At 62.3% G+C, this 55,412-nt stretch carries 56 protein-coding genes, 1 tRNA gene and 1 pseudogene (2 of these 58 running past the window's edge); 29 read left to right on the forward strand and 29 right to left on the reverse strand.

The features are described 5' to 3' along the window. Positions 1 to 193, reverse strand: partial view of an NAD(P)H-dependent oxidoreductase gene (locus tag B5525_RS16130; protein WP_079566884.1) — the 5' end (the start) only. 1,118 nt of this gene lie to the left of the window's left edge; the window shows 193 of its 1,311 coding nt (coding positions 1-193); it begins with the start codon at positions 191 to 193; the stop codon falls past the left edge of the window. Positions 194 to 312: 119 nt separating this feature from the next. After that, positions 313 to 1,113: a phytanoyl-CoA dioxygenase family protein gene (locus tag B5525_RS16135; protein WP_079566885.1), complete on the reverse strand. Its 801-nt coding sequence runs from the start codon at positions 1,111 to 1,113 to the stop codon at positions 313 to 315. 145 nt (positions 1,114 to 1,258) lie between these two features. Between B5525_RS16135 and B5525_RS16140 the strand changes: the two genes are divergently transcribed. Then, on the forward strand, positions 1,259 to 1,684 hold the full coding sequence (locus B5525_RS16140) for a cupin domain-containing protein (RefSeq protein ID WP_079566886.1): 426 nt from the start codon (positions 1,259 to 1,261) through the stop codon (positions 1,682 to 1,684). A gap of 38 nt (positions 1,685 to 1,722) precedes the next feature. Here the strand turns inward: B5525_RS16140 and B5525_RS16145 are convergent, their stop codons facing one another. Continuing rightward, positions 1,723 to 2,532, reverse strand: a complete 810-nt coding sequence (locus B5525_RS16145) for an alpha/beta fold hydrolase (protein WP_079566887.1) — start codon at positions 2,530 to 2,532, stop codon at positions 1,723 to 1,725. A gap of 142 nt (positions 2,533 to 2,674) precedes the next feature. Between B5525_RS16145 and B5525_RS16150 the strand changes: the two genes are divergently transcribed. Genes B5525_RS16150 through B5525_RS16165 form a run of 4 tightly spaced genes read left to right on the forward strand, consistent with a single transcriptional unit; the run spans position 2,675 to position 4,349 of the window. Further along, positions 2,675 to 2,869, forward strand: coding sequence for a tautomerase family protein (locus B5525_RS16150; RefSeq protein WP_079566888.1), 195 nt, complete (start codon positions 2,675 to 2,677; stop codon positions 2,867 to 2,869). 38 nt (positions 2,870 to 2,907) lie between these two features. Continuing rightward, positions 2,908 to 3,267, forward strand: a complete 360-nt coding sequence (locus tag B5525_RS16155) for a tautomerase family protein (protein ID WP_079566889.1) — start codon at positions 2,908 to 2,910, stop codon at positions 3,265 to 3,267. A gap of 57 nt (positions 3,268 to 3,324) precedes the next feature. Next, positions 3,325 to 3,660 (forward strand): PadR family transcriptional regulator, encoded by a 336-nt coding sequence (locus B5525_RS16160; RefSeq protein ID WP_197687927.1) that lies wholly within the window; start codon positions 3,325 to 3,327, stop codon positions 3,658 to 3,660. Beyond that, positions 3,657 to 4,349, forward strand: a complete 693-nt coding sequence (locus tag B5525_RS16165) for a hypothetical protein (RefSeq protein ID WP_079566891.1) — start codon at positions 3,657 to 3,659, stop codon at positions 4,347 to 4,349. Before B5525_RS16160 ends, B5525_RS16165 begins: the two co-directional genes overlap by 4 nt. Before the next feature lie 27 nt (positions 4,350 to 4,376). On the opposite strand, the gene B5525_RS16170 is transcribed toward B5525_RS16165, so the two are convergent. Continuing rightward, positions 4,377 to 5,189 carry an alpha/beta fold hydrolase gene (locus B5525_RS16170; protein ID WP_079566892.1) on the reverse strand — a complete coding sequence of 271 codons (813 nt, stop codon included), beginning with the start codon at positions 5,187 to 5,189 and terminating at the stop codon, positions 4,377 to 4,379. Between the two features lie 283 nt (positions 5,190 to 5,472). Here B5525_RS16170 and B5525_RS16175 point away from each other — a divergent pair, with 283 nt between their 5' ends. After that, entirely contained in the window at positions 5,473 to 6,015 is a 543-nt protein-coding gene (locus B5525_RS16175) for a methylated-DNA--[protein]-cysteine S-methyltransferase (protein WP_079566893.1), read from the forward strand. 172 nt (positions 6,016 to 6,187) lie between these two features. On the opposite strand, the gene B5525_RS16180 is transcribed toward B5525_RS16175, so the two are convergent. The 4 genes from B5525_RS16180 to B5525_RS16195 all read right to left on the reverse strand — a co-directional run bounded on the left by B5525_RS16180 (position 6,188) and on the right by B5525_RS16195 (position 9,678). After that, the gene (locus tag B5525_RS16180; RefSeq protein ID WP_079566894.1) at positions 6,188 to 7,057 is read right to left on the reverse strand and encodes an MBL fold metallo-hydrolase; all 870 of its coding nucleotides are present in this window, start codon (positions 7,055 to 7,057) and stop codon (positions 6,188 to 6,190) included. A 16-nt stretch (positions 7,058 to 7,073) separates the two neighbouring features. After that, entirely contained in the window at positions 7,074 to 7,688 is a 615-nt protein-coding gene (locus B5525_RS16185) for a glutathione S-transferase family protein (protein ID WP_079566895.1), read from the reverse strand. A gap of 166 nt (positions 7,689 to 7,854) precedes the next feature. Then, on the reverse strand, positions 7,855 to 8,697 hold the full coding sequence (locus B5525_RS16190) for a fumarylacetoacetate hydrolase family protein (protein ID WP_079566896.1): 843 nt from the start codon (positions 8,695 to 8,697) through the stop codon (positions 7,855 to 7,857). 138 nt (positions 8,698 to 8,835) lie between these two features. Beyond that, positions 8,836 to 9,678, reverse strand: coding sequence for an MBL fold metallo-hydrolase (locus tag B5525_RS16195; protein WP_079566897.1), 843 nt, complete (start codon positions 9,676 to 9,678; stop codon positions 8,836 to 8,838). 131 nt (positions 9,679 to 9,809) lie between these two features. Here B5525_RS16195 and B5525_RS16200 point away from each other — a divergent pair, with 131 nt between their 5' ends. Beyond that, positions 9,810 to 10,220 carry a DUF3775 domain-containing protein gene (locus B5525_RS16200; protein ID WP_079566898.1) on the forward strand — a complete coding sequence of 137 codons (411 nt, stop codon included), beginning with the start codon at positions 9,810 to 9,812 and terminating at the stop codon, positions 10,218 to 10,220. Between the two features lie 264 nt (positions 10,221 to 10,484). Here B5525_RS16200 and B5525_RS16205 read toward each other — a convergent pair whose 3' ends face one another. The 3 genes from B5525_RS16205 to B5525_RS16215 all read right to left on the reverse strand — a co-directional run bounded on the left by B5525_RS16205 (position 10,485) and on the right by B5525_RS16215 (position 12,499). After that, complete coding sequence (locus tag B5525_RS16205; protein ID WP_079566899.1) at positions 10,485 to 10,934, reverse strand: CBS domain-containing protein; 450 nt, start codon at positions 10,932 to 10,934, stop codon at positions 10,485 to 10,487. A gap of 116 nt (positions 10,935 to 11,050) precedes the next feature. Then, the gene (locus B5525_RS16210) at positions 11,051 to 11,554 is read right to left on the reverse strand and encodes an aminoacyl-tRNA deacylase (protein ID WP_079566900.1); all 504 of its coding nucleotides are present in this window, start codon (positions 11,552 to 11,554) and stop codon (positions 11,051 to 11,053) included. A 33-nt stretch (positions 11,555 to 11,587) separates the two neighbouring features. Then, positions 11,588 to 12,499: a DUF2189 domain-containing protein gene (locus B5525_RS16215; RefSeq protein WP_079566901.1), complete on the reverse strand. Its 912-nt coding sequence runs from the start codon at positions 12,497 to 12,499 to the stop codon at positions 11,588 to 11,590. Between the two features lie 570 nt (positions 12,500 to 13,069). Between B5525_RS16215 and coxB the strand changes: the two genes are divergently transcribed. The 8 genes from coxB (at position 13,070) to B5525_RS16255 (ending at position 19,319) form a co-directional block, all read left to right on the forward strand. Beyond that, the gene (coxB, locus tag B5525_RS16220; protein WP_079566902.1) at positions 13,070 to 13,903 is read left to right on the forward strand and encodes a cytochrome c oxidase subunit II; all 834 of its coding nucleotides are present in this window, start codon (positions 13,070 to 13,072) and stop codon (positions 13,901 to 13,903) included. A 75-nt stretch (positions 13,904 to 13,978) separates the two neighbouring features. Next, complete coding sequence (ctaD, locus tag B5525_RS16225) at positions 13,979 to 15,754, forward strand: cytochrome c oxidase subunit I (protein WP_079566903.1); 1,776 nt, start codon at positions 13,979 to 13,981, stop codon at positions 15,752 to 15,754. Then, positions 15,751 to 16,455, forward strand: a complete 705-nt coding sequence (locus B5525_RS16230; RefSeq protein WP_079566904.1) for a cytochrome c oxidase subunit 3 — start codon at positions 15,751 to 15,753, stop codon at positions 16,453 to 16,455. Before ctaD ends, B5525_RS16230 begins: the two co-directional genes overlap by 4 nt. Positions 16,456 to 16,470: 15 nt before the next feature. Next, positions 16,471 to 17,193 (forward strand): heme-copper oxidase subunit III family protein, encoded by a 723-nt coding sequence (locus B5525_RS16235; protein ID WP_079566905.1) that lies wholly within the window; start codon positions 16,471 to 16,473, stop codon positions 17,191 to 17,193. A 9-nt stretch (positions 17,194 to 17,202) separates the two neighbouring features. Continuing rightward, positions 17,203 to 17,604 carry a cytochrome C oxidase subunit IV family protein gene (locus tag B5525_RS16240; protein ID WP_079566906.1) on the forward strand — a complete coding sequence of 134 codons (402 nt, stop codon included), beginning with the start codon at positions 17,203 to 17,205 and terminating at the stop codon, positions 17,602 to 17,604. 48 nt (positions 17,605 to 17,652) lie between these two features. Then, positions 17,653 to 17,946: a GYD domain-containing protein gene (locus B5525_RS16245; protein WP_079566907.1), complete on the forward strand. Its 294-nt coding sequence runs from the start codon at positions 17,653 to 17,655 to the stop codon at positions 17,944 to 17,946. A 151-nt stretch (positions 17,947 to 18,097) separates the two neighbouring features. Next, the gene (locus B5525_RS45830; RefSeq protein ID WP_197687928.1) at positions 18,098 to 18,352 is read left to right on the forward strand and encodes a hypothetical protein; all 255 of its coding nucleotides are present in this window, start codon (positions 18,098 to 18,100) and stop codon (positions 18,350 to 18,352) included. A 55-nt stretch (positions 18,353 to 18,407) separates the two neighbouring features. Further along, on the forward strand, positions 18,408 to 19,319 hold the full coding sequence (locus B5525_RS16255; RefSeq protein WP_079573438.1) for a heme o synthase: 912 nt from the start codon (positions 18,408 to 18,410) through the stop codon (positions 19,317 to 19,319). Positions 19,320 to 19,389: 70 nt separating this feature from the next. Here B5525_RS16255 and B5525_RS16260 read toward each other — a convergent pair whose 3' ends face one another. The 3 genes from B5525_RS16260 to B5525_RS16270 all read right to left on the reverse strand — a co-directional run bounded on the left by B5525_RS16260 (position 19,390) and on the right by B5525_RS16270 (position 21,833). Further along, a complete protein-coding gene (locus B5525_RS16260) occupies positions 19,390 to 20,379 on the reverse strand; it encodes an NADPH:quinone reductase (RefSeq protein WP_079566908.1) in 990 nt (329 codons plus the stop codon). Next, complete coding sequence (locus B5525_RS16265; RefSeq protein ID WP_079566909.1) at positions 20,376 to 21,161, reverse strand: SDR family oxidoreductase; 786 nt, start codon at positions 21,159 to 21,161, stop codon at positions 20,376 to 20,378. The genes B5525_RS16260 and B5525_RS16265 overlap by 4 nt, the downstream gene beginning before the upstream one ends. A gap of 159 nt (positions 21,162 to 21,320) precedes the next feature. Next, a complete protein-coding gene (locus tag B5525_RS16270; protein WP_079566910.1) occupies positions 21,321 to 21,833 on the reverse strand; it encodes a CvpA family protein in 513 nt (170 codons plus the stop codon). 114 nt (positions 21,834 to 21,947) lie between these two features. Here B5525_RS16270 and B5525_RS16275 point away from each other — a divergent pair, with 114 nt between their 5' ends. Next, positions 21,948 to 22,709, forward strand: coding sequence for an SDR family oxidoreductase (locus B5525_RS16275; RefSeq protein WP_079566911.1), 762 nt, complete (start codon positions 21,948 to 21,950; stop codon positions 22,707 to 22,709). Between the two features lie 79 nt (positions 22,710 to 22,788). Here the strand turns inward: B5525_RS16275 and B5525_RS16280 are convergent, their stop codons facing one another. Next, positions 22,789 to 24,222, reverse strand: a complete 1,434-nt coding sequence (locus B5525_RS16280) for a coniferyl aldehyde dehydrogenase (protein WP_079566912.1) — start codon at positions 24,220 to 24,222, stop codon at positions 22,789 to 22,791. A 367-nt stretch (positions 24,223 to 24,589) separates the two neighbouring features. Here B5525_RS16280 and B5525_RS16285 point away from each other — a divergent pair. Next, positions 24,590 to 24,666 (forward strand) — tRNA-Met (locus B5525_RS16285). Positions 24,667 to 24,872: 206 nt separating this feature from the next. Here B5525_RS16285 and B5525_RS16290 read toward each other — a convergent pair. The 6 genes and pseudogenes from B5525_RS16290 to B5525_RS16315 all read right to left on the reverse strand — a co-directional run bounded on the left by B5525_RS16290 (position 24,873) and on the right by B5525_RS16315 (position 32,068). Beyond that, positions 24,873 to 25,946: an NAD(P)-dependent alcohol dehydrogenase gene (locus B5525_RS16290; protein WP_079566913.1), complete on the reverse strand. Its 1,074-nt coding sequence runs from the start codon at positions 25,944 to 25,946 to the stop codon at positions 24,873 to 24,875. Between the two features lie 270 nt (positions 25,947 to 26,216). Then, positions 26,217 to 27,329 carry an ABC transporter permease gene (locus B5525_RS16295; RefSeq protein ID WP_079566914.1) on the reverse strand — a complete coding sequence of 371 codons (1,113 nt, stop codon included), beginning with the start codon at positions 27,327 to 27,329 and terminating at the stop codon, positions 26,217 to 26,219. A gap of 2 nt (positions 27,330 to 27,331) precedes the next feature. Further along, positions 27,332 to 30,118, reverse strand: a complete 2,787-nt coding sequence (rbbA, locus tag B5525_RS16300; RefSeq protein WP_079566915.1) for a ribosome-associated ATPase/putative transporter RbbA — start codon at positions 30,116 to 30,118, stop codon at positions 27,332 to 27,334. Continuing rightward, on the reverse strand, positions 30,115 to 31,185 hold the full coding sequence (locus B5525_RS16305; RefSeq protein ID WP_079566916.1) for an HlyD family secretion protein: 1,071 nt from the start codon (positions 31,183 to 31,185) through the stop codon (positions 30,115 to 30,117). Before B5525_RS16305 ends, rbbA begins: the two co-directional genes overlap by 4 nt. A 3-nt stretch (positions 31,186 to 31,188) precedes the next feature. Next, positions 31,189 to 31,527 (reverse strand): annotated as a pseudogene (locus tag B5525_RS16310) (efflux RND transporter permease subunit); the annotation flags it as partial. After that, positions 31,511 to 32,068 carry an HdeD family acid-resistance protein gene (locus tag B5525_RS16315; protein ID WP_079566918.1) on the reverse strand — a complete coding sequence of 186 codons (558 nt, stop codon included), beginning with the start codon at positions 32,066 to 32,068 and terminating at the stop codon, positions 31,511 to 31,513. The pseudogene B5525_RS16310 and the gene B5525_RS16315, both read right to left, overlap by 17 nt. Positions 32,069 to 32,441: 373 nt before the next feature. Between B5525_RS16315 and B5525_RS16320 the strand changes: the two genes are divergently transcribed. After that, positions 32,442 to 33,563: a hypothetical protein gene (locus B5525_RS16320; RefSeq protein ID WP_079566919.1), complete on the forward strand. Its 1,122-nt coding sequence runs from the start codon at positions 32,442 to 32,444 to the stop codon at positions 33,561 to 33,563. A 366-nt stretch (positions 33,564 to 33,929) separates the two neighbouring features. Here the strand turns inward: B5525_RS16320 and B5525_RS16325 are convergent, their stop codons facing one another. The 4 genes from B5525_RS16325 to B5525_RS16340 all read right to left on the reverse strand — a co-directional run bounded on the left by B5525_RS16325 (position 33,930) and on the right by B5525_RS16340 (position 37,991). Beyond that, entirely contained in the window at positions 33,930 to 35,267 is a 1,338-nt protein-coding gene (locus tag B5525_RS16325) for an amidase (RefSeq protein WP_079566920.1), read from the reverse strand. Positions 35,268 to 35,357: 90 nt separating this feature from the next. Next, positions 35,358 to 36,326, reverse strand: coding sequence for an ABC transporter substrate-binding protein (locus B5525_RS16330; protein ID WP_079566921.1), 969 nt, complete (start codon positions 36,324 to 36,326; stop codon positions 35,358 to 35,360). Positions 36,327 to 36,357: 31 nt separating this feature from the next. Further along, positions 36,358 to 37,212, reverse strand: a complete 855-nt coding sequence (locus B5525_RS16335; protein WP_244567921.1) for an ABC transporter permease — start codon at positions 37,210 to 37,212, stop codon at positions 36,358 to 36,360. Next, a complete protein-coding gene (locus B5525_RS16340) occupies positions 37,209 to 37,991 on the reverse strand; it encodes an ABC transporter ATP-binding protein (protein ID WP_079566923.1) in 783 nt (260 codons plus the stop codon). Before B5525_RS16340 ends, B5525_RS16335 begins: the two co-directional genes overlap by 4 nt. A 191-nt stretch (positions 37,992 to 38,182) precedes the next feature. Here B5525_RS16340 and B5525_RS16345 point away from each other — a divergent pair, with 191 nt between their 5' ends. The 9 genes from B5525_RS16345 (at position 38,183) to B5525_RS16385 (ending at position 49,688) form a co-directional block, all read left to right on the forward strand. Beyond that, positions 38,183 to 39,451, forward strand: a complete 1,269-nt coding sequence (locus B5525_RS16345) for an amidohydrolase family protein (RefSeq protein ID WP_079566924.1) — start codon at positions 38,183 to 38,185, stop codon at positions 39,449 to 39,451. A 12-nt stretch (positions 39,452 to 39,463) separates the two neighbouring features. After that, positions 39,464 to 40,357: a LysR family transcriptional regulator gene (locus B5525_RS16350; RefSeq protein WP_172899895.1), complete on the forward strand. Its 894-nt coding sequence runs from the start codon at positions 39,464 to 39,466 to the stop codon at positions 40,355 to 40,357. A 133-nt stretch (positions 40,358 to 40,490) separates the two neighbouring features. Continuing rightward, positions 40,491 to 42,584: a hydantoinase/oxoprolinase family protein gene (locus B5525_RS16355; protein WP_079566926.1), complete on the forward strand. Its 2,094-nt coding sequence runs from the start codon at positions 40,491 to 40,493 to the stop codon at positions 42,582 to 42,584. Further along, entirely contained in the window at positions 42,581 to 44,470 is a 1,890-nt protein-coding gene (locus B5525_RS16360) for a hydantoinase B/oxoprolinase family protein (RefSeq protein ID WP_079566927.1), read from the forward strand. The genes B5525_RS16355 and B5525_RS16360 overlap by 4 nt, the downstream gene beginning before the upstream one ends. 30 nt (positions 44,471 to 44,500) lie before the next feature. Beyond that, a complete protein-coding gene (locus tag B5525_RS16365) occupies positions 44,501 to 45,595 on the forward strand; it encodes a ring-opening amidohydrolase (RefSeq protein WP_079566928.1) in 1,095 nt (364 codons plus the stop codon). A 101-nt stretch (positions 45,596 to 45,696) separates the two neighbouring features. After that, positions 45,697 to 46,671 (forward strand): ABC transporter substrate-binding protein, encoded by a 975-nt coding sequence (locus B5525_RS16370; protein WP_172899896.1) that lies wholly within the window; start codon positions 45,697 to 45,699, stop codon positions 46,669 to 46,671. A 7-nt stretch (positions 46,672 to 46,678) separates the two neighbouring features. Beyond that, positions 46,679 to 47,503 (forward strand): ABC transporter ATP-binding protein, encoded by an 825-nt coding sequence (locus tag B5525_RS16375; protein WP_079566930.1) that lies wholly within the window; start codon positions 46,679 to 46,681, stop codon positions 47,501 to 47,503. A 7-nt stretch (positions 47,504 to 47,510) separates the two neighbouring features. After that, positions 47,511 to 48,266 carry an ABC transporter permease gene (locus B5525_RS16380; protein ID WP_079566931.1) on the forward strand — a complete coding sequence of 252 codons (756 nt, stop codon included), beginning with the start codon at positions 47,511 to 47,513 and terminating at the stop codon, positions 48,264 to 48,266. Between the two features lie 12 nt (positions 48,267 to 48,278). After that, a complete protein-coding gene (locus B5525_RS16385) occupies positions 48,279 to 49,688 on the forward strand; it encodes an amidase (protein WP_079566932.1) in 1,410 nt (469 codons plus the stop codon). Here B5525_RS16385 and B5525_RS16390 read toward each other — a convergent pair. The 4 genes from B5525_RS16390 to B5525_RS16405 are packed head-to-tail and all read right to left on the reverse strand — an operon-like array spanning position 49,679 to position 54,256. After that, positions 49,679 to 50,539, reverse strand: a complete 861-nt coding sequence (locus B5525_RS16390) for an SDR family oxidoreductase (RefSeq protein ID WP_079566933.1) — start codon at positions 50,537 to 50,539, stop codon at positions 49,679 to 49,681. The genes B5525_RS16385 and B5525_RS16390 overlap by 10 nt on opposite strands. A gap of 21 nt (positions 50,540 to 50,560) precedes the next feature. Beyond that, positions 50,561 to 52,903, reverse strand: a complete 2,343-nt coding sequence (locus B5525_RS16395; RefSeq protein ID WP_079566934.1) for a xanthine dehydrogenase family protein molybdopterin-binding subunit — start codon at positions 52,901 to 52,903, stop codon at positions 50,561 to 50,563. Between the two features lie 5 nt (positions 52,904 to 52,908). Next, positions 52,909 to 53,391 carry a (2Fe-2S)-binding protein gene (locus B5525_RS16400; protein ID WP_079566935.1) on the reverse strand — a complete coding sequence of 161 codons (483 nt, stop codon included), beginning with the start codon at positions 53,389 to 53,391 and terminating at the stop codon, positions 52,909 to 52,911. Continuing rightward, positions 53,381 to 54,256 carry an FAD binding domain-containing protein gene (locus B5525_RS16405; RefSeq protein ID WP_079566936.1) on the reverse strand — a complete coding sequence of 292 codons (876 nt, stop codon included), beginning with the start codon at positions 54,254 to 54,256 and terminating at the stop codon, positions 53,381 to 53,383. The genes B5525_RS16400 and B5525_RS16405 overlap by 11 nt, the downstream gene beginning before the upstream one ends. A gap of 318 nt (positions 54,257 to 54,574) precedes the next feature. On the opposite strand from B5525_RS16405, the gene B5525_RS16410 reads away from it, so the two are divergent. Then, entirely contained in the window at positions 54,575 to 55,399 is an 825-nt protein-coding gene (locus tag B5525_RS16410) for an ABC transporter ATP-binding protein (protein ID WP_154073842.1), read from the forward strand. Then, positions 55,389 to 55,412, forward strand: the start of a protein-coding gene (locus tag B5525_RS16415) for an ABC transporter permease (RefSeq protein ID WP_079566938.1). 903 nt of this gene lie beyond the right edge of the window; the window shows 24 of its 927 coding nt (coding positions 1-24); the start codon lies at positions 55,389 to 55,391; its stop codon lies off the right edge, out of view. Before B5525_RS16410 ends, B5525_RS16415 begins: the two co-directional genes overlap by 11 nt.

The following is a 55,412-nucleotide window of genomic DNA, read 5'->3' on the forward strand; positions in this document are numbered from 1 at the left end:
CATTCCAGCCGACGGTACGGCAGGCCTCGCGCGCCCGCTCCGGGTCGAGATCGACGATCACGGGCACTTCCAGCCCCGGCGTATGCGGCACTTGCGACAGGAACATCGAGCCGAATTTTCCGGCGCCGATCAGTGCGACACGGACGGGCTTGCCGGCGGCGGCACGGGCGTTGAGCAGGTGATGCAGGTTCATGGAGGGGATCCGATTTCAGTCATTCCAGGACACGCGTCTTCGCGTGGACCCTGGAGACAATGCGCGCGAGATTCCGGGTTCGCGTCTTCGGCGCACCCCGGTATGACGGTGCAAAATTTCTATTCCGCGGCCTGCCGCTGTGCCCGCGCCAGCCGCAGCAGCGCGTCATCGTCCACGGTCTGGATCGGCGTGAAGTCGCGATGGGCGATATATTCCGGCCTCGTCGGCGTGCGGATGTAGTTGGAAACCGCGTTGAGCGTCAGATAGACGATCTTGCGCGGGTAGGGCGTTATGTTGCCCGCCGAGCCGTGCACCAGATTGCCGTGGAACATCAGCATGCCGCCGGCCTTGCCGGTGGGGGCAACGATGCCGCCTTCCTTCACCAGGCGCGTCACGGTTTCCTCGTCCAGCGTCCACAGCGGGTAGGAGGTGGTCTGAAGGTCGTGCGAAGCCTTGAGGTCGCCAGCGTGCTGGCTTCTCGGCACCAGCATCAGGGGGCCGTTGATCGGCATCACCTCGTCGAGAAAGATCGCGATGTTCATCGCGCGCGGCTCTGGCATGCCGTCGTCGCGCCTCCAGGTGCCGTAATCCTGGTGCCACTGCCAGACGTCGCCGGTGAAGGCGGATTTGGCGTTGATCTTGTACTGGTGCATGTAGACCTTCTCGCCGAAGATCTGCTCCACCGGATCGATCATGCGCGGATGCGCGCCGAGCAGGCCGAACGCCTCGTTGTAGAGATGGGCCGCAAAGGCGGTACGCGGCGCGCCGCTCTTCTCGCGCCACACTTCGGGGCGCTGGGTGTCGTAGATGCCCTCCGCCTCGCGCGCCAACAGGTCCACTTCTTCGCGGGCAAACAGTTCCGGCAGGAACAGCCAGCCCTCGCGGTTGAAATCGTCGATCTGCTGCTGGGTCAGCTTCATGGCTAGTTCCTCCTTGCGTTTCAGGGACGGAGCCCGTTTATTTTCTTTGCGGAAAGATTAGCACCGGGGCCGCGGTTTACCAGCCCGGGCAGGGCTTAGCGCCATGACCCACGCGCCGTTCGGGCGCCAAAAAGGGAGAGCTCGAATGGCAGCGAACGACCGGCCGGTGGTGACCCGGAAGGGCTTCGAGCACGGCAACACCGCTCAATCCGGCGGTCTGAAACTGATGACCGGCGTCGGCCCGCAGCATACGCCGGCGACCCGCATCTGGTTCGGCAAGGCCTCCAACCCGCCCGGGTTCCGATCGCTGCCGCATCATCATGGCGAGGCCGAAACCGGCGCCTATCTGCTTTCCGGCCGCGCCCGCATCTATTTCGGCGCGAACTATCAGGATTACGTCGAGATGTCGGAGGGCGATTTCATGTTCGTGCCGCCCTACATCCCGCATCTCGAGGCCAATATGAGCACGACCGAAGAATTGTGGTGGCTGGCCTGCCGCACGCCTGAAAATATCGTGGTCAACCTGCCCGACATCGACGACTCGCTGCTGGCGGGCTACCGGCGCGGGTAAGAATTCTTTCGCCGGAACGACGTGCTCGTTTGGTGGCCTTAGCTGTCCAAAAATTCCAGCACGGCTTTGCAGAATTCCTGTGGTGCTTGTTCGAACATCCAGTGGCCGCCGCCCGGAATCATCGCGGTCTTCGCGCCGGGGACATGCGGCGCCAGCGCGCGGTGCAAGGCGGCCAACGCGCCCGTGGTGTCGGCGCCGCCGATGAACAGGGTGGGCGTGCGGATCGCTTCCGCTTCGGCCCTTCGAAACGGCTGACGATTTTCGCCGACCTGTCCAATCAACGTGAAGGCATTGTCCCGCAGTTGCTGCTTTGCTGCAGCGGGTAGCCGTGCCCAGCCGCCGTCGCCCTCGATTCCATCGAAGAAGCCCTTCAGCCCACCGTCGATGTCGCCGTTCTTCACCTTCTCGGCTGAGACGGCGATTCCCGCCGCGCGTTGCGAAGGACCGGGCGCCACGGTCGGGTCGAGCGATGAATCCAGTTCGCCGCCGGGTTCGGCCAGGATCAGCTTGCGCAGCAATTCCGGACGTTGCCCCGCGACGCGAAATGCGAGGTGTCCGCCACGCGAATGTCCCAACAAATCCACTTGTCCCAAACCGAGCTTCCCGATGAAGCCGATAACGTCGCTGACATGCTGCGCCATCAGATAATCGCCGCCGACGCCGTCCCAGTGTTCCGGGAAAAAGCGCCGCAGGCTGAGCGAGATCACGCGGTGCTTGCTCGACAGCGGTCCGAGCACCACCGACCAGGTGCGGAAATCGCCGAGCGTGCCATGGATGCAGACCAGCGGCGGCCCCTTGCCGACCTCGACATAGGCCATGTCGTATCCATTGACGCTTAAGGTCTGCATGGGGGCTTGCGGAGATCGGTGAAGGGTAGCGGATATCATTGCATGGAACGCGCCGCGTGCCCAGTTCGCAGTGCCCGTACTTGACACCTAGCGTAACTAGGCATATTGTAGCGAGGTATCGTTGACGGAGCAGGAGGCTCACATGCCGGTCGCCAAAGTCTATGTGCCAGAGGGCATTCTCACGCCGGATCAACGGCGCGAAATCATCAGGGGGATTCACGATGTCATCGTCGGGGTAGAAAAAAGGCCGGCGAATTCGCCGACCTATGTGCTGATCACCGAGATTCCGGCAGGCGATTGGGGCGCGAGCGGCAATACCTATGTGCCTCCGACCTGACCGCCGACAACCATCCCGCATCACCGGAAAACTGGACCATGAACATGAAAAACAGGCCGAACAATCACGCAGATTCGCAGGAGGGTGCACGACTGAATCGCAGGGCCGTGCTCATGACGGCGGTGGTCGCCGCAGGTTCGGTGGCTGGCGTTTCGCCGGCTCTGACGGACAGCGCTCCAGCGGCAAACTATGGTGCGCCGCTGGTGGAGCTCCAGGTTCCGACTGGCGTACTCACGCTGGAGCAGAAGGGGGCCATGATCAAGGGCATTACGGACGTTGTTCTCAACGCAATGAAGCAACCGCCGGACCCGGTGCGTAAATCGTTTGTGCAGATCATCGAAACCGCCGAAGGCGGATTCGGCGTCAATGGTCAGGTATTCGTGCCACGCGGCAAGTAGCGAGCCCGACTTGACCGGCCGGCCAAAAGCCTAGTAATACAAGGTATGGAAGGCGAAATGCTCAAGGGGCACCTCGACATGATCGTGCTTGCCGCGTTGTCGGCGGCGGGCTCGGCCCATGGCTACGCGGTGATCGAGGAGATCAGACGGCGCAGCGGTGGCGCGTTCGATCTGCCGGAGGGCACGATCTACCCTGCGCTGCATCGCCTTGAGCAGGCGGGCCTGCTCAAGAGCAACTGGATGACCGCGGACTCCGGGCGGCGCCGGCGGGTCTACACCCTGACCAAGACCGGCAGCCGTGCACTGGCCGAGCGGCGTGTGGTCTGGAAACAATTTTCCGATGCCATTGGCGGTCTGCTTGGTGGAAACCGGCCACGCGAGAACCCGGCATGATCCAGGATTATCTCGACGGGCTTTCGCGCGAACTCGATTTTGATCGATCGCTGGCACGATGCGTGCGGCAGGAAGTCGAAGATCATCTCTGGGAAGCCGTCGCGGCGGATCCGGCGGGAAATCTGCTTGAGGCGCAGCGGCGCGCCGTCGCGAATTTCGGCGATGCGCGGGTCATCGCGGCCCAGTTCGCCGTGCTTTCCCTCGCAAGGCAGAGCAGAAGAGCCGGCGTCGCCGCAGTTCTCGTCGTCGCCGGCATTTTCATTGCCATGAAGGCCCGTGTCGCCTGGTATGCGGCGACGCAGTGGGCCATCAGCGACGACCTGAGGGCGGTCGGCGGGCTGGTGGGCATGGTCGACCGATATGCCTTCTTGCTGGCGGCCATCGTCGGGCTCGCCGGCTGGCTCTACATTCGCAGCCGCGAAATTCCTGCTGCGCTCCATCCGGCGTATCGCCGGCAGCTTCACCGCTTTTTTGTGCTGTGCTGTACAGCCGCGGCCGCGCTGGCGGTTTCGGTCGTCAGCGATGCGGTGCTTACTGCGCTTAATCTGCGTGGAACCGAATTGTCCGCGGCGTCTGTGGTCCCGATCATCTCGATGACGATCGAGATCGCATGCGTCGGGATGCTGGTGTTCCACATCTACGGTATCGCGCAGCGGGCGGCGTCCGCAGCGGCGCTGATGAAGACCTGACCAAGCCTGGGGTCGGCTGGCCGAAGATTATTCTGCCAGGAATTCCAGCACGATTTCGCAATATTTCTGCGGCGCCTGCTCGAACATCGGATGGGTGGCGCCCGGGATCATCGCGATCTGCGATCCCTTCACATGCTTGGCCAGCGTGTGCAGCACCTGCGGCAGCATGCCCTTGGTGTTGGCGCCGCCTATGAACAGCGTCGGGTTCTCGATCGCCTCGGCGTCCGTCCTGGAGAAGGGCGGGCGGTTATCCCTGACCTGACCGATCAGGGTGTGGGCATTGTCGCGCAGCAATTGTTTTGGCGTCGCCGGCAGCCGGGCCCAGGCACCCGGGCCTTCCAGCGCCTCCATGAAGAACTTCAGCCCGCCGTCGATGTCGCCTGCCGCGATCTTTTCGGCCGAGGCGGCGAAGCGGGCCGCGAGCGGGGAGGGCGCGCCGGGCTGTGCGCTGGGATCGAGTGTGGGGTCGAGTTCGCCGCCGGGTTCCGCCAGGATCAGCTTGCGCAACAGATCAGGCCGCCGCTGCGCGACGCGAAACGAAACATGCCCGCCGCGGGAATGACCCATCAGGTCCACCGGCCCGGCATTCAGCTTCTCGATGAAGTCGATCATGTCGGCGGTGTGCTGCGCGATCGAATAGCTGCCGTCGTGGCCGTCCCAATGTTCGGGAAAGAAGTGCCGCAAGGAAACCGCGAGCACCCGGTGCTTCCGCGTCAGCGGGCCGAGCACCGGCGACCAGATCCGGAAATCGCACAACGAGCCGTGCACGCACACCAGCGGCGGGCCGTGGCCGATATCGAGATAGGCCATGTCGTATCCGTTGACGTGAAGCGTTTGCATGGGGGCTCGGAAAGGTTGGGGATCAGGGCAGGTCGGAGCTACATACGCTGGACGTCATACGCGGGCTTGACCCGCGTATCCATCTCACTTCGCGGGAACTGGCTTTTTCAGAGAGGAGGGATCACCGGGTCAAGCCCGGTGATGACGAATTGTGGGTTTCATTCCCCTGCTTTTCCCTGGATAGCCCAAATTTCCCTCGGAAACCGGGTGGATCGCAACTATTTCCAAGCCTAGATTCAGGGCCAGCATCAAGCTCAGACATGGGGCAGATTTGGAGCCAGCCATGACAGATCAACATTTTGCAATCTTCGACACCGCGATCGGGCGCTGCGGCATCGCTTGGGGCCCGCGCGGCATCAATGCGGTGCAACTGCCGATGGGGACCGAGGACAAGACCCGCGCCCGCATCCGCCAGCGCTATGGCGACATCGCGGAAGCGCTGCCGTCGGCGGAAGTGCAGCACGCGATCGACGGGATCGTCGAGCTGCTTTCCGGCAAGCCGAACGATCTGTCGGACGTCGTGCTCGATCTCGACGGGGTGCCGGAGTTCCATCGTGGCGTCTACGATATCGCGCGCAGCATTCCGCCCGGCAAGACCATGACCTATGGCGACATCGCCAAGCGGCTCGGCGGCGTCGAACTGTCGCGCGATGTCGGCCAGGCGCTCGGGCGAAATCCCTGTCCGGTCGTGGTGCCCTGCCACCGCGTGCTTGCCGCCGGCGGCAAGCCCGGCGGCTTCTCCGCCAATGGCGGCGTCACGACGAAATTGAAGATGCTCGCGATCGAGGGCGCGGTGGTCAATCACACGCCGAACCTGTTCGATTGAGATACTTCTCCCTCTCCCCGTTCTTTGCGGGGAGAGGGTTGGGGTGAGGGGCTGCCTCAACGAGTCGACTCGCGGTGAGTCCCCCTCACCCGCCCGACTTCGCTGCGCTTCGCCGGGCGACCTCTCCCCGCAAGCGGGGCGAGGTGAAGCAATGCGCCACCAGGCCGGCTAGCTAAATCGCCTCGCAGGAAAACCCGTTGCCCAAGCGCCGGATTTTTCCCGTCGAGGGTGAGGGGAAATGCGCGGTGCAGCAAAGCGTGTCGGTGTCGCAATAGCGCTCCAGGAAATCCCGCCGGGTTGCCGCGGCCTGGCCCTGATCGACGTCGAATTTCGCCGACAGTTCCGGATAGCGCGTCTGCAGCGGCGAGTGCATGAGGTCGCCGCTCGCGACCGCGACATCCTTGCCCCGGCCGAACGTGAAGGCGACATGTCCGGGCGTATGGCCGGGTGTCGGCAGGATGCGGGCGTGGTCGCCGATCGCAAAATCGTCGCGCACGATCTCGGCCCGCCTGGCCTCGACCACCGGCAGCACGCTGTCGGCGAAGGGCGGCACTTCCGCTTTCGCGTTCTGCTCGGTCCAGTAATCGAATTCGCTTTTCGCGAAAACGTAGCGCGCGTTCGGAAAGGTCGGCACCCAGCGGCCGTCGACCAGCCGCGTGTTCCAGCCGACGTGGTCAACATGCAGATGCGTGCACATCACATAGTCGATGTCGCCGACCGAAAAACCCGCCGCCGCTAGCGCGCGCATATAAGTATCGTCGGTCTTCATGTTCCATTTCGGGCGCACCGGGCGCGGCTTGTCGTTGCCGATGCAGCTGTCGACCAGAATGGTGTGGTGCGGCGTCTTCACGATGTAGGACTGGAAACACAGGATCAGCACATCGCTGTCGTCGATCGCCCTGGCCTGGCGCATCCACGCCCGGTTTTCTGCCAAAAGCTCCGCCGTCAGGCCGGGCAGCATGTCGAGCGCCGGCAGGAAGGTGGTTTCCTGCTCGATGAGGCGATGGATGGTGAGATCGCCGAGCGTGAACTTGAGACTCATGGCTGTCTCCTGACGTTTAAGCCGGCGGCGGCAGCGAGATTTTCACCGACGGCCGCTCCAGCATCTTCTGATGGAAGGCGTCAAGCTTCGGATAGGCCTTGCGCCAGCCGCAATCGGCAAAGCGGAAATCGGCATAGCCGAGCACGCAGGCGAGCGCGATCTGCGAGATGTCGAGCGGGCGCGCCAGCATCTCCGCCTGATTCTCGAAGCGCGCCATGCCGCTCCAGGCGCGCGCCCAATGATCGTCCGTCCAGGCCTGCCAGCGCAACGGCTCCGGCCGCACCATCTGCTCGTAGCGGCACAGCAGCATCGAATCGAGCATGCCCTGCAGCATGGAATGCTCGCTCTTGACCTTCCATCGCGCCGGCCCCGAGGCGGGGATCAGCTTTCCGCCGCCGGCGAGTTCGTCGAGATACTCGACGATGACGTAGGAATCCAGGATCACCTCGCCATTGTCGAGGATCAGCACCGGCAGCTTCTTCAGCGGCGTGATGCGTGAATATTCCTCGTTGGGCTGGCCCGGCACCACGGCCGCCGGGACGAATTCGATCCTGTCGATCAGGCCAAGTTCGATCGCGGCGATGCGCACCTTGCGGGCGAAGGGCGAGGCCGGGGAGAATGACAATTTCATGGAATATCCTTTTAAAGTAAGGCTTGAAGGATAATGAGTCCGTCTTTGCGAGCCAACGGGTCGCGCGTATGCGCGCCCGATGATAAACTCTGCGAAGCAATCCATAACGGCAGCAAATTGGATTGCTTCGTCGCTTACGCTCCTCGCAATGACGGTGTTGGCAACCTCACGCCGCGACGATTTCCTGCCGCTGTTCGCCGAGACCCTCGATGCCGAGCGTGACGACATCGCCGACACCGAGGAATTTCGGCGGCTTCATGCCGGAGCCGACGCCGGGTGGGGTGCCGGTGGTGATGATGTCGCCGGGCTGCAGTGTCATGAATTCGGAGACGTAGGATACGATCTTCGCACACCCGAAGATCATGGTTGCGGTCGAGCCGGTCTGGCAGCGCTTGCCGTTGACGTCGAGCCACATCGACAGCTTCTGCACGTTGCCGATCTCGTCCTTGGTCACGAGCCAGGGGCCGAGCGGGCCGAAGGTGTCGTGCGACTTGCCCTTGGTCCACTGGCCCAGGCGCTCGATCTGAAAATTGCGCTCGGACACGTCGTTGCAGACGGCGTAGCCGGCGACGTAGTTGAGCGCGTCAGCCTCGGAGACGTATTTGGCGCGGGTGCCAATGATGATGGCGATTTCGCATTCCCAATCGAGCTTGGTCGAGCCGCGCGGCTTTTCCACCGCGTCGTTGGGGCCGCACAGGCTGCTATTGGCCTTCGTGAAGATGATCGGTTCGGCCGGGATCTGCATCCCGACTTCGGCGGCATGGTCGGAATAATTGAGGCCGATAGCGATGAATTTGGGCAATCCGCCCACTGGGGAGCCGATCCGGGGCTTGCCGCTGACGGCGGGGAGCGAGGCCGGGTCGAGGGCGGCGATCTTGGCCAGCGAGGCCGGCGAAAAGGCCTCGCCCGCGAAGTCCTTCACCTGCCCCGACAGATCGCGCAATTGGCCGGATTTGTCGATCAGACCGGGCTTTTCCTGACCGATTGCCCCGTAACGAACAAGCTTCATTTGGTATCACTCCCTAGGATGGTGGTTGCTTGGATGCTTCTTGGAACAGGGCGGGAGGAAATTCAACTGCCGCCGGCGCTGCCGGGCCATGCTTGGGGCATGATTCCGGGCCCAGAAGGCCGACTTTGGGATGATGCCCTAAACGATGAATTTGAAGGCATCGTCGTCTCGCCTGATGCGGCCGGCGTTGAAGTGCCCACCGATGACCAAGGTCTCGGTATCGGCAAAACGGCCGAACAATTGGCGCCGCGTCGCCGCCGACTGAACGGGATCGAAATCCGCGGTCGACGACCAGTCGAGATGCGCCATCTGGCAGGGGTGATGGGCGACGTCGCCGGTGAGTAGCGCCTCTTCGCCGTCGGACCGGATGTGGACGCTCATATGGCCGGGACTGTGGCCGGGTGTCGGGATCAGGGTGATCTCATCGGTAAGCCTGGCGTCGCTGGCGACGAGGTCCGCTCTGCCGGCATCGGCCACCGGCTTCACCGAGTCGTTGAAAACAGCAACCTTGTCAGGCTCCTCGCGATCGTCGCGCCAGTGCTCGTATTCGGCTCTGCCGAACACGTAGCGCGCATTGGCAAAAGTCGGCACCCATTTCCCGTTCACCAGGCTGGTGTTCCAGCCGACATGGTCGACATGCAGATGGGTGCACAGCACGGTGTCGATGCTGTCGGGCGCAAAGCCGGCTTCGCGCATGGTTTCGAGGAACGGACCTTGCCGGTTGTTCCAGGTCGGCACGTTGCGGCCCTGCTTGTCGTTGCCGAGCCCGGTATCGACCACAATCCGGCGGGCCGACGTCTCCACCACCAGCGAGTGGATCGACATTTTGAGCCGGCCCTCGTCGGTGGCGAAATGCGGAACGAGCCAGGGCGACTTGCGGATTTCCTCATTGCTGGCGAGCGGCAGGATGAAGCGCGTGCTGCCGACCGTCTCCAGCTCAACGATTTTCGTGATTTTGACCTTGCCCACTTTCCAGTACATTCGGCATTTTCCCTCGGCCTTCCTTGGCCCTCATTTCTTGGGGGCGCAAGATGCTGGTTTCCGCCGTGGGGCGCAATGGATCATCCGACCTGCCCGCGCGTTGACGATTTGCAGAACGAAGGAACGCACCGATGCCAGAATTAGCCATTTCGGCCGAAAAGGTCGGCTTTTTGATCGAGAAAATGCGCGAATTCGACGTCAAGGAGGGGGTGTCCGATCCGGACTCCGGGTCGAACAGCGCTGACGACAATATGATCGATGTGCTCGAGGATGATGGCGACGATCCCGTGGTGCGCGAGATCACCGGCTTCATCAACGCCATGAGCGACGACGAGCAGATCGACCTGGTCGCGCTGATGCGCCTTGGCCGCGGCGACGGCTCGATCGACGAATGGGACGATCTCCGCCGCGAGGCCGCCGAGGGCCACAACAAGCGGACCGCGAGCTATCTGCTCGGCGAACCCCTGGTCAGCGATTACCTCGCCGAGGGCCTGGACGCGTTCGGCGAGACCTGGACCGACGAGCGAACGACACCGGTGTAATGACGAAAATGACGGAATTGTTGGCTCGCTGTCGCGGCAATGGTAGTGCGCTCAGTTAAAACTGCACTGCGGCCCGGCATCGCTTGATCCTCCCGCGTGCGGAGGGTGGCGCGAGCGCCGGGTGGGGGGCTGCTTCAGCAAAGGGAAAGTTCGCGCACTGCCGTGCGCCACATCGTTCGCTGCGCTCACGATGTGCGAACGGCGCCGGCGGCGGTGATGTTCGGCGGTAGTGCTTCCGAGCGCTGCGGTCGTTCGGGAACGTATTCAGCCGTTCACAATGGCCCGTCCACCGTGAATGTATTGTTCGAGCTGAATAATCGTGAACTTCTGATCACCGATGATGCTTTTGACAAGATCGCCGATTGAAACAATGCCAATTGGCTTTTTTCCCTCAAGCACCGGCAGATGGCGCACGCGCTCCTCACTCATGACGGCCATACATTGGTCAACGGATTGTTCTGGCTGTGCAATGACGACGTGTCGTTCCATGATGTCGCGCACGGGCGTTGCGGGAGACGTCTTACCCTTGAGAACAACATTCCGCGCATAGTGCCTTTCGGTAATGATGCCAACGAGCTCCTCGCCTTCCATCACTAGCAACGATCCAATGTCTTTTTCAGCCATTTTCGCGACGGCATCGAAGACGGTAGCATCCGGGTGAATAGACCAAATGTTCCTGCCCTTCTGATCGAGCAACTGTCGCACCGTAGTCATTTGGATTCTCCCTAGGACACAAGCCCCGGCAAGGTTTTTTGATAGCAATCTGTCAAATTTCCATTGTCGCTGCTTCGTAATGAACGACGATTGTGACGCGGCCGCATGAGGGCACCTTACCCCCACACAATGGAACTGCTTATGCTGTGCGGCGGCTTCTCGCTAAAGCGGCCGCGTCGTACGTTTCCCATCAAGCGAGCAAACTGCGCATGACTTATATGGAGCAGCGTCTCGTGATCGCCCGCCTCCATATAGATCTCCGGCTGCGCCTCGATGCTGTCATCCACGATGAGAGGCAGCGTATAACAGTGACCAAGGGGCGGAACAGCCCCGTGCGCGCAATCCGGGAACAGCGGATCGATCTCGGATTCCGTGGCCAATTCAACATTGTCGCCAAGCTGGTCCCTCAAATCCGAAAGGCGAAGGTGATGCGACGCTGGCAGGACGGCGAGCATGTAGCCGTCATTGCGCCGCAGCACGATTGCCTTGGCCAAACGATCCCCCGAAATCCGACACGCCTCGGCGGTACGCACCGACGACATGGTAGGGTCATGCGGGATCACATCGTATTGGACATTTTCCGCAGTCAAGTATCGCTGCAGTGTGGGAGCTATGGACATGATGGACCTCCGCTGCGTCTTACACATCTCCCATCACTTGCTCTCACGGCTCCAGGGGAAGAGAGAAGCCGGGAAATCCGCCGCATAGCGGTGACCTTTCGGCGCGCGGGGTTGTTCTTGTGGAGGATTCGGGTCAGGCTCCACCACCTTCCGATAAAGATGCCAGGTGGCATGACCGAGCACCGGCAGAACGACAGCGAGACCGACGAAGAGCGGTAGTGAACCGATCACCAGCAGCGCCGCAACAATCAGCCCCCACGCGGCCATGACAAATGGATTTTTCATCACAGCCCGCAGCGACGTCCGGATTGCGTCTATCGCAGTCGCATGCCGGTCGAGCAGCAACGGAAACGACACAACACTAACGCAAAGGGCCACGACGGCGAACAGGAAGCCGACGCCGCAGCCGACGATGATGAGCAACCATCCTTCCGGTGTCGTCAATATGCGCGTTGCGAAATCGGGAATGCTTGCAGCCGGAGCATGGCCGAATGTTGCAACGTAGAGAGCGTCCGCGGCGGCGATCCAAGTCCCGAACAGAACGAGCAGGAGCGTGCCGAGTTCGAGCATGGCGCCGAAGGACGGCGCGCGCAACACGTGGAAAGCATCCCACGCAGCGGCTTCCTCGCCGCGCTCGCGGCGGCGGCTGAGTTCGTAGAGACCGAGCGCGGCAAAAGGACCAATCAAGGTAAAGCCGGCGGCCAGCGGAAAGAGCAGCGGCAGCACCGCATAGCCAAGGACCATTCTGAACAGAACAAGACCGAGAACGGGATAAATCACGCACAGGATAATGGCGTGACTTGGTACGGCCTTGAAATCCTCCCAGCCCAGGCGCAGGGCGTCGCTCAAATCGGATAGGCCGATTTTGCGAATGACAAATGGGCTGGCGATGCCCAACGCTTGTGGATTGGGATTTACGACGTTGTCGGAATACTGTGTAGCCATGGCCGCAGTCTCCCTTGCTCGTGGTCACCGTGGTGAAAACGGCGCCACTAAGTCACGCGTGTCCGCCTCTTGTGCGAAATTCGCGGTCGAGCCGAGTACAGCAAACCAACTTCAACGAAAGGACCTTCGCCGGACGAAGCCGGCCGCGACCTTCGCGGTGAGTGTAGCGCGATCCACGACAGAAGGAAACTAGCACCCAATGGTTGGGTGAATTGTGCGTCTGCACAAATCCTTTGCTGCATTGCGTCACCAAACGATGAGTGCTCGCCGGCGGCACTGGGGGGCGACACACGCCAGACGAGGGCGCGGCATAATCCGCTATCGATCTATTATTGATCTATTGACGCCGGGCTCGACGCGTACCATCTTCAAATTCTAAACGCCCCCAGCTCCGACGAGACTAGCGGTCGTAACGTGTACTCTGTGTGTCATGTTTTGACGTCGCGACCGGTTCAATGGGCGAGGCAAGAGGCACGACGATGGCGAACGTGAAGTCGGCCATCGTAACAGTCGTGAGCTCCGCCCTTTAATTCGTATCCGCAGCCTTTAATGGCAAGGGATGAATGAGGGATGGCTGTAGCAATCATATTGCTTTTGGTCGCGGTCGCCTCGGTGCTGTTTCATCTCTTCAGCCCGTGGTGGTGGACGCCCATCGCCTCAAATTGGAGCTACATCGACCACACGATCACCCTGACGTTCTGGATCACCGGGGCCGTTTTCTTCGCGGTCGTCGCGTTCATGGCCTATTGTGTCTTCCGCTTTCGACACCAGGAGGGAAGGCAGGCAGACTACAATCCCGAAAACAAGAAGCTCGAATGGTGGCTCAGCGTAGGTACTGCAATCGGCGTCGCGGCCATGTTGGCACCCGGGCTGGTTGTCTGGCACCAGTTCGTAACAGTTCCGGCCGATGCGACCGAGGTCGAGGTCGTGGGACAGCAGTGGCTCTGGAGCTATCGGCTTCCCGGAAAGGACGGCCGGCTTGGGACCTCCGATGCCCGCAATGTCAGTGCCGACAATCCTCTGGGGTTGAATCCCGACGATCCAAACGGAAAAGACGACATCGTTGTTCAAAACGACGACTTGCACCTGCCGCTTGGAAAACCGGTGAAGGTATTGCTCCGCTCAATTGACGTCTTGCATGATTTCTATGTGCCCGAGTTCCGGGCGAAGATGGATATGATACCGGGCTCGGTCACGTACTACTGGTTCACGCCCACCCGCACCGGGACATTCGAGGTTCTCTGCGCGGAACTCTGCGGTGTCGCGCATGCGCAGATGCGAAGCAAGGTCGTCGTTGAGGAAGAGAAAGAATATCACGCGTGGCTGGAGAAGCAGCACACGTTCGCCGAGCTTTCAGGGCAGCGCAATGTCGCGAAGGCGGCCTATAAGTCAGGAAGCGAATGAAAATACCAACGAGGAGATTCTACCTATCGTAGGGCGAACTCGTCGCTGAGAAGAGAGACCGAGGAGGGTATTCCGATGGTCGATGTCCCGTTTGACACAGTTGCAGGCGTCTCGCCGGCTGAAGTCGGTGAGGTCGAGCTCTATCATCCGAGAAGCTGGTGGACGAGGTACGTCTTTTCGCAGGACGCCAAGGTTATCGCCATCCAGTACTCGATCACGGCAATGTCCATTGGAATGGTTGCGCTGGTGCTGTCATGGCTGATGCGGCTGCAACTGGGATTCCCCGGCACGTTTTCGTTTATCGATGCCAACCAATACCTGCAGCTTATCACCATGCACGGCATGATCATGGTGATCTACCTGCTCACGGCGTTGTTTCTGGGAGGCTTCGGCAACTACCTCATCCCGCTGATGGTCGGCGCCCGGGACATGGTGTTCCCCTATGTGAACATGCTGAGCTACTGGGTCTATTTGCTCGCGGTCGTGGTGCTGGCCGCGACCTTTTTCGTGCCCGGCGGGCCCACCGGCGCCGGCTGGACGCTGTACCCGCCGCAGGCGATTCTCTCCGGCACCCCCGGGCAGGATTGGGGCATCATTCTGATGCTGGCCTCGCTGATCCTGTTCATCATTGGCTTCACCATGGGCGGGCTGAATTACGTGGTGACGGTGCTGCAGGCGCGCACACGCGGCATGACGTTGATGCGTTTGCCCTTGACGGTGTGGGGCATTTTCACGGCCACCGTCATGGCGCTGCTGGCCTTTCCGGCGCTGTTCGTCGCCTCGGTGATGCTGCTGCTCGACCGCCTCCTGGGAACCAGCTTCTTCATGCCCACGCTGGTTGAGATGGGCCAGCTGACGAAGTATGGCGGTGGCAGCCCGATCCTGTTCCAGCACCTGTTCTGGTTCTTCGGCCACCCCGAAGTCTACATCGTCGCCTTGCCGGCCTTCGGCATCATTTCCGATCTGATCAGCGTCCACGCGCGGAAGAACATCTTCGGCTATCGCATGATGGTCTGGGCTATTGTGGCAATCGGCGCTCTCAGCTTCGTCGTGTGGGCGCACCACATGTATGTGAGCGGCATGAACCCGTATTTCGGGTTCTTCTTCGCCACTACTACGCTCATCATCGCCGTCCCGACCGCCATCAAGGTTTATAACTGGGTGCTTACCCTGTGGCGCGGCGACATCCATCTCACGGTCCCGATGCTGTTTGCTCTCGCGTTCATCATCACGTTCGTGAACGGCGGCCTGACCGGCCTGTTTCTCGGGAACGTGGTTGTGGACGTTCCGTTGTCCGACACGATGTTCGTCGTCGCCCACTTCCATATGGTGATGGGTATTGCGCCGATCATGGCCGTGTTCGGCGGAATCTATCACTGGTATCCGAAAGTCACCGGACGAATGCTCAATGAGGCGCTTGGACGATTCCACTTCTGGGTCTCGTTCCTGGGGGCCTATGCGGTCTTCTTCCCCATGCACTATCTCGGTCTTTTGGGCATGCCCCGCCGCTATCACGACATTGGCGAAACGGCCTTCATACCGGCATCCGCCCATGACCTCAACGCGTTCATGAGCGTGGCGGCCTTGATTGTCGGCTTCGCCCAGCTTGTGTTCCTGTTCAATCTGATCTGGAGCCTGTTCAAAGGAAAAGAGGCCGGCGGCAATCCCTGGGGAGCCGCGTCGCTGGAATGGCAAACACCGCAGACCCCGCCGGGGCATGGCAACTGGGGCAAGGATCTCCCTATCGTCTATCGCTGGGCCTACGATTACAGCGTGCCCGGCGCCACTCGGGATTTCGTGCCGCAAAATGAACCTCCGGCCGGATTGTTGGCGCAGGCGGCCCGCCCATGAGTGCCATTATCCTGTTCATGGCTGGAATAGCGGTAATTGCGGGATGGTGGCTCTCGCAGCAAGGGCTGGCAGCCAAGCCCTGGCTGGAGGAAGGAGTAGCCGCCGATTTGCGCGAGCATAGCACTTCATTCCTGCCGCCGGCGAAGATCGGACTGGGAGTGTTTCTCGCTGTCGTCGGCTCGTTGTTCGCACTCTTCATCAGCGCTTACTCCATGCGCATGAACATGGTGGACTGGCGGGCGCTGCCCGTGCCCCGGTTGCTGTGGTTTAACACGGGAGTCCTGGTCTTGAGCAGTGTCGCGCTGCAATCGGCATACGTGGCCGCGCGCCGGGACGACATCGACGGCGTCATCGTCGGCCTGTGCGCAGGAGGAGCATTCGCCGTTACATTCCTGATCGGGCAGCTCCTGGCGTGGCGCGAGCTGAGCGCTGCGGGGTATTTCTTGGCCTCCAATCCAGCCAATTCATTTTTCTACCTGATCACTGCGGTACATGGGCTGCATCTGATGGGCGGCCTGGTGGCCCTGGGCAGAACGACTGCCAAGGTGTGGCATGGCGTCGCGGTGACCCAGGTGCGCCTGAGCGTGGAACTCTGCGCTATCTACTGGCATTTCCTGCTGTTGGTCTGGCTGGTCTTACTCGGTCTGCTGACAGGCTGGACGGACGATTTCGTCGACATCTGTCGCCAATTGCTCAGCTAGCGAGGCAGAGACCAAATGGCAGAGACTGCGCTGACAAACACCGGAGAATCGGCTGCGCGGATTGCTGGCTGGCGAGGCATCGCCGCCGACTGGTCCTCGGATCAGCGCGCCTTCAAGAATGTTTCCTGGGGGAAGGCCATGATGTGGATCTTCCTCCTGAGCGACACCTTCATCTTCAGCTGCTTCCTGCTGTCGTACATGACGGCGCGAATGTCCACTACCGTGCCGTGGCCCAACCCCAGCGAAGTCTTCGCCCTCACGATCGGAGACAAGAAAATCCCGCTCATCCTGATCGCCATCATGACCTTCATCTTGATCAGCAGCAGCGGGACGATGGCGATGGCCGTCAATTTCGGTTACCGCCGTGATCGTGCGAAAACGGCGGCCTTGATGTTGGCAACAGCGGCATTCGGCGCAACGTTCGTCGGAATGCAAGCCTTCGAATGGACCAAGCTGATCATGGAGGGCGTCCGGCCCTGGGGCAATCCCTGGGGTGCGGCGCAGTTTGGGTCGAGCTTTTTCATGATCACCGGCTTCCACGGCACCCACGTGACGATCGGCGTGATCTTCCTGGTCGCCATTGCGCGAAAGGTCTGGCGGGGAGACTTCGATGTCGAAAGGCGCGGTTTCTTCACGAGCCGGAAGGGGCATTACGAGATCGTTGAAATCACCGGCCTGTACTGGCACTTCGTCGATCTTGTGTGGGTGTTCATCTTTGCACTTTTTTATCTCTGGTGAGGTCGCCGCATGACAAACGTAGCGCTACCCTTGGAAGGACACCAACATTCGCTGCAGGCCCACGCGCAAGACGCAGTGGCATCAGGAACCACGCACACAAAGGGCCAGCAGCATCCGATCAAGCTTTACCTCGTGGTCTGGGGATGGTTGTTCGTTCTCAGCACCTGCTCCTATCTCGTCGACTACTTTGGCCTCCATGGCTATCTCAGATGGTCGTTGATCCTGCTGTTCATGGTGTTGAAGGCTGGCCTGATCGTCGCCGTCTTCATGCACATGGCCTGGGAGCGGCTGGCCCTGGCCTACGCCATCCTGCTGCCGCCGGTGCTGGTGTTGGTGTTTGTGGCGATCATGGTGTTCGAATCCGACTACACGCATCTCCTCCGGGTCATATTTTTCGCGCCAACGGCTTAGATACATTGCTTCGTACCAGTAGTGCCTCGTACCAGAAGGAGGGCAGTTATGACCACATACGTCATGCTCGCAAATTGGACCGACCAGGGCGCGCTGAAAGTCAAGGACTCGCCGCGTCGTCTGGACGCGGCCAAGAAAGCCCTCAAAGATATGAGTGGCGAGTTCAAGCACTTTTTCCTCACCATGGGCGACTATGACATCGTCGCGATCTACGAAGCGCCGGACGATGCGGTGGCGGCACGTTTCAACCTGCAGCTGGGCATGCTGGGAAACGTCCGGACGCGCACGCTGAAAGCATTTCCTGAAGCAGCTTATCGGGAAATCATTAGCTCGCTGGGCTAGTCGACCAACGGTGTGCTCAGGAAGAGCCACGGACTTTTCAGATCTGGTTTGCACGTGATCTTTCAGGGCGATTGAATCGTTACGCAGCCGATTGGCGAAATGGTCACTGCCGTTTGCGCCGGTGTATTCCTTCGGCAATGGAGACAGTCGAATGCGCAGTCCCGTTCTCCCGCTCGGAGCCGGAATTTTCTCAACCGTCCCTGGGAAGGCCAAGATACCCGGCATCAAGCTGGCCTTTCCAGGCTTGAAATATCCGAAGCAAATCGACGATATCGTAGCCTATTTCAAGCAGCTCGATTCTACGGGAAAGAAGGCGGGGATTGTTCCTGCCGGAAGAAAGCTCGCGAAGATGCAGCAGCGGTGCAGTCGGGGAAACCGGGCCTGCCGCCTTCTGGAGATTGCCTGACAAGAGAATTCTGCAACCGATGGCTTTTTTGAGTACCGGCCTGAAAGGCGTCACCATGCAAATCAATCGTTCAATTCTCCTTCGCGAAAGCTACGCCAACATCGGGGACTATGTTGCGCTGACGAAACCACGCGTTATGTCGCTGGTCATCTTTACCGCACTAGTCGGTCTCATCGTCGCACCAGGCGGTATCGATCCGTTCGCCGGTGTAATTGCTCTTCTTTGCATAGCTGCCGGAGCTGGAGCCGCAGGTGCGCTCAATATGTGGTACGACGCCGACATCGATGCGGTGATGGCGCGTACCGCCATGCGTCCAATTCCCAGCGGCCGCGTATCGCGCCGGGAAGCATTGGTTTTCGGACTTATGCTTGGCGTGTGTGCCATTCTGGCCCTCGGCACTTTGCTGAACATGGCCGCGGCTGCGCTGCTTGCTTTCACAATTTTCTTCTACGTCGTCGTCTACACGATGTGGCTCAAACGCCGAACGCCGCAAAATATCGTCATTGGCGGTGCGGCTGGTGCACTGCCTCCGGTGATCGGCTGGGTTGCGGCCGCCGGAAATGTCGGGCTCGAACCGCTTGTCCTCTTCCTGATCATCTTCCTTTGGACGCCACCCCACTTCTGGGCACTGTCGCTCAATCTTGCCGGAGAATATGCTCGCGCCGGTGTGCCGATGTTGCCGGTCGTAGCCGGCAGGGCCGAAACTAAGCGCCAAATTCTTCTCTACAGCGTTCTTCTGGTTCCGATCTCACTGATGCCCTGGGCACTGGGGTTCGCGGGAGCCCTCTATGGCGCGGCTGCGGCGATGCTTGGAGCGATCATGATTTTTCTCTCATGGCAACTACGTCGGAGCAATGACGGAGAAAGGCGGCCTGCTCGTCGCCTGTTCGTGTTTTCGATGCTCTATCTGGTCCTTCTTTTTGGTGTGCTGCTGCTGAATACCGCCCCCTACGCTCAGTCCCACTAAAGCGTGGTGACAGGGGAGAGGTGAAGCGGGGCGTGCCGCGTTCGGCTGCTATCGTTTCGAGAACCCGTTTCTACCGCGCGCAGTCGACGATGACGGTGCCGAGCTTGTCGCCTTTTTCAACCGCGAGATGCGCTTGCGCCGTCTCGGCGAGCGGAAACTGCGCGGCGATGTTGTGGATGCGCGGTCCGGCCGCGAGCCATTTGGTGATTTCGCCCTGGGCCTCGGCAAGCAGCGGTGGCGGCAGCGCGAACAGCACCAACGGCCGCAAAGCGATACATTTTTCCATCAGTACGCGCATCGGAATGGTCGGCGCGCGGTTGCCGTTGGTGGCGTAGACCGCGATCGCCGAATTGATCGCCATGACCTTCAGCGTGGTGGCGATGTTGCCGCCAAAATCGACATCGACGACGCGGTCGACGCCGCGCTGTTCGGTGAACGTCATGATTTTGTCGACGACATCCTCGGTCCTGTAATTGAGCACCAGATCGGCGCCGGCGAGACGTGCTTCCATATCCTTCATCGGCGAACTGACGGTGGCGATCACGCGTGCGCCGCCCGCCTTCGCCAGTTGCACGGCGTAGTGGCCGACCGCGCCGGCCCCGCCCGTGACGAGCACGGTTTGGCCCGCGATTGGTCCGTCGCCGAACAGGCAGCACCAGGCGGTCATGCAGGGAATCCCGAGCGTGGCGCCGGCCGCGAACGAGACGTCGTCGGGCAGCGGCGTCACCAGATAGTCGGCCAGCGCGATATATTCGGCCGCGGTGCCGAAGGCACGGCCGTTGCGCTGGCCGTTGAACAGCCAGACCCTTTGGCCGACCTCGAACCGCGTCACGCCGCTGCCGACCTGATCGATGACACCGGCGCCGTCGCTGTCGGGGATCACGCGCGGAAATTCCAGCGGGCGATAGCTGCCGGCGCGGCGGCCGACATCGGCGGGATTGACGCCGGAAGCCTCGAGCCGGACGCGAACTTCGCCCGGTCCGGCCTCCGGCGCCGGCATCTCGCCGAACGTCAGGACGTCGGGTGCCGCGCCCGTGCGCTCGTACCAGACCGCCTTCACATCGTGCCCGGAAATGCGCCGCCATCGAGCAGGATGTTCTGCCCGGTGATGAAACCCGCCTTGGCGCCGCACAGGAACGCGCAGGCGAGCCCAAATTCCTCCGGGTCGCCGAAGCGCCCGGCCGGATTGAGCCTGGCGCGTTCCGCAAGCAATTGATCGACGGTTATGCCGCGCTTTTCCGCGTCCACCTTCGCCACCGGACCGCGCAGGCGGTCGGTGTCGAACGGACCCGGCAGCAGGGCGTTGATGGTGACGTTGTTGATCACGGTCTTGCGCGCGACGCCGGCGACAAAGCCGGTGAGGCCGGAGCGCGCGCCGTTGGAGAGCCCCAGCACCTCGATTGGCGCCTTCACGGCGGCGGAGGTGATATTGACGATGCGGCCAAACTTGCGGGCCATCATGCCGTCCACCGTCGCCCTGATCAGTTCGATCGGGGTGAGCATGTTGGCGTCGAGCGCCTTGATCCAGTCGTCGCGGGTCCAGTTGCGGAAATCGCCGGGCGGCGGGCCGCCGGCATTGTTGACCAGGATATCCGGATCCGGGCAGGCCTTCAGCACGGCTTCACGCCCCGCAGGGGTGGTGATGTCGCCGGCGACCTCGGTCACGGTGACGCCGGGATTGGCTTTGCGGATGTCGGCGGCCGTTTTCGCCAGCGCCTCGGCGCCGCGCGCGGTCACCGTGACATGCACGCCTTCGTTGGCCAGCGCCATCGCGCAGGCGCGTCCCAGGCCCTTCGACGATGCGCAGACGATCGCGCGGCGGCCTTTGATCCCAAGATCCACTGTTTCACTCCCGTTATGTCAGGTGATTGTTGAAGTCTGATTGTTGAAGTCCGATCCCGTCATTCTAGCCAACCCGGGCCGCCCTGATAAGAGACCTCGCTATATCCTAAATGCATATCAGGGAGAGCGGCCCGGCGTCCGCGGCAAGCGTCCGAGGCTTTATATTTGCCGGTCTTTTTTCAGCCGATCGATCGTGGCCGCGACCTCCGGCGGCAGCGAGCGAACGCCGGTTTGGCCGGCCACCGACAACAGCGGCCGCAGCCTGGAGCCTGCGAGGTAGGAGGGCTGGCGATCCGCTGGAACCACCTGATTGAAGATCATGATCAGCGTGACGGCGACGAGGCCGACCCGCACCGCTCCGAGCACGGCGCCGGCGAGACGATCGCCGATGCCGGCGCCGGGTCCGATGGTTTCGTCGAGCACCATGCACATCAGTTTGCCGAGCACGATGCCGGCCGCGAGGAAAATGCCGAACAACAGCGGCCAGTTCTGCGATACCGGCGCGTCGCCTTGCCCGATGGCCGGCGCGACCAATGACATCGCCCAAATAGCGATCGGCATCGCGATGAGATAAGCGAGGATGGTGGCGGCGCTGCGCAGCAGGCCGGAATTAAAGCCGAGGACGGCGGCGATGACCAAGGCGAGATAGACGACGGCGTCGAAACTGTTCATGAAGGACACTTCTGCTGCCGTGTTTCCTGTATCCGGGTTTGGTCAACGAAACCGGTTTGCGATCGCTACAATCGTCTGTATCAAGGAACGCGTGCCAATCTGGCGGAGCTGGTCATGTCGGGTTTATTCGACGTCAGTAAAGAAATTATCCTGATCACCGGCGCCTCGCAGGGGCTGGGGCGGCAGTTCGCGCGGGTGCTTTCCGGCCATGGCGCGGCTGTCGTGCTGGCGGCACGGCAGACCGCCAAGCTGAAGATTCTGGAGGACGAAATCCGGGCGAAGGGCGGCCGCGCGGCCGCGGTGCAGATGGACGTCACGGATATCGGATCGATCGGCAAGGCCATCGACAGCGCCGAAGCAGCGCTCGGTCCGGTCAGCGTGCTCGTCAACAATGCCGGCATCGCCATCGAAAAGCTCGCGGTCGATCAGACCGAGGCGGACTGGGATTCCGTCATCAACGCCAATCTCAAGGGCGGCTATTTCCTGGCCACCGAAATGGCGCGGCGGATGATCGCGCGCAATCAGGAAGGCAATATCGTCAATATCGCCTCCGTGCTCGGCTCCGGCGTGATGAAGTTCCTGTCGCCCTACACGATCTCCAAGGCGGGCATCATCCAGGCCACCAAGGTGATGGCGCTGGAACTTGCCGGCAACCGCATCCGCGTCAATGCGTTGGCGCCGGGCTACATCGATACCGAGATGAACCATGATTTCTGGTCGACACCGGCGGGCGAGAAACTGGCCAAACGGATTCCGCAGCGGCGCGTTGGCGCCGAATCTGATCTCGACGGCGCCATCATGCTGCTGGCTTCGAACGCCTCGCGCTACATGACCGGCAGCGTCGTGACGGTGGATGGCGGGTTCTTGCTGACGTGAGGCGGTAAAGATTCTCTCCACGTCATTGCGAGCGCAGCGGGTTTTAAATCCGCTCTGGTCTTTCTGGAAATTCCGACGGTTACGACAGAAACCGCAGCAGCTTTTCCATCCGCGCGATCTTCGCGCCGTAGGGCGGATAGAGATCGGCGAGCCGGTTGAACGGCGAGCGATAGAACACCGGCTTCAGCTTGCTCAAGCTGTCAAACCCCCATTGGCCGTGATAGGCGCCGGTGCCGGAGGCGCCGACGCCGCCCATCGGCTGGTTGATCTGTGCAAAGTGGAACAGGCAGTCGTTGACGGTGACGCCGCCGGAGACGGTCCGCGCCAGCACCTCGTCGCGTGCCGCATCGTCCTTGCCGAACCAGTACAGCGCCAGCGGCCGGTCATGCCTGTTGATATAGGCGACCGGCTCCGCGGCGTCCTTGTAGCCGATCACGGGCAATAGCGGTCCGAAGATTTCCTCCTGCATGACCGCCATGTCGGGGCTCGCGCCGACGACGATGGTCGGCGGGAACTTGCGCTGCGATTTCCAGGCGGGATCGCTCGCTTTTGCCGGCTGCATGATCCGCGCGCCCTTGGCGGCGGCGTCCGCCACCAGGCCTTCGAGCCGCGCATAATGCCGGTCGGAAACCACCGAGGTGTAATCCCTGTTGTCGGGAGTGGTGCCGAACATCGTCTGCATGCTGGCCTGCACTTTTTCCGCGAAATCCTGCACCTGCGCCTCCGGCACCAGCGCATAATCCGGCGCGATGCAGGTCTGCCCGGCATTGAGCAGTTTTCCGTAGGCGATACGCGCCGCGGCTTCCGCCAGATCCGCGGAGCGGTCGACGATGGCGGGCGACTTGCCGCCGAGCTCGAGCGTGATCGGCGTCAAATTTCGGCCTGCGGCCTCCGCGACGAGACGGCCAACGCGGGTCGAGCCGGTGAAGATCAGATGATCGAACGGCAGCGAGGCAAAGGTCTTCGCGATCTCCTCATCGACGCCGGTCACGACCATTTCGGAAGCGTCGAATTTGGCCGAGATCACCTCTTTCAAGAGCGCGGAGAAACGCGGCACCAGCTCACTCGGCTTGATCATCACGCGGTTGCCCGCGGCGATCGCGCCTACCGCCGGCGCCAGCGTCAGCTGCAGCGGATAGTTCCAGGGCGCGATGATGCCGACGACGCCGAGCGGCTGCGGGATCAGGCGATTCCTGGCGGGCATGAATTGCAGCGCGGTGGCGATGCGCCGCGGCGCCATCCATTTTTTCAGGTGCCTGGCGGTGTGCTTGATTTCGCCGAGCACGAATATCTGTTCCGCGAACAGGGTCTCGGTGGCACAGCGATGGCCGAAGTCCGCCGAGATCGCCGCTTCGAAGCGGGCCTCGTTGTCGGCGACGACGGCGCGCAGCCGCGCCAGCCTGTCGAGCCGCTGCTTCAGCGTCGCCGCCGGTTCGCTGCGCGACAGCTCGAACAGGTGGTGAAAGGTGTCATCCAGGGCGCTCTGGCCCGGGCTTTTCAATGGCTGGTCCATGGCGTGTTCCTCGGCGGTTTCTCGGGCGTGTTCCCGGTGGCTCTGACCCGGTTCTTTCTCGTTTCCTTCCCGTTTCCTTGGCTGGAAAGCTGGGCTTTTGCGCTGGCTCTGGCAAGAGCGCTCTCGCAGGACCGGTTTTCGACGAAAAAGCCGGATTCAGCGGATTTTTGCCGTCATAAAATCCTCAAAAGTCGTCTCGCGGCCCTTTCCAAAGCGGGTCAGCGTTGGTACATACCCCTCGCGCCCCCACGGCATTCGCTAAGGGGGTAGCCTTCTCAGGAAGCCTCCGGACGGAATAGCCGCGCTCCGCGCGTTGGCCAAAGACGTTTCGGCACCCGGTTTTTCGGCAAGGCGTGCAACGGTTTATCGCGGGGTGGAGCAGCCCGGTAGCTCGTCAGGCTCATAACCTGAAGGTCATAGGTTCAAATCCTATCCCCGCAACCAAGATCGGCACTAAAAACCCAGCAATCTCAATTGATTGCTGGGTTTTTGTCTTCAGGGTCGAGCCGTCGCCCCAACAAAATCAATGACTTGGTTTGGTAGGTTCAAATCAGGCACTGGCCGCTGTGGTGGTCACGGTTACGGCGGTCGCGTTGACGATGCTGTTTGGGTTTCCGATTCTTACTTCGTCCGAAAAGCGGCGTTTCCAGTCACGGCGTGATCGCGACCTTGAACACTCCATCACGTTGGTTCGCGAAGAGTTCATAAGCGGCTTCGATCTCATCCAGCTTAAACCGGTGCGTCACCATCGCGCTCAGGTCGACGCGTCCTGATTCGATCACCGCCATCAGTCGTCGCATGCGCTCCTTGCCGCCCGGGCAGAGCGTTGTCACGATCGTATGGTCGCCGAGTCCCGTCGCGAAGGCGTCGACCGGGATCCTTAGATCGGCCGAATAGACGCCAAGGCTCGACAAGGTCCCGCCCGGTCGCAACACCCGCAGGCAGGATTCAAACGTCGACTGGGTGCCCAGCGACTCGATGGCCACATCGACCCCGCGTCCGTCGGTGAGACGCATGATCTCTGCGACCGGATTTGCTTTGCTGAAGTCCACAACGTGGTCGGCACCGAGACGACGCGCCATCTCCAGACGCTCGGGCAGCCGGTCGACGGCGATGATCGTCGACGCGCCGAGGAGTTTCGCGCCAGCGGTGGCGCAAAGACCGATCGGACCCTGCGCGAACACCGCCACCATGTCGCCGATCCTGATCCTGCCGCTTTCGGCGCCGCTGAAACCGGTCGACATGATGTCGGGACACATGAGGACCTGCTCGTCGGTGAGTCCGTCAGCAACAGGCGCGAGATTGCCTATCGCGTCAGGCACGAGGACATATTCGGCCTGGCAGCCGTCGATCGTGTTGCCGAAGCGCCATCCGCCGGCAGCCTTCCATCCGTGTTTGGCATCGGGACCATCCTGGGAGCAGCGGCCACACTGGCACGCGTTGCTGTAGCCGCTCGGCGTGATGGCGCCAGCGATGACTCGCTGCCCCTCGCGGAATCCTCTGACCTCCGAACCGAGCTTCTCGATCACTCCAACAGGCTCGTGGCCGATCGTCAGACCTTTCGCGACCGGATACTCCCCTTTAAGGATATGGACGTCCGTTCCGCAGATGGTTGTGGTCGTAATCCGCACCAATGCGTCGAGCGGACCAACATCCGGCATGGACTTCTCTTCGAGCACGATCCGGCCCGGCTCGACAAAGACGGCAGCTTTCATTTTTGACATCTGATTTTCCCTGTTCTTGCAGTTCCGATAAAGTCAACCCGATCAAGCCATCGCTCTGGTCTGACAAGGCGCGATGCTGACGGAGCCGAGCGTTAAGTCACGGGTAATCGCACGCTTGCTTCCCGTCTGCCGCATCCCGCGTTTCGACGTCCTTCGGTCAACCAGTTCAATTTCCTTGCAGACGGTACTGCTCCCATTGTTGTTGCGACGAATTGAAGGTCACACACCATCGATTGACTTTGCCGGGGCATGGCATCGCGGAAACGTCCGTTATCGCAAGAACTCCCTGAATCGTTGCAAAGAGAAGAAGAACAGGATCGCTCCGATTACCAGCAGCGCGGCGAGCTGCGGCCAGACCACATCAAGCCCAGCACCGCGGAACAGCACTGCTTGTGCGAGAATGACGAAGTGGGTGTTAGGCGCGGCGAGCATGATATTTTGGATAATCTCGGGCATGCTCTCCCGCGGCGTCGTGGCTCCCGACAACATTTGTAGCGGCATCAGCACGAGCATCATCAAGAGACCAAATTGCGGCATGGTTCCGCCGACCGTCGCCAGAAAGATGCCCATGCTGGTCATGGCGAAGAGGTAGAGCGCCGTACCGAACAGGAACAGCGCGATGGAGCCTCCGATCGGGACCGACAGCAATCCCTGCACGACGAACACGAGCGATACGCTGGAGGCCACAAGAACGACAAGACCCATCGACCAGATCTTGCTCGCCATGATCTCGAACGGCGTCACCGGCATGACGAGCAGATGCTCGATAGTGCCGTGCTCGCGTTCTCGAATGAGCGCGGCTCCGGTCAGGATGATCGACAGCATCGTGATGGAGGAGATGACGTTATTGATTGCGCCGAACCAGCCCTTGTTGAGCTCGGGGTTGAAGCGTGCCCGGAGCGCCAGTTCGATAGGGAGAGGGGCGGCCGAGCGATAGCGGGCCAGAAACTCGCTGACCTCATCGCTGACGATGGACTGGATATAGCCGCTCCCGGTGAAAGCCTGCGACATGCGGGTCGCGTCGACGTTGAGCTGGATGGTCGGTGATCTCTGGGCCAGCATGTCGCGCTGGAAGTTGGGCGGGATGTTGAGCGCGAAAGTATCGAGGCCCGCGTCCATCCGGTCGTCCATCTCGGCCTGCGAGATCAGCCGCGGTATGGTGAAATAGGGCGGGTTGAACGCCGTGATGATGCGCGTCGCCACCGGCGACTTGTCCTCATCGATGATCGCGAGCGCGGCCTGGTTCAAGGTCTCCGGCTGCGCCTTCGATGCGGTATAAATGGAGACCGTGAAGGCATAGACGATCAGTATCAGCATCATGGGATTGCGCAAAAGCCCCCACAGTTCCTTGATGCCGAGCTCAATGATGTTGCCGGTGCGCATAGCTAGCTCGCTTGTTTCTTGAGAAGCGCCGCGGCAAGAGCGAGCAATATCGGGATGGTCACGAGCAGCGCTATGAACGGGCCGGACAGATCGGCGAGGTCAAGCCCTTTCGAAAAAGTGCCGCGCGTGATCGTGACAAAATATGCGGTTGGGTAGATCCGTCCGATGACCGCGCCGGCTCCCTGAAGCGACGAGACCGGATCGATCAAGCCGGAATACTGGGTGGCCGGGATCATGGTGAGCAGCGCGGTCGCGAAGATCGCGGCGATCTGGCTGTTCATAAACGCCGATATCAGGAGTCCCATCGCGGTCGTAATGATGACGTAGAGAAATGCTCCGGCCGTGAACGCCGGGAAGCTGCCGGTGAATGGAACGCGGAAGACGAACACGGCGAAGGCGGTCAACAGGAAGAAATTGAGCATGGCGAGCGCGACATACGGAAGCTGCTTGCCGACGAGAAACTCCAACCGCGTCACCGGTGTCACATAGAAATTGATGATCGATCCCAGCTCCTTCTCGCGCACGACGCTCAGCGCCGCCAATATCGCCGGTATGATCAAAAGGAGAATCGGGATCACGGCGGGAGCCATGGCCACGATGCTCTTGATGTCCGGGTTGTAGCGGTAACGGATCGCAAGCTGGAAATCCCCGGCGGTCGCGGCATTGCCGTAGAGCTGCTGTGCCCTCTGTGTCAGCCATTGCGAGTGCATCGCCTGCACATAACCCTTCACGGTCTCCGCCCGCGAGGGCATGGCTCCGTCGATCCACGCGCCAATCTGAACGTTACGGCCGTGTGCCACATCGCGCCCGAACCCCGGCGGAATCTCGATCGCAAGGCTCAATTCACCACTGCGCATGCGGCGATCGAGATCGTCGTAGTCGGTAATAGGGGGCATTTCGGTGAAATAGCGCGATCCGGAGATTTGCAGGATATAATCGCGGCTGATCGTCGTCTCGTCGCGGTCCATGACTGCGAACGCAAGATTTTCGACGTCCATGTTGATGCCGTAGCCCATGACGAACATCAGAATGACGCTCCCGAGAATGGCGAGCGTGGCACGGATCGGGTCGCGTCGCAGCTCGAGCGCCTCTCGCTCGGTATAGGCGAACACGCGCCGCAGATCGAAGAAGCGCATGAGCCGGCGGTGCGCGGCGCCGGGTTGGTCGGCCCGCGCAGCTTCGATTGTCGCCGCCGGTGCGGCGCTCTGCGGCTTAACATCTGTCGTGCCGATCGCATCCTGCAAATAGGCGACGAAAGCTTCTTCGAGGCTGCCGCCGCCGCGCTGATTGGCAAGTCTTTCCGGCGTGTCGCTGACGAGCACCTTGCCGGCATGCATGAGCGAGATACGATCGCAGCGTTCCGCTTCGTTCATGAAATGGGTCGATACGAAAATCGTGACGTTGTCTTGACGGGAGAGGTCGGACAGGCTCTGCCAAAAGCCGTCGCGTGCCACCGGATCGACGCCGGACGTCGGCTCGTCCAGAATCAGGATGTCGGGTCCATGGATCAGTGCCACGGCGAGCGACAGGCGCTGGCGGACGCCGAGTGGCAGCGCATCGGGCAACATATGCATGACGCCGGCGAGATCGAATCGCCGCGCCATCTCCTGGACGCGATTGGCGATGGTTTCGGGGGCCATCCGAAACAGGCGCGCGTGCAGCTCGAGGTTCTGCCGGATTGTCAACTCGGAATAGAGCGAGAAGGCCTGCGACATGTAGCCGACGCGGCGCCGCACATCCATGTCGTTGGGATCGACCTCGTGGCCGAACAACCTGGCTGTGCCTTCGCTCGCCGGCAGCAGTCCGGTCAGCACCTTCATGGTGGTCGTCTTGCCGCAGCCGTTCGATCCGAGAAAGCCGAAGATCTCGCCGCGGGCAATGCGGAAGCTGACATTGTCGACCGCGGTGAAATCGCCGAACCTCACGGTGAGCTGCTCGGCCTCGATCGCGATGTCGTCGGCGCTTTCGCTTCGGCGGGGAGGGATCACCACGTCCCTGTGGTCCCGGCGCTGCTCTTCCGGGAGCAACGCGATGAAGGCCGTATCGAGATTGGCCGCGCCTGTCTGCCGCAGCAGGTCCGCGGGCGACCCCGTCGCGAGTACCCGCCCTTCATCCATCGCAATCAGCCAGTCAAAGCGCGCCGCCTCCTCCATGTAGGCGGTAGCGACGATAACGCTCATGCTGGGACGGCCTTTTCGGATTTCGTCGATCAGCTCCCAGAACTGGCGGCGCGAGAGCGGATCGACGCCGGTGGTCGGCTCGTCGAGGATCAGGAGGTCGGGTTCATGGATCAGCGCGCAGCAAAGGCCGAGCTTCTGCTTCATGCCACCCGAGAGCTTGCCCGCGGGCCGATCCGCGAAGGGGGCGAGGCGGGTGTCGGTCAAAAGCTGCCTGATCCTGTGTTCGCGCTCGCCTTTGTCGTGTCCAAAAAGGCGGCCGAAGAAATCGGCATTCTCGAAGACCGACAGCGTCGGATAGAGGTTCTTGCCGAGACCTTGCGGCATGTAGGCGATCTGCGGACAGCTCAGCCGGCGATGTGCAGCATCGGCCATATCGCCGCCGAGCACGTGGACCCGTCCCTCCTGAATGGCGCGAGCGCCGGCGACGAGCGAGAGCAGGCTCGACTTGCCGACGCCATCCGGTCCGATCAGCCCGACCATGCGCCCGCTGGGTAAGTCGAGCGTGATGGCTTCGAGCGCGCGCGTCTTGCCGTAAGACAGCCCGACCGCTTCCAGCCGCACCACGGGCGCCAGAGAGTGGGAGCCGTCTCCGGTCGACGCGTCGTTCATTGGACCATCTTTTCGTTAAGCTGCGCCGGCCATTCCACGTTCGGGTCGAGCCGGACAAACGCCCTGCCGGGAAGCCCGGTCTTGACCTGTTCGATGTATCGCCGCAGCAGCTCCGGCGAGATATGCGCCCTGATGCGGAACATGAGCTTCTGACGCTCCTCCTCCGTCTCCACCGTCTTGGGCGTGAACTGCGCGACGTTTGCGACGAAACTGGCCGTGGCGGGAATGACATATTGGGGCGCGGCATCCAGCACGATGCGGACATCCGCGCCGATCGCGACACGCCCGGCCTGCGCCGTTGGAAGAAAGAAGGTCATGTAGACATCGCCGAGATCGACGAGATTGAGAACGCGTCCGCCAGCGGCCAGGACTTCCCCGGGCTGCGCCACCCGGAACTGCACGCGTCCATCACGCGGTGCCTTCAGCGTGCTGTCGTTGATGTCAGCCTTGATGCTCTCGATGGCGGCCCTTGCCGCATCGATCGACGCTTCGGCGTCGACCACTTGCGCCCGGGTGGAAGAGATTGCAGCTTCCGACGCCGCAAGCTGAGCCTCTGCCGCCGCCACTGCAGCCTTTGCACCCTCTGCGGCCGCCCGATCATCGTCGAGCACCTGTTGTGGCACGGCGTTGGTCCTGATCAGTTGCTCGGATCGCTGCAGCTTTCGGCCCGCCGTATCCAGTTCCGCATTGCGCTGAGCGATCACCGCGGCGGCGGATTTCTTCTCGGCCTCTCGCTGGGCGACGAGGCTTTTGGCGGTATCGACGCTGATGATCGCGCGGCGCAACTGCGCTTCGGCCTGACGGAGCTGGGCTTCCAGCTGCGTCGTGTCCATGCGCGCCAGCACCTGTCCTGTGGTGACGAAATCGCCCTCCCTGACCAGGATTTCCCGGATGCGTCCGGGGGTCTTGGTGGCAATATCGATTTCGACCGCCTCGATACGGCCGTTACCGCTGGCAATTCCCGGAGGGAGATTGTCTCTCCCGAGCTTCTGCCAGGCGTAGTAACCACCGGCCGCCAGAACCACGACGAGGAGGGCAATCAGCCAGCGTTTTCGACTGCTCCTCATGGTCTAGACCGTTTCTTCGACCGGCGGCAGCCGATTGGTTGATTTGGAAGCCCCCTTCACGCGCTCGCGCAGGCGCTGGAAGGTCACGTAGAGCGTCGGCACCATGAAGACCGCGATCGAGCTTGCGGCGAGCATGCCGGCAACCACGGCGATACCGACTGCTCTGCGGCTGAGCTCGGCAGCGCTGGTTGCGACCACGAGCGGCAACAGGCCAAGAATGAAGGCAACCGAGATCATCATGACCGCACGGAAGCGCATGTGGGCCCCCTGGATCGCCGCGTCGTTGAGCGCCACACCGGCCTCACGTCGCTCCTTCGCGAATTCGTTACGCAGTCCTCCGGACGGACTGAAGCGCATAGAGCAGCCACGCCAGGCCGTGCGAGATCAGGTCGACGCCAAGCAGGAATCCAAGGGCCCAGACGCTGATGGTCGGGAAACCGAACAGGATCAGAACACCGGCGAGTAATCCGAAGACGCCGGAGATCAGCATCATCCAGCCGTTCTGTCGCCAATAGGCGAAACCCAGCACGCACCGAATGGCGCCCGACGCGAGCAGCACGGCGCCGAGGAAATAGGTCAGGATCAGGGCGCCGGACGCCGGCTGCGTGAGCAGCACGAGCCCGAAAGCGAAATAGAGCGCGCCGAGGATGATCTGCCATGTGAAGCCGCCCCATCCCTTCGTCCAGAACGCATGCATGACCTCGAACGCGCCGGCCGCGATTGCGGTCAGCCCGATCAGCTTGACGCTGATGATGGTCGCGAACGCGACGTCGCTGAGAGCGAAGATTCCGGCGGCGATCATCACGATGCCAAGTAGCGCGCAGACCCAGAGTGGAGGCGGACCCAGAGCCTGGATGCCGGACTGGCGGTCATAGACTGTCATGCCATGCTCCTGATCTCTGTGATGATCGGCACGGTCGGAATGGTATCTTCCAACCCGCAACGCCGACATCCGACGAAACCCTGAGCCGCGGGGTGGGAATATTCCCATGCATCCCACCGGAGTTGCGTCGATCCCGGGTGAGATCGCCACCGCGAGTTATCGCCTGCCTCGCGGACCCAGCGTCAGGCCGATCCAAGCACCAGTCCCACGCGTAGCGTGCTGAAACACGGGAGCCTGCGGGTTCCAATGCCAATCAGAAGCTGCTGGATATCTTCCGATGCAGGGCCGCTCTGACGTGGTTCGCAAATTATGGGGGTAGCGAGTGCCGCAAGCTGCTATGGTTCGGATATCTCAGGCGAGATGGAGATTTGTCATGCTCTATGTCGACATTCCGACTACCGCCGATCTGAAATCACTGATCTCCCACCGCGACGACATCTGCCTGTCGATCTATCTGCGAACCTCGCCAGTGACGCAGGAGACCGCAGGCGATCGGATCGAGCTGAAGAATCTGGCAAAGCAGGGCATCCATCAGCTCGAAGCGGCGGGTACCGACAAGCGCCGCGTTGCTGCATTGGCCGAACATCTGGACGACCTTATCGACGATGACGAGTTCTGGCGGTTCCAGGCGCGCAGCCTCGCTGTGCTGGCCACGCCCGACAATGTTCAGACGTTTCGTCTTCCCAACGCGCTGGAGCCCGTCGTCGAGGTGTCCGATCGCTTCTTTTTGAAACCGCTGCTGCGGGCTGTCACGTTTCCCCACACCTGTTATGTGCTGGCGTTGTCGGAAGCGATGGTCCGTGTGATCGAGGTGTCCGCTGATTTGCCTGCGACACTTGTCAAGGTCGAGGGCATGCCGAAGGGGGCTGCCAGCGCAGTGGGCCGTTCGACCCTGAACGATCGATCTCCGAGCGGTCGCATCCAGGGGGCCGAAGGCCAGAAGGTGAGGTTGCGCCAGTTCGCACGACAGGTGGATAGTTCACTGCGCGCACTGCTTGCCGGCATCGATATCCCGCTGGTGCTGGCCGCGCTTCAGCCTCTCGCGTCGATCTATCGATCCATAAATACCTATGCGCATCTGGCATTGACGGGGATCGACGCCAGCCCTGACGCGCTCACTGAAGCTGAACTTGCGGCGCGTGCCCGCGCAGTGCTTGATGACCTCTATCGTGACGAGATCGCGGCCTTCGCCAGCCGCTTCGAGGCCCGCGAGAACCAGGGTCGCGCGACCACCGATATCGCCCAGGCGGCTCGCGCGGCCACCTATGGGGCCATCGAAACGTTGCTGGTCGACATTGATGAAGTCATTCCCGGAAAGGTGTCAGACGTAGATGGCAGCGTGACGTTTGCCGACGGACCGAGCGCTGGCAGCTATGGCGTGGTCGACGAAATCGCGCGGCGGGTCATCCACGCAGGTGGCCGCGTCCTCGGTGTTCGCAAAATCGACATCCCCGAAGGTAAGTCACTCGCTGCCGTCTTGCGTTATCCGATCTAGACCGCGGTCATGATCCAGCTCTGCGCGACGGATACCGGTGCCAGTTCCGCTTCGTTCCGCTTTTCGGAAACGAGCAACCTGACGAACGCGAAGGTGTTTAAGGCAGGGCGGTTTCGATCATGACGCGGTCCCAGCTCTGTTCGTGACCGGGAAGGATCGTGCCGCTGAGCTGGATATCGAGACGCTCGCCGGTCAGCGTGTAGTTGACCGTGTGGCTGGAGAAGCTGGTTTGGCCATGCCAAAGCTGAGCAAGTTCCTCGACATGTGCGCGTTGCCGGCGCGGTGAATTATGGCTGATTGTTCCGCCGGTGGAGCCGTAGACTTTCCGGCAGCCCCCATCCCGACCGACAAGCGGCCCCTGGCTGCTTAGATGCCGGGAATGCCGGGATCAAATGCCAAAACACTCTCCATCCATTTCGCCGCGCGAAGTGTGCGGTGGTCCTGCCGGTAGGCGCCGGCGATCTGGAGGCCGAGGGGCAGGCCGCGTTTTCCAAATCCGGCTGGGAGCGTCACGGCGGGTACGCCGAGCAAGGTCCACGGCGCACAGAATTCCGCGTTGCCGGTGAAGCCCAGGCCTTCCGGCGCTTCGCCAAAGGCCGGCAGGGTCACGATGGCATCGAAGCCGGAGATCTCGGTGGTAAACGCCGAGCGCAGTTTCTCCTGCTGCGCCTTGGCGGCAAGATATTCCAGTGCGGTATGGGTCTTTCCGGTCTGAACCAGCGATTTCAGGTGATCGCTGCTGCGGTCGGGAAAGCGTTCGACCAGGCCCTCGAAGATCAGCGCGGCCTCGCTGGCAAGGATGGTGTTGATCGCATGCCAGTTGGCGCGGTCGAGTTCACCGAGCTCAAGCTCTTCCAATACGGCGCCGGCGTCGCGCGACTTTGCAATCGCCGCCTCGAACAGCTGCTGCTGTTCGGGTTCCGTCCTCGACCATTTTTCAAAACGCACGATGCCGAGGCGAGGCCTCTGCAGCGGCTGCACGCCTTGCATGGCATCGATCTCAAAATCGGGAAGCGGCCGGCCATGCGGGTCACTGTCGTCAGAACCGGCCAGCAGCGACAGCGCAAAAGCGACATCGTCGACCCGTCGCGCGAACAGGCCGACGTGATCGAGCGAAGGACTGAGGGGATGCACCCCCGTGCGGGGGATCGCGCCGAAACTCGGCTTGAAACCGACGACGCCATTGAACGCCGCCGGCCGGATCACGGAGCCGAGCGTCTGCGTGCCCAGCGCTAGCGGAACGATGCCGGCCGCCACCGCCGCCGCCGAGCCCGACGACGAGCCGCCCGGCGTGTGCGCAGGGTTCCACGGATTGACCGTCGGCCCCGGATGCCGCCACGCGAACTCCGTCGAAACCGTCTTGCCGAAGATCGTGGCGCCGAGATTGCGCAGCCGCTCGACCACCCAGGCATCGCGCTCGGGAACGTGATTGCGGTAGATCGGCGAGCCGTTGGTGGTCGGCATGTCCGAGGTCGCGATGATATCCTTGATCGCGACGGGAATGCCCGACAGCGGCCCCGGCCGGCGCGCAACGTCGCGGGGGAGATATTCGAACGCCCTCAGCCTGTGCTCGGCGGCCTCGGCCTGTTCAAGACAGGTCGTGGCGTATTGATCCGCCAGCGTGGAATCGCGCTTGAAGCGCCTCAGAAGTTCGAGGACTCCCGCGCCGGAAGGCGGTGCGGAGCGCGCAGTCGGATCGGTCATGCCGGCAAATCCAGGACAAACAGCTCGAACACAAACAAGCCCAAGACGGAAAGTCGCATGGAAGCCGAGCTCGCGCCAGTGTACCCGGCTCTATTTCATCGCCAGCGCCGGTTCGATGAATTTCTTGACGACGAAGGTCTTGTAGTCCGGCTGGGCGGCGAGGTTGCCGAGCGCGATCTGGGTATCCATCGACACTTTCAGCGCGTCCGCCGTGATGTCCACGCTCGGAGGATAGACGCCGTCCGCGAGCATGCGCTTCACCGCGGCTTCGACCACGGCCGGATCGAGTGTCGGAAATTCCTTCTTGGCGATTTCGACGGTTTTCGCTTCGTTCCTGGTCATGAAGCGCATGGCCATTTCCATGCCGTTCACCACGCGCTGTGCGGTGTCGGGATCGACATCGTTGCGCGCGGTCACGGCGGAGAAGGCGTAGGCGCCGTACAGCTTCGGAAATCCGAGAACCACCTTCATGCCCTTGGCGACGGCCTGGTCGAGGCCGGGTTCGTACATCACGGCGATGTCGGCCTGCTTGGCGACGAAGGGGCCGGGTTCCGAACCGATCGCGACCTGGATCATGTCGACGTCGGTCTTGGCATCCATGCCGTTTTCCTTGAGCAGCTTCATGAACAGCGAGGTGCTGGTGGTCGGCATCAGGCCGGTGACGACTTTCTGGCCCTTGACGTCCTTGACGCCGTCGAATTTGAAATCCGGCGCGGTCGCGATCCAGACCGCTGCGCCATTGACGACATTGGCGATGATGTTGACCGGGGCTCCCTTCGACGCCGCGATCGCGGTCCATTCGGGTCCGTGGATCGAAAACTGCGCGCTGCCGGAAATCACGGCCGAGAGCGCGACCGTCGGTGCGCCGGCGGTTTCCTTGGTGAGATCGAGGCCCTGCTGGGTGAAGAACCCCTCGTCGATCGCGACATAGAGCGGCAGATACAGCATCGACTGGAACGCCTGCGACAGCGTGACCTTCTTGTTGTCCGCGAGCGCCGGCGTAGCGAGCAGGATAGTGATCAGCGCGGTGGCACGGGCGATACGCGTAAGCAACGGCATGTGATGTCTCCGTGTGTTCGGCATTGGGGCCTTAAACCTGTACCTGATGGGTGGTGTTCGACTGTTTCCAGGGCAGAATGGTTCGCTCGATGATGTCGATCACGTAATAGAGAGCGAATCCCATGATCATCAGCGTGAACAGGCCGACCCAGACGGTGTTGAGGTCGTACAGGCTTGAAGCCGTGTAGATCAGGTGGCCGAGCCCGCGCTGCGACGAGATGAATTCGCCGACCACGGCGCCGACCAGTCCGAAGCCGATATTGATCCGGAAGGTGGCGATGATCGACGGCAAGGTCGACGGCACCACCGCCTTGAAGAAGACCTGGTGCTTGTTCGCGCCCATCGAGATCAAGAGCGACTGCAGGTCGACATCGGCGTCTTTTGCGGCCTGGTAGGCGGCGATCAGCGCCACGATCGCAGTCAGCGATACCGACAAGGCGACCTTCGATACCAGCCCGGTGCCGAACCAGAGCACCACGATCGGCGCCAGCGCGATCTTCGGCACGCTGTTGATGGCGACGATGAACGGCTCGACCAGCCGTGCCACGAACACCGAGTACCATAGCGCCAGCCCGAGCAATGAGCCAAAGATGGTGCCGATGACGAAGCCCAGAATGGCCTCGAATAGCGTGTACCAGGTGTCCGACAACAGCTCGCCGCTCGCGATCATCTTGGCGGCAAAACTGAAGATACCGGCCGGCGATCCCACCAGAAAGGCGGAAATCCAGCCCATGCGGACGCCGGTCTCCCAAAACGCGAAGAACAGCACGACGGCCAATGCCTGCAGTATCGCGCGGCGCAGCGGGGTATCGAAGCTCAGGGAACGCCGGCGGCGGCGCGCCTTGCGCTTCGCGAGGGGAGCCGCGCCGGGCATGGTGAGGGTCACGCTGTTTTCTCGGTCTGGATGTCGAGTTCGGCGCAGAGCGCATGGAAATAGCCCGAGAACCGGCTATCGCTGCGCGCGGCGATCGGCGAGTGGGCGTCGATTTCGATGTCATGCACGATCTTGACGCGAGCGGGACGTCCTGAGAGCACGACGACGCGCTTCGACAGCGCGACCGCCTCGTCGATGTCGTGCGTTACCAGGATGACGGTCTTGTGATAGGTCTCCACCGCGTCCTTCAGCACGCCCTCGAGATAGAGGCGCGTCTGGTAGTCCAGCGCGGAAAACGGCTCATCGAGCAGCAGGATATCCGGATCCATGATGAGGGTGCGGATCAGGGCCACGCGCTGGCGCATGCCGCCGGACAGGGTTTTCGGATAGGCGTTCTCGAAGCCGGCGAGACCAAATCCCCTGAGATATTCGCGCGCCTTGCCTTCGGCCTCGATGCGATCGACGCCGCGGGTCTCCAGGCCCAGCAGCACGTTTCCGAGCACGGTGCGCCAGGGAAACAGCAGGTCCTTCTGCATCATGTAGCCGACGCGGCCGCGCAGGCTTTCGATCTCCTCGCCGCGATAATGCAGCGAACCGGAATCGGGCTCGAGCAGGCCGGCGATGATGTTGAAGATCGTGGTCTTGCCGCAGCCCGACGGGCCGATGATGCTGACGAAGTCGCGCTCGTTGATGGCAAAGGAGAGGTCGTCGAGCACGCGGACCTCGCCGGCTTTGCCGGCAAAAGATTTTCGGACGTTGCGAACGCCGAGCTGGGCGGGAGGTGGCTGCATCGCCGATATACAGGCAACTTGTATGCCACAGAAGAGAGTGAAAAAGGCTTTTGTTATCAGCCGATTAGAGCGGAGGCGTGGGCTGCTCGAGACACGTGCCGCCTGTTTAGGCAACGGTTCGATCCGCCACGACGGTTCCCAACGCGAACTGTTCGGCTACATTGGCGCCGTGCGCGGCACGGAGTCTCTCGATGAAACTGGATATTCTCGTCAAGAATGTTGCCGTGTGGGGCCATGAAGTCCTGTGCGATCTCGGAATCGCCGGCGGCCGTTTCGTCAGCCTCGGTCAGGCTGGCGCTGCCGCGAATGCCGCCCTCACGCTCGACGCGGAGGGGCGCATGGCCGTTCCCGGATTTGTCGAGCCGCATATTCATCTGGACAAGGCGCTGATATCGGAGCGCGCGCCGGTCAATGTCTCGGGCACGCTCACCGAAGCGATTGAAATTCTCTGGGAGATCAAGCGCAATTACACGGTGGAGGAAATTGCCGATCGCGCCTCGCGCGTGCTCGCGCAGGCCCTGGGCCACGGCGTCACGAGGCTGCGCACCCATGTCGACGTCGATCCGATCGGAGGCACGCGCCCGGCCGAAGGACTGATCCGCGCCCGTGAGCGCTTTCGCGACCTGATGGATATCCAGATCGTCGCGTTTCCGCAGGAAGGCATCGTCAAATCCCCCGGCACGGAAGCCTTGATGCGCGAGGTCATGAAAGCCGGTGTCGACGTCGTCGGCGGTATGCCCTTCAACGAAAATTCACCGGAAGACAGCCGCCGCCATATCGAAATCGCCTTCGACATCGCCAAGGAGTTCGACGCCGACATCGACATGCACGTCGATGAGACCGACGATCCGATGGCGCGAACACTCGAAGTGCTGGCCGAATTGACCATCAAGAACGGCTGGCAGGGCCGGGTCACCGCCGGCCACACCTGCGCGCTGGCGAGCTATCCCAGGAACTATGCCGATCACGTCATCGATCGTCTCCGCGAAGCCAATGTCAACATGATCGCCAACCCGGCCACCAACCTGATGCTGCAGGGCCGCCTCGACGATTTTCCCAAACGTAGGGGCGTGACGCAGGTCAAGGAATTGCTGGCCGCGGGCGTCAACGTCGCCTGCGGGCAGGATTGCGTGCATGACACCTTCTATCCCTTTGGCCAGAACGATCCGCTCGAAATCGCGTTCCTGCTGTGCCACGCATCGCAGATGAGCCAGCCGGGAGAGATTCTCACCGTGATGGACATGGTCACCGGCAACGGCGCAAGGGCATTGCGCGTTCCGGATTTTCGCGTGGCGCCAGGTGGCGTGGCGGATCTGGTGGTGCTGGATGCCCGCGACGCGCGCGAGGCATTCGCCACCAGGGCGCCGCGCCGCTGGGTGATCCGCAAGGGCAAACTGATCGCCGAAACCAGGCTGGAGACGCACCGCTATTTTGATATTCAGGCGGCGCCGGCCAGATAAGGATTTTTGAATTTGGATTTTCGCCAATTGCGCTATGCGCTTTCGGTCTACAAGGAGCGCAGCTTTACCAAGGCGGCGAAGCGGCTGAATATCTCGCAGTCGGCCGTCAGCGAACAGGTCAAGCTGCTCGAAGAGGAAATCGGCTTCGAGCTGTTTCGACGGACCTCGCGCGGCATCGAGGCCACCGACCGCGGCCGCACCTTCCTGTACGAATCCGAACGGGTGATGGGCGATCTGCTCAGCCTGTCGGACACTGCCCGGCGGCTGCGCGGCGCACCGCAAGACACGCTGAAGCTCGGCATGGGATCGGGCATGGCGCAGATCTTCATTCCGCGCATGTTCGCCGATCTCAGGAATAATCTACCCGGCGTGCGGCTGGAAATCCTGACGGCGCCGACCAAGAATATCTTCAACGAGCTGCACGAAGAGCGGCTCGACGTGGGGATCGCGATCGAGTCGGATCCCGAGCGGCTGCCGGCCGGACTGGTGTTCGAGCGCCTGATCGACGCCGAGATGGTGTTGATCACCCATCCCAAGCACGCGCTGGCGCGATCGAAGCAGCCGGTCGATATCGGCCGCCTGGTCGCAGACCCCATCGTCATGAGCGAGTTGACGGTGGGCTACGGCCAGGTAGTGCTGTCGCTATTCACCGATCTCGGCATCAGGCCCAATATTCTGGCGGTCGTCGACAATATCGAGACCATCAAGATGATCGTGCAATCCGAGGGCGGCATCGCCATCGTGCCGCGGGCCTGTGCGGAAAATGAAGTCACGCTGGGATTATTGAAGGCACTGTCCATCGCGCCGGCCCGCAACGTCGTTTTCAGCCTGTTTCGCCGCCGCGAACCGATGTCGCGACGCAAGGAATCGGCGTTGCTGAACTTGCAACATATGCTGAAAGCATAGGCATTCTGACGCGGGTTGGCTGGATCGGATTTTCCGATACCCCTATCGATATTCGGCTTTTGACTTGGCGGAACAGGTTGACCCATTCTGCACGCTCCTCGATGACCCCTGATCCGCTGGAGTAATGCGAAGCATGTCTGGTCAATCCGCCGCCGCGCGGCTTCGCATCGGCATCGATACCGGCGGAACGTTTACCGATATCGTCTCGGTCGATATCGTGTCCGGCGCCACGCAGGTTACCAAGGTGGCGAGCACGCCGGCCAACCCGGCCATCGGCCTTCTACGCGGCGTGAACGAGATTCTCGCCAACGCCGGCGCGACCACCGACCAGGTCGCGGGCCTTGCCCACGGCACCACGGTTGCCACCAACGCGCTGCTGCAGGGCGAGATCAATTCGCTCGGCCTGATCGTCAACACCGGTTTCCGGCACATTCTCGAGATCGCGCGGCAATCGGTGCCGGAAGGGTATGGCAATTCCTATTTCTGGGTGAAGCCCGACCGGATCGTTCCCCTGCAATTCGTCCGCGAGGTCGGCGGCCGGCTGGATTTTCACGGTCATGAATTGCGCCCGCTCGATGAGGCCAGCGTGCGCGAAGCCGCGCGTTATTTTCGTATCCACGGCATTCGCGCCATCGGCATCTGCCTGTTGCATTCCTACGCCAACGACGCGCATGAGCGCCGTGCCGCCGAAATCGTGGCGCAGGAATATCCGCAAGCCACCTTGTCGTTGTCCTGCGTGGTGTTGCCGGAATATCGCGAATATGAGCGGGCGGTGACGACGCTGGTGGACGCCTTCGTCAAGCCGCATATGGAACGCTATCTCAAGCGGGTGCACCAGGAACTCGGCCTCGGCCTGCAGGACAAGCCGTTTCTGGTGATGCAATCGTCCGGCGGCGTCGCGAGCGCCGATCAGGTGGTGCGCAAGCCGATCACCACGGCGCTCTCGGGTCCGGCGGCCGGTGCGCTCGGCAGCGCGGTGATTGCCGAGATCGCGGGTTTCCCGGATCTGGTGACGCTGGACGCCGGCGGCACCTCGACCGACCTCTGCCTGATCGAAGGCGGCAAGCCGCAGGTCACCAATGGCGGATCGGTCGGGCCGTTTCCGGTGCGGATCCCGATGATCGACATCGAGACCATCGGCACCGGCGGCGGTTCGATCGCCTGGATCAGCCGGGAAGGTCATCTCAAGGTCGGGCCGCGTAGCGCCGGCGCCGAGCCCGGGCCGATGTGCTATCCGAACGGCGGCACTGAGCCGACCATCACCGACGCCAATCTGGTGCTGGGGCGGATTCCGCCGGCGCTGATCGGTGGCGGCATTGCCCTGGATGTCGAACGGGCGCGCGGTGGCATCGCGGCGCTGGCGGCAAAGCTGCCGGGAAAGATGAGCGTCGAGCAGCTTGCCAGCGGCATCATCGAGATCGCCAACTGGAACCAGGCCAATGCGATCCGGCAGATGACGATCCAGCGCGGCATCGATCCGCGCGCCTTTGCGCTGTTGTCGTTCGGCGGCGCCGGCCCCGCCCAATCCGCCGCGGTGATGGATCTGCTCGGCATGAAGGCCTGCATCGTGCCGCCGAATCCCGGCAATCTCTCGGCATTCGGCCTGCTGGCGGTGGACTGGCGCACCGATCACATCGTCACCAAGGTGATGCAGGAGGAGACGATCGATCTTGCCGAGATCGCCGCGCGCTATGCCGCGCTGGAGCGCGAGGCGGTGACGACGCTGGAGCGCGACGGCATCGAGGCCTCGCGCATCCGGCTGGTCCGCGAGGCGGATATTCGCTACGCCGGCCAGTCGATGGAGGTCCGCGTCACGGCGCCCGGAGGCTCGGTGGATGAAAAGTTCCTCTCCGGGCTGATCGGCGCCTTCAATGCCGCGCATCTGAAGACCTTCGGCTATAACTACGCGGGCAAGCAGAAGATCGAACTGGTCAATCTGTGCGTCTCCGGTTTCGGCCTGATCGAGCGGCCGCAATTGCCGAAGCTCGCGATGCGCTCTGGCCGGCCGGAGCCGAAAGGCAAGAGAGCCGTCTATCTCGGCACCGCGTTTCAGGAGACGCCGGTGTTCGACCGTGCGGCGCTGCCGTCCGGGGGCCGCGTCAACGGGCCTGTTATCGTCGAGGAGTTCGGCTCGACCACCGTCGTGTTTCCCGGCCAAGTTGTCGAGGTCGACCCGCACGGCATTCTTGTCATCCGCCCGGCCGCCTCGCAGGAGATGTCGCGATGAACATTCACTCCCCCGCGCATCCCTGGCCGACCGCGCCGCTGCGCCAGGCGGTAGCGGTCGATCCGATCGTGCTGCAGATCGTCGAAGGCACGCTGAACTCGATTGAGGCGGAGATCGAATACGCCATCGAGCGCACGGCGCGCTCGCCGATGATCCGCGAAGCCCATGATTTCCGCGTCGGGCTGTTCGACCGCTATTGCCGCAAGCTGACCGGACGTTCGTATTCGGCGATGCCGAACGCCGTGGTGCGCGATTTCCCGCCCGACACCATGAAGCCCGGCGACGTGTTCCTGATGAACGATACCTATCTGACCGAAGGCTCGATCGGGCATCTGCCGGATCTCTGCAGCACGGTGCCGGTGTTTCACCAGGGCGAAGTCGTCGCCTATATCCAGGCCTTCGGTCATCATGACGATGTCGGCGGCCGGGTGCCCGGCTCGATGCCGGGCACGGCGGCCACCGTGTTCGAGGAAGGCATCGCGATTCCGCCGGTGAAGATCTACAGCGAAGGCGTGCGGAACGACGCCGTCTTCAGCATCGTTCGCCGCAACACGCGCGTGCCGGAGATGCTGTCGGCCGATCTCGACAGCGAGATCCAGGCCTGCCTGATGGGCGCGCGGCGGATGGGTGGGCTGTTCGAACGGTTCGGCCGGGAGCAGGTCGAGGCCTGCTTCCAGGCGATCCTGGAAAAGTGCCGCGATATCTACCGCAACGAGCTGTTGGCAAAAATCGCCGACGGCGAATATGCCTGGGAGGATTACGTCGAGCACGACGGCATCACCGATCCCAAGCTGCACAAGATCGCGCTGAAGATGACCAAGAAGGACGGCAAGATCACGCTCGACTTCAACGGCACCGATCCGCAATCGACCGGTCCGATCAACTGGCCGGCGGACTACGCCGACGGCGCGTTCCTGATCAAATGGATCGCGCCGATCCTGCGCAATCTCGCCGATACGCCCGAACGCGCCGCGGAGATCCATGTCAATGAAGGCGTGTGCGACGTGTTCGAGGTGATCTTTCCCCCAAAAGGCACGCTGATCACGCCGGAATGGCCGGCCGCGACCAATGCGCGATCCTTTGTCCTGTTGCGCTGTCTTGGCCTCCTGGCGGGCGTGGTCGCCCAAGCCGTCGACGGGCGCATGCCCGCGGATCAGGAGACCATCCGCTATACTGGCTTCTTCGGCACCGGTCTCGACGGCAAGCCGTTCCTGTCGCGCGAGGTGCTCGGCGGCGGCTCCGGCGGGCGCTATTACGCCGACGGCAATGACGCGATCCACATCGTGCCGGACTCGCGCAACCAGCCGGCGGAATTTACCGAGACGCGGTTTCCGCTTCTGGTCGAGAAGCTGGCGCTGCGCACCGATTCCGGCGGCGCCGGTCTGCGCCGCGGCGGGCAGGGCTATGAAAAGCACTATCGCGCGCTGGTCGATTGCCGCACCATCGTCACCGCCGACCGGGTGCGGCTGGGTTGCTACGGCCTGAACGGCGGCAAGGCCGGCCAGCCGTTCTGTGTCACGGTGGATGCCGAGGGCGAGGGTTACGATCTCGGCGGCCTTGTCGATGGCGAGCCCGTGCTGAAGGGGCAGGTGGTCCGCGTCGTCACCACCGGTGGCGGCGGCTGGGGCGATCCGCTGCAGCGCGAGTTGGAACTGATATTGCGCGACGTGGTTGAAGGCCGGGTTTCTGTTGCAAGCGCGGAAACGGATTATGGGGTCGTATTTGGGGATGCCGGCGTCGCGGACCAATACGTTATCGACGAGGCCGCGACCCTGCTGCGCCGGGCCGAACTGGGAAAGTTGCAAATTAGCCCGTTGCCGATGATTGACCGCGGCGAGGGCTATGAAAAGATGCTGCGCGGCGAGCACCGGCCGCGAATGCGATGAACCCGGGACAAGCGAGAAAGTTTTCAACCGATGGCGATTGAAGTTGCAAAAGTCGAACTAAAAACCGTTCAGGATGCGAGCGGCCTCGAAGGATTGATCGCGGCCGGCAAGTTTGGCGCCGACGAGGTCATTGCGGTGATCGGCAAGACCGAGGGCAATGGCGGCGTCAACGATTTCACCCGCATTCTGGCCGACCAGGCCTTTCGCAGGGCGCTGCTCAAGCGCGGCACGCGCAACGAGGCACAGATTCACGATGTGCCGATGGTGTGGTCCGGCGGCTGCGACGGCGTCATCACGCCGCATGCCACGATTTTCGCGCGCAACGGCAAAGCCGGCCCCGCGGACAAATCGCGTCTCGTGATCGGTACGGCGCTGAGCGCGGAACTGCTGCCCGAGGACATCGGCCGTCCGGCGATGGTCCAGAAGGTCGCGGACGCCGTCAAGGCGGCGATGAAGGATGCCGGAATATCGGACCCGAAGGACGTGCACTACGTCCAGACCAAGACGCCGCTTCTGACCATCGATTCCGTGCGCGATGCGGAATCCCGCCACCAGACGCTGGCCTGCGAGGTCCATGACTCCATGGGTGTCTCCAACGGCACCACCGCGCTCGGCATCGCGGTTGCGCTCGGCGAAGTGCCGATGCCGAAGGCCGAGCAGATCTGCAAGGACCTCGATCTCTATTCCTCGGTGGCGTCCTGTTCGTCGGGCGTGGAGTTGACCCAGGCGCAGATCGTGCTGCTTGGCAACAAGGCCGGCGCCGGTGGCCGTTACCGCATCGGCCATTCGGTGATGCGCGACGCGCTCGACATTGACGGCATCTACGATGCGATCCGCGATGCCGGCCTCGAACTGCCGGAACGTCCACGATCGGAAGACCTCAAGGGTCGCGTCGTCAATTGCTTCATGAAATGCGAAGCCGACCGCAGGGGCACGCTGCGCGGCCGGCGGCAGATCATGCTCGACGATTCCGACGTCCATCATCACCGCCATTCCAAGGCGGCGGTGGGCGGCGTGGCGGCAATGGCGATCGGCGATCCCGCCGTGTTCGTGTCGGTGGATGCGATGCATCAGGGTCCGCATGGCGGCGGTCCCGTCATCGCGATCGTCGAACTGGACGAGTAGGACGACGCGCAGAACCGGCACGTTCCTTGCTTAAAAAGTAGGCGTCTTGCCGAGCCGCTTGGCCGAAAGGCGCTGATACAATTGAATGGCAGGAGTGCGGCGTGACATCGCTGAAACTGACGATCTGCGCCTTTGCGGTGCTGGCCCTGGGGGCAGCCGCGCCGGGCCGCGCGGCCGCGCAGGACAAGGTCGCGGTGGGCGTATTTCCCGTGAGTTCCTCGCTGCCCTATTTCGTCGCGCTCGAACGCGGCTTCTTCAAGGAGCAGAACATCGAGCCGGAAATGACCAAACTGATGGGTGGTCCGCCGAACGTCGCGGCGATGATGACCAACCAGATCGAGGTCTCGGCCGTTCTCGTCACGCTCGAGGGGCTGAATGCCAATGTAAAGAAGCCGGGTGTCGCGATGTATATCGCGCTGAACAGCCAGACCAAGGTCTGGAAGATGGAGCAATTCGTGGTCCGCAACGGCTTCAAGGCCGAGACGATCGCCGACCTCAAGGGCGCCAAATTGATGTCGGCGCCCGGTCCGGCCAATCTCAACACCGCCAAGGCCATCCTGGCCAAAAACGGCCTGAAGGACGGCGACTACACCATCGACCAGCTCGACATGGGCCAGCACATCAATGCGATGACCGCCCGCACGTTCGACGGCGGCTATACGCTCGAGCCCAACGCCTCGATGATGATCAAGGCCGGTGTCGCGCGCTCGCTCGAAGCCGGCGTGATCTCCAAATATATCCTTGGCGATGAAGAGGCCGACGCCTATGCGGCGGGCTGCGCCATGACCGGCGATTTCATTGCCAAGCGGCCGGACGTCGCAAGACGCTTCGCCACGGCATGGGGCAGGGCCATCGACTTCATCAACAAAAATCCCGACGAAGCGCGCAAATATCTCGCGGGGAATACGTTCACGCCCGATAACGTCGTCGATATGGTGTCGATGCTGGGCTATGTCATGGCCGGCGACATGAGTGCCAAGCAGATCGGCGACCTGCAGAAGCTGGCCGATTTTGGCAATTCGATCGGGGTCGTTCCCGAGAAGCTCGACGTCACCAAAGTCCTGCAGAAGTTCTGAGGCGCCCGTGGCCGGAGCCCAATTAGCTGCGCGAGGCGAACCGGCGGGCAAGGTCGCCGATCCATCATCGCGCACCGCGCCTCACGTCACCATTCGCGGCCTCACAAAACGGTTTTCCGACGCCATCATCTACGACAATTTCGATTTCGATATTCCGCGCGGCAAGCTGATGTCGGTGTTCGGCCCCAATGGCTGCGGCAAGAGCACGCTGATCAACATGATCGCGGGACTGTTCCCGGTCGATGCCGGCGAGATCCTGTTCGACGGCCAGCCGCTCTCCAGCATCAAGTTCGGCTACGTGTTCCAGAACTACCGCGAAGCGATGTTTCCCTGGCTGCGCGCATTCGACAATATCGCCTATCCCCTCAAGGTCATGGGCGTGCGGAGAGCTGATCGCACCGCCCGCGTGGAAAAACTCGTCGCCAACCTGAATGTCAGGATCGACCTCTCTCTCTATCCCTACCAGATGTCCGGCGGTCAGCAACAACTGGTCTCCATCATGCGGGCACTGATCGTCGAGCCGGAAATCCTGTTCCTCGATGAGCCGTTCTCGGCGCTGGATTATGAAATGACGCTGTTCATGCGCGAGCAGCTGCAGCGCGTCTTCATGGAGACCGCGACGACCACGGTGCTGGTGTCGCACGATCTGGAAGAGGCGGTGTATCTGTCGGATCGCATCCTGCTGCTGTCGCGGCATCCGGCGCGCGCGGTCGAATTCGTTCATTACGACGCGGCGCGTCCGCGCACGCTCAAGACGATGTCGGAGTCCGACTTCATCAGCACCAAGGCGCATTGCCTCGAAGTGTTCCAGCGCGAGGTTCGCAGGGGATGAGCGCGCGATGAAACGTCTGCAGGTCCTGCTTCCTTTCGTGGGCGTCGCCGTGCTGCTGGCGGTGTGGTCGCTGACGGTCTGGGCGCGCCTGGTCGATCCGGTCCTGCTGCCGTCGCCGATCTCGACCTTCCGCGCGATGTGGATCGGGATGACCAGCGGCAAGCTCGGCGTCGATTTCCTCAAGACGGTCGAGCGCACGATCTATTCGACGGCGATCGCGGCGGTGCTCGCGATCCCGCTCGGCATCCTGCTGGGCTCTTCGGAAAAGGTCTATCGCTCGGTCGAGTTCCTGATCGACTTCTTCCGCTCCACGCCAGCGTCCGCGATGTTTCCGTTGTTCCTGGTGCTGTTTGGCGTCGGCGACCGCACCAAGATTTCGGTGGCCGCGTTCGGCGCCGCGCTGGTAATCCTGTTCAACGTTGCCTATGGCGTGATGAACGCGCGCAAGACGCGCATTCTGGCAGCAAGGGTGATGGGCGCCTCGCGCCTCAGGGTGCTCTGGGACGTGATGCTGCTGGAATCATTGCCGCAGACGTTTGTGGGCTTGCGCAACGGCGTATCGTTGGCGCTGGTGATCGTGGTCGTGGCAGAGATGTTTATCGGTTCGACCGACGGGCTCGGCCAGCGCGTGTTCGAGGCGCAGCAATTGTTCGACATGCCCGACATGTATGCTGCGATCTTCGCCGCGGGCGCGCTCGGCTATGGTCTCAATCTCCTGTTCCTCACGATCGAGCGTCGCTTCGTGCACTGGGCTGGCAAATAACGGAAATTCGATATGACCGAAAATCTAAGCCGCAAGACGGCCGTCGAACTGGCATCCTTGATCGCGACCATGGCCGTCAGCCCGGTCGAGGTGCTGGACGCGCATCTGGCCACCATCGCGCGCGTCAACCCGAAACTCAACGCCATCGTCACGCTGGTCGCCGATGCCGCGCGCGCGTCGGCCCGGGACGCCGAGGCTGCGGTGATGCGCGGCGACAAGCTCGGCGCGTTGCATGGATTACCTGTCGTCATCAAGGATGTGACGCCGACCGCGGGTATCCGCACCACCTACGGTTCGCCGCTGTTCAAGGATAACGTGCCGAGCGAGGACGCCGAAGTGGTGCGGCGCCTGAAGGCGGCCGGCGCCATCGTGCTGGGCAAGACCAACACGCCTGAATTCGCCGCCGGCGCCAATACCTTCAACGACGTGTTCGGCGTGACCCGCAATCCCTGGAATCCGGCGCTGAGCCCGTCGGGTTCTTCCGGCGGATCGGCGGTGGCGGTTGCGACCGGCATGGCGCCTTTGGCGCAGGGCACCGATTTCGGCTGCTCGATCCGGATGCCGGCCTCGTTTTGCGGCATCGTCGGCATACGCCCGACGCCCGGGTTGACGCCGAACTGGCCGATGCCGCTTGCCTGGGACCCCGGTCAGGTCAACGGACCGCTGGCGCGCACCGCCGAAGACGCCGCGCTGATGCTGGACGCGATCGCTGGCTTTGGCCGGATATCGCCGATCTCGGTCGCGCCGCCCTGGGTTAGCGCGCGGGCCATTGTAGCTGATGCGAAGGACACAACGGGCCTGCGTATCGCCTACGTCTCCGACATCGCCGGTATCGGCGTCGAGCCGGAAATCGATGCGATCTGCCGCGCGACCGCGCTGTCGCTGCGCGACGCCGGCGCCGTGGTGGAGGAGATCGCGTTCGATATCTCCGACGGCAAGTCGCCCTATCAGGCCTGGCGCGGGCTTTGGATGGTCGGGCAGCAATTCGCCAATCTCGATCATCTGGAGGAGTTCGGCGTCAATCTTAAAGGCAACGTCAAGGCGGGGCTGAAGGTTGGCCCGCTGGATTTTGCCGCGTCCGAACAGAAGCGCGCTCAGCTATTTCAGCGTTTTGCAAGATTCTTCGAGCACTACGACCTCCTGATCACGCCGCAATCGCCGGTCAAGCAATTCCCGGTGGAGATGAATTTTCCGACGCTGATCAACGGCAAGAAGCTGGAAAATTACACCGATTGGATCGCCGGCTCGTTCCTGATCACCCTGATGAGTCTGCCCGGCGGCAGCGTACCGGCCGGCCAGACCAGCGACGGGTTGCCGGTCGGAATCCAGATCGTCGGTCCGCGCTTCGAGGAGCCAATGATCCTGTCGGTGATGAAGGTCGTGCAGCAGGCCCACCCGATCGGCTGGCCGCCTCACGCCTGAGTTGAGGCCGTGCGCGAAGCAAAGGCCGCGAGCGAGGTCGGCGGGCGCCCGAGCAGCCAGCCGAGCACATTGGGATTACCCCTGAGGCCGTTGCGCGCATAGGCGCGAAACATTTTTATCAGTGTCTCGCGCTGATAATCCGCGATACCCATGCAGCGTGCGCGCTTGTCCCAGGTCTCGACGCCCTCGGCTTCGGCGCGAACGGCCTTGTTCAGCGCCCGGCCGAAGGTCTCGGCGATCTCGATCTGGCTGAGCGGCGGCGTTCCCGCCAGTTCGTAGGTGGCGCTGGAGTGGCCGCGATTGGTCAGTACGATTGCGGCGGCTTCGGCAACATCGTCGAGATCGACAAGGCTTAGCCGCGTTTCGACCGGGTAGGGCACGCGGTAGATGCCGCGGACGACCATTCGGTCCCATTCGGCCAAGCTGTTCTGCATATAGGCGGTCGGCTGCAGAATGGTGATGTCCAACCCGGAGCTGAGCAGCATCTCCTCGACCCGCAGCTTGTTCCAGTGATGCGGCATCGCCTCGATCTGCGGATGCAGCACGGAGTGATAGACCAGACGCGGGACGCCCGCGTTGGTCGCGGCGGTAATGAGCGCCTTGGCAAAAGCGATTTCGTGCGGACTGACGTTGGCACAGATGTGATAGATCGCTTCCGCTCCCCGCACCGCCCGCAAGAGCGCATCCGGATCGTCCATCTCGCCCGCGACGATCTCGGAAGCGCCCATGGTGTTCAGATCGGCTCCATGCGCCAGGCTCCGGACAAAGGCACGCACCGGCGCGCCGCGCGCGCCCAGCGCCTTGACGACGGCCTTTCCGGTCTTGCCGCCCGCGCCGGTGACCAGGATCATGCGCAATATCCCGACGCGTACCTAGCGCTTCGCATTCTTTGTGAGCTCGAACAGCCGGCTCGGACTGAGCGGAATCTCCAAAAGCTCCACGCCGCGGGCTTTCAGGTCGAGCGCGTCTTCGATCGCCTGCGCGAACAGCGGGCCGCCGGGAATGGCTCCGGCTTCGCCGGCGCCCTTGATGCCCATCGGGTTGAGCGGCGACTTTGTTACGGTGTGGCCGAGCTCCATGCGCGGCACTTCCATCGCCGTCGGCAGCAAGTAGTCGGCGAGCGAGGCGTTGAGCAGTTGCCCCTGGTCGTCGAACACCAGTTTCTCGTAGAACGCGTTGCCGATACCCTGCGCGACGCCGCCGTGAATTTGTCCGGCCAGGATCATCGGGTTGATCACGGTGCCGCAGTCATGCACCACGACATATTTCAGGATTTTCAGGTCGAAGGTGCGCGGATCCATCTCGACGATCATGGCGTGGACGCCATTGGCCGTCGCGCCCATCTTGGGGCCGAAATACTGGGTCGATTCGAGGCCGGGCTCGGTGCCCGGCTCGACCGCGCCGCGCATCGGATTGGCCTGGTTGGCGAGATCGCCGAGTTTGACGAATTTGCCGGGGACCCCGACGATGGAAACCTTGCCGTCCTCGAGCACGAGGTCATCCTCGGCGCATTCAAAGAGATCGCTGGCGAGTTTCAAGGCCTTCTTGCGCACCACTTTTGCAGCTTCGTTGACGGCGTTGCCCGCGACTACGGCGCCGCGGCTGGCAAAGGTGCCGGCGCCCCAATAGAACTGGTCGGTATCGCCGGTGACGACGTCGACATCGGCGACCTCGACCCCAAGCTGGTCGGCGGCGATCTGGGCAAACACCGTGAAGTGTCCCTGGCCCTGGGTGCCGATCCCGGTGGCGACGCTGACCTTGCCGTTGGATTGCACCTGGACCTTTGCCCCTTCATAGGGGCCGATGCCGGTGCCTTCGACATAGCAGGCGACGCCGATGCCGAGATGGCGGCCTTGCAGCCGCGCCGCCGCCTGTTCGTCCTTGAAAGTCCCGTAGCCGATCGCGTCCAGTGCCATGTCGAGCACCGGCTCGTAATTGCCGCTGTCGTATTCGAGCACCTCGAAATCCTGGTAGATGATGTCATTGCTGTAGGGGAACGCATCGGGCGGAATCAGATTCCGCCGCCGGATTTCGGCAGGATCGATGTTCAGTTCATGCGCGGCGAAATCGAGCAGGCGCTCCATCACGAACACGCCGTGCTGGCGTCCGGCGCCGCGATAGGGCGTGACGATCGGCAAATTGGTGAACACCTGCGTGAACGTGCTGTCGTAGTTCGGCACGACATAGGGGCCGAGCAGGGTGCACTGGCTGTTGATCGGCACTGTCAGCCCATAGGGATCGTAGGCGCCGCCGTCGTGCAGGAACACGTCCTTGATGCCGAGGATCTTTCCGTCCCTGGAAAGCGCGATCTCGGCGTCGTGGATCTGCCCGCGCTCGTGGGTGGTGGCGAAGAAATGCTCCAGCCGGTCCTCGATCCATTTGATCGGCCGGTTCAGTTTCATCGACACCCAGGGAAGCAGCACCTCCTCGGGGTAGAACATCATGATCTTCGGTCCGAAACCGCCGCCGACGAAGGGCGCGATGACGCGAACCTGTCGCTCGTTGAGGCCGAGCATGCCGGCGAGACCGTTGCGGACGAACACCGGCGCCTGGGTAGTGTCCCAGATCGTCATCTGGTTGGCGCGGCCATCCCATTGCGCGACCACGCCGCGGGTTTCGATCGGCGAGGAAATGCCGTGCTCGTACCAGAAACGGCGCCTGATGATGCAATCGGCCTTGGCGGCGGCCGCGGCATAATTGCCCCTGGCCTGGCGGACATGCGCCGACACGTTGGAGCCGACATCGTCATGCACCAGCGCCGATCCGGCGCTTAAGCCTTGTTCCAGATCGACCACTGCCGGAAGCTGTTCGAGTTCGACATCGATGTCGTCGAGCGCGTCCTCGGCGATGTAGCGGCTTTCCGCGATCACGATCACCAGCGGTTCGCCGACGTGGCGAACCTTGTCTTTCGCCAGCGGGACCTGGGTGCGCTCGTGGAAGACGATGCCGTCGATCGGGGGCGGCGGCACCAGGATCGGACCGGGTTGCCAGTAGGCGCCGAGGTCGCCGGCGACATAGGCGGCAACGACGCCGGGACGCTGCAGCGCCTTCGAAACATTGATCTTCAGGATCCGTGCATGCGCCACCTGGCTGCGCAGGAACGCGGCGTGCAGCATGCCCGGCAGTTCGACGTCATCGATGAACAGGGCCTGGCCGGTGAGAAGCCGGCGGTCCTCGTTGCGCCTGATCGGTTCGCCGAAGGTGCGGGTGGACATGGCAGTCAGCCCCGCATCCGCATCGCGGCCGTCATCACCGCATCGACGATGTTCTGGTAGCCGGTACAGCGGCACAGATTGCCCGACAGCGCCTCGCGCACCTCGTCTTCGCTGGGTGAGGTGTTTTCATCGAGAAAGGCCGTCATGGTCATGAGAATGCCGGGCGTGCAGTAGCCGCATTGCAGGCCGTGATGGTCGTGCATCGCCTGCTGCAACGGGTGGAATTCGCCATCCTTGCCCGCCAGGCCTTCGATGGTCGAAATCTCGTGGCCCTTGGCCTGTACGGCCAGCATCAGGCAGGAACGAATGGGCTCGCCATCCAGCAGCACGGTGCAGGCGCCACAGACGCCATGCTCGCAGCCGACATGGGTGCCGGCCAGCGCCAGTTCGTGGCGGAGGAAATCGCTGAGCAGCATGCGCGATTCGACGCGGCGGGTATAACGCACCCCATTCACCGACAGCGTGATGTCGTGGTGGTCAATGTCCATCGCATGCCCGCTGGTAAGCCGTCTGCAGCGCGCGTTCGGCGAGAACGCCCGCGACGTGGCGCTGATAATCCGCGGTCGCCTGGACGCTGCCGGCCGGATCGATCATGGCCTGTACCAATGCAGCGACGTCTTCGAGTGCGTGCGGGGTTACCGCGTGTCCGATCAGGACATCGGCGGCCGAACTGGCATTGACCGGCGTCTCGGCGACGCCGCAAAAAGCCAGGCGAACCTCGCTGCATTTGTCTTCATTGCCGAGCGTCACCATCGCCGCGACGCCGGCGATGGCAAAGTCGCCGCGCCGGCGCGCGATCTCCATGAAGCAGGACCCGGTGCGCGGCTTCGACAACGGCAACCCCACTTCCACAAGCATTTCCTCAGGCGCCAGATCGGTCGTCAGCGCGCCCACGAAAAAATCGGAAGCGGCAATCCACCGTTCCTGTTTTGCGGTCTGAACGCGGAACCGGGCGCCGAGCGCCACGGCGATCGCGGGAAGCTCGGAGGCCGGATCGGCGTGCGAAAGATTGCCGCCGATCGTGCCGCGATTTCGGATCTGCGGGTGCGCGATATGCGGCAAGGCCTCGGCGATCAACGGAAACGCACGTGCGAAGCCCGCATCGCGCTGCAGCGCCCGGTAGCGCGTCAGCGGCCCAAGGCGAACCGTATCGGTGGAGGCGCCGATACCGGCGAGATCCCCGATCTCGTTGATGTCGATCAGGATCGCTGGCCGGGCCAGCCGGAAATTCATCGCCGGCAGCAGGCTCTGTCCGCCGGCCAGAAATTTCGCGTCGTCGCCATGTTCCGCCTTGAGCGCGAGCGCCTGCGCGATCGAATGGGCGGCGATATATTTGAAGGGGGCAGGCTTCATGGCGCTCGCGGGCAAAGCAACGGAGACGCGGTTCTCTCACCGCACTGCAAAGTATGCGGCGGCCCTTCGCGCAAGTCAAAAACCGAGCCGTTTTCGGGCCATCTGAAAATCCGATAAGGGCATGTTTGGCCCCGATGGTTGTCGCTGCCCATTAAAATCTCCGCATGCGCAAACATTGAGCGCGCCAATCGCAGCGGCGTTTGTCACTATTTGCGCATGGCGTTGCAAATGCCGAACTCATTGAAGCCAGGTGATCCCCGCGTTACGCTGCGGATGGACGGGCGACAATCGTTCGTCGCGCCGATCGCGCCGGTACGCATGAGCAACGAAGCCGATGCCAGGGTTGAACCAGTGCCGCTGCCGCAACGCCTGGCGGTCGATGTTCGCAATGTTTCACTGACGTTCGAGACCGGCGACGGCAAGGTCGACGCGCTGTCCGACGTCAGCCTGCAGATCGCCGACGGCGAATTCGTTTCCTTCATCGGCCCGTCCGGCTGCGGCAAGACCACGATGCTGCGGGTGATCGCGGATCTGCAGCAGCCGACATCGGGCGCGCTTCTGGTCAACGGCATGAGCGCGGAACAGGCGCGGCTGGAGCGCCGCTACGGCTACGTGTTCCAGGCGCCCGCTTTGTTCCCGTGGCGTACGATCGAGAAGAACCTGAAGCTGCCGCTGGAGATCATGGGATTTTCCGATAGCGAGCAGCAGCAGCGCGCGGCGCGTTATCTGGCGCTGGTCAATCTCACCGGCTTCGAACGGAAGTTTCCCTGGCAATTGTCCGGCGGCATGCAGCAGCGGGTGTCGATCGCGCGCGCCCTGTCGTTCGATCCGGCGCTGTTGCTGATGGACGAGCCGTTCGGCGCGCTCGATGAAATCGTCCGCGATCACCTCAACGAGCAATTGCTGCAATTGTGGGACAAGACCGGCAAGACGGTGCTGTTCGTCACCCATTCCATCCCCGAAGCGGTGTTCCTGTCGACCAGGATCGTGGTGATGTCACCGCGCCCGGGGCGGATCATCGACGTCATCGATTGCAACTTTCCGCGCGACCGCACCCTGGAAATTCGCGAGACGCCGGAGTTTCTGAAGGTCGCGCAGCGTGTCCGGGTCGGCCTTCGGGCGGGACATTGCTATGACGAGTAGCGCGCTCACTCTC

This window comes from Bradyrhizobium erythrophlei (genome assembly GCF_900129505.1).
Taxonomy (GTDB): Bacteria; Pseudomonadota; Alphaproteobacteria; order Rhizobiales; family Xanthobacteraceae; genus Bradyrhizobium; species Bradyrhizobium erythrophlei_D.

Bases quoted from the DNA above. Each gene is read 5' to 3' on its own strand.
- B5525_RS16160 (WP_197687927.1), top strand. From the start codon at position 3,325: ATGCTCAAGGGGCACCTCGACATGATCGTGCTTGCCGCGTTGTCGGCG.
- B5525_RS16320 (WP_079566919.1), top strand. From the start codon at position 32,442: ATGCTCTATGTCGACATTCCGACTACCGCCGATCTGAAATCACTGATC.
- rbbA (WP_079566915.1), bottom strand. From the start codon at position 30,118: ATGAACGACGCGTCGACCGGAGACGGCTCCCACTCTCTGGCGCCCGTG.
- B5525_RS16195 (WP_079566897.1), bottom strand. From the start codon at position 9,678: ATGTACTGGAAAGTGGGCAAGGTCAAAATCACGAAAATCGTTGAGCTG.
- coxB (WP_079566902.1), top strand. From the start codon at position 13,070: ATGGCTGTAGCAATCATATTGCTTTTGGTCGCGGTCGCCTCGGTGCTG.
- B5525_RS16170 (WP_079566892.1), bottom strand. From the start codon at position 5,189: ATGCAAACGCTTCACGTCAACGGATACGACATGGCCTATCTCGATATC.
- B5525_RS16290 (WP_079566913.1), bottom strand. From the start codon at position 25,946: ATGTCAAAAATGAAAGCTGCCGTCTTTGTCGAGCCGGGCCGGATCGTG.
- B5525_RS16215 (WP_079566901.1), bottom strand. From the start codon at position 12,499: ATGGCTACACAGTATTCCGACAACGTCGTAAATCCCAATCCACAAGCG.
- B5525_RS16140 (WP_079566886.1), top strand. From the start codon at position 1,259: ATGGCAGCGAACGACCGGCCGGTGGTGACCCGGAAGGGCTTCGAGCAC.
- B5525_RS16200 (WP_079566898.1), top strand. From the start codon at position 9,810: ATGCCAGAATTAGCCATTTCGGCCGAAAAGGTCGGCTTTTTGATCGAG.
- B5525_RS16155 (WP_079566889.1), top strand. From the start codon at position 2,908: ATGAACATGAAAAACAGGCCGAACAATCACGCAGATTCGCAGGAGGGT.
- B5525_RS16245 (WP_079566907.1), top strand. From the start codon at position 17,653: ATGACCACATACGTCATGCTCGCAAATTGGACCGACCAGGGCGCGCTG.
- B5525_RS16145 (WP_079566887.1), bottom strand. From the start codon at position 2,532: ATGCAGACCTTAAGCGTCAATGGATACGACATGGCCTATGTCGAGGTC.
- B5525_RS16280 (WP_079566912.1), bottom strand. From the start codon at position 24,222: ATGGACCAGCCATTGAAAAGCCCGGGCCAGAGCGCCCTGGATGACACC.
- B5525_RS16270 (WP_079566910.1), bottom strand. From the start codon at position 21,833: ATGAACAGTTTCGACGCCGTCGTCTATCTCGCCTTGGTCATCGCCGCC.
- B5525_RS16365 (WP_079566928.1), top strand. From the start codon at position 44,501: ATGGCGATTGAAGTTGCAAAAGTCGAACTAAAAACCGTTCAGGATGCG.
- B5525_RS16190 (WP_079566896.1), bottom strand. From the start codon at position 8,697: ATGAAGCTTGTTCGTTACGGGGCAATCGGTCAGGAAAAGCCCGGTCTG.
- B5525_RS16405 (WP_079566936.1), bottom strand. From the start codon at position 54,256: ATGAAGCCTGCCCCCTTCAAATATATCGCCGCCCATTCGATCGCGCAG.
- B5525_RS16255 (WP_079573438.1), top strand. From the start codon at position 18,408: ATGCAAATCAATCGTTCAATTCTCCTTCGCGAAAGCTACGCCAACATC.
- B5525_RS16235 (WP_079566905.1), top strand. From the start codon at position 16,471: ATGGCAGAGACTGCGCTGACAAACACCGGAGAATCGGCTGCGCGGATT.
- B5525_RS16330 (WP_079566921.1), bottom strand. From the start codon at position 36,326: ATGCCGTTGCTTACGCGTATCGCCCGTGCCACCGCGCTGATCACTATC.
- B5525_RS16345 (WP_079566924.1), top strand. From the start codon at position 38,183: ATGAAACTGGATATTCTCGTCAAGAATGTTGCCGTGTGGGGCCATGAA.
- B5525_RS16315 (WP_079566918.1), bottom strand. From the start codon at position 32,068: ATGACAGTCTATGACCGCCAGTCCGGCATCCAGGCTCTGGGTCCGCCT.
- B5525_RS16240 (WP_079566906.1), top strand. From the start codon at position 17,203: ATGACAAACGTAGCGCTACCCTTGGAAGGACACCAACATTCGCTGCAG.
- B5525_RS16360 (WP_079566927.1), top strand. From the start codon at position 42,581: ATGAACATTCACTCCCCCGCGCATCCCTGGCCGACCGCGCCGCTGCGC.
- B5525_RS16205 (WP_079566899.1), bottom strand. From the start codon at position 10,934: ATGACTACGGTGCGACAGTTGCTCGATCAGAAGGGCAGGAACATTTGG.
- B5525_RS16400 (WP_079566935.1), bottom strand. From the start codon at position 53,391: ATGGACATTGACCACCACGACATCACGCTGTCGGTGAATGGGGTGCGT.
- B5525_RS16150 (WP_079566888.1), top strand. From the start codon at position 2,675: ATGCCGGTCGCCAAAGTCTATGTGCCAGAGGGCATTCTCACGCCGGAT.
- B5525_RS16165 (WP_079566891.1), top strand. From the start codon at position 3,657: ATGATCCAGGATTATCTCGACGGGCTTTCGCGCGAACTCGATTTTGAT.
- B5525_RS16185 (WP_079566895.1), bottom strand. From the start codon at position 7,688: ATGAAATTGTCATTCTCCCCGGCCTCGCCCTTCGCCCGCAAGGTGCGC.
- B5525_RS16305 (WP_079566916.1), bottom strand. From the start codon at position 31,185: ATGAGGAGCAGTCGAAAACGCTGGCTGATTGCCCTCCTCGTCGTGGTT.
- ctaD (WP_079566903.1), top strand. From the start codon at position 13,979: ATGGTCGATGTCCCGTTTGACACAGTTGCAGGCGTCTCGCCGGCTGAA.
- B5525_RS16340 (WP_079566923.1), bottom strand. From the start codon at position 37,991: ATGCAGCCACCTCCCGCCCAGCTCGGCGTTCGCAACGTCCGAAAATCT.
- B5525_RS16230 (WP_079566904.1), top strand. From the start codon at position 15,751: ATGAGTGCCATTATCCTGTTCATGGCTGGAATAGCGGTAATTGCGGGA.
- B5525_RS16135 (WP_079566885.1), bottom strand. From the start codon at position 1,113: ATGAAGCTGACCCAGCAGCAGATCGACGATTTCAACCGCGAGGGCTGG.
- B5525_RS16355 (WP_079566926.1), top strand. From the start codon at position 40,491: ATGTCTGGTCAATCCGCCGCCGCGCGGCTTCGCATCGGCATCGATACC.
- B5525_RS16410 (WP_154073842.1), top strand. From the start codon at position 54,575: ATGAGCAACGAAGCCGATGCCAGGGTTGAACCAGTGCCGCTGCCGCAA.
- B5525_RS16380 (WP_079566931.1), top strand. From the start codon at position 47,511: ATGAAACGTCTGCAGGTCCTGCTTCCTTTCGTGGGCGTCGCCGTGCTG.
- B5525_RS16210 (WP_079566900.1), bottom strand. From the start codon at position 11,554: ATGTCCATAGCTCCCACACTGCAGCGATACTTGACTGCGGAAAATGTC.
- B5525_RS16325 (WP_079566920.1), bottom strand. From the start codon at position 35,267: ATGACCGATCCGACTGCGCGCTCCGCACCGCCTTCCGGCGCGGGAGTC.
- B5525_RS16275 (WP_079566911.1), top strand. From the start codon at position 21,948: ATGTCGGGTTTATTCGACGTCAGTAAAGAAATTATCCTGATCACCGGC.
- B5525_RS16175 (WP_079566893.1), top strand. From the start codon at position 5,473: ATGACAGATCAACATTTTGCAATCTTCGACACCGCGATCGGGCGCTGC.
- B5525_RS16295 (WP_079566914.1), bottom strand. From the start codon at position 27,329: ATGCGCACCGGCAACATCATTGAGCTCGGCATCAAGGAACTGTGGGGG.
- B5525_RS16180 (WP_079566894.1), bottom strand. From the start codon at position 7,057: ATGAGTCTCAAGTTCACGCTCGGCGATCTCACCATCCATCGCCTCATC.
- B5525_RS16385 (WP_079566932.1), top strand. From the start codon at position 48,279: ATGACCGAAAATCTAAGCCGCAAGACGGCCGTCGAACTGGCATCCTTG.
- B5525_RS16390 (WP_079566933.1), bottom strand. From the start codon at position 50,539: ATGATCCTGGTCACCGGCGCGGGCGGCAAGACCGGAAAGGCCGTCGTC.
- B5525_RS16395 (WP_079566934.1), bottom strand. From the start codon at position 52,903: ATGTCCACCCGCACCTTCGGCGAACCGATCAGGCGCAACGAGGACCGC.
- B5525_RS45830 (WP_197687928.1), top strand. From the start codon at position 18,098: ATGCGCAGTCCCGTTCTCCCGCTCGGAGCCGGAATTTTCTCAACCGTC.